This is a genomic window from Acidovorax sp. SRB_14 (assembly GCF_012932145.1).
Taxonomy (GTDB): domain Bacteria; phylum Pseudomonadota; class Gammaproteobacteria; order Burkholderiales; family Burkholderiaceae_C; genus Simplicispira.
The window spans coordinates 1-57,671 of sequence record NZ_MWOK01000008.1; the positions used below are offsets into that span (position 1 = coordinate 1).

The following is a 57,671-nucleotide window of genomic DNA, read 5'->3' on the forward strand; positions in this document are numbered from 1 at the left end:
CGTGCCGCCGGCGGGCTTGAAGGCCAGCAGGCGCAGCAGCGCCATGGTGAGCGCGGCGTATTCGTCGGGCGCCAGGCCCAGCTCGGCGCGCCCGTGCAGGCAGATGCTGTAGAGCAACTGGGTTTCGTCGGCCGGCAACAGCGCCGCCAGGCGTGCGGTCTCCACCGCGTCGGGGTCGCTGGCATCCACGACATCGGCCATCTGCGGCACGGCCTGCAGCACGGCCATGCGCTGCAGCACGGCGCCCATGTCTTCGAGCGTGGAGGCGGCAGACAGGCCGTTGACCCGCAGCACGTCGGCGGTTTCGACCACCGTCTTGCCGTCGCCCAGCGCCAGGGCGTCGATCAGGCGAAAGACGTAGGAGCGGTCGACGCTGCCCAGCATCAGGCGCACCGTGGGCTCTTCAAGCTTGCCGCTGCCAAAGGCAATCGCCTGGTCGGTCAGCGACAGGGCGTCGCGCATCGAGCCGCGCGCGGCGCGCGACAGCAGGCGCAGCGCCTGCGGCTCGGCAGGCACCTGCTCGGCGGCCAGCACCTGAGTGAGGTGGTCGAGCACGGTCTCGGGCGCCATGGGCCGCAGGTTGAACTGCAGGCAGCGCGACAGCACCGTGACCGGCACCTTCTGCGGATCGGTCGTCGCGAGCACGAACTTGAGGTATTCGGGGGGCTCTTCCAGCGTCTTCAGCATGGCATTGAAGGCCGTGTTGGTGAGCATGTGCACCTCGTCGATCATGAAGACCTTGAAGCGCCCCTGCACCGGCTTGTAGACCGCCTGCTCCAGCAGGCTCTGCACCTCGTCGACGCCGCGGTTGGAGGCCGCGTCGAGCTCGGTGTAATCCACAAAACGGCCGCTGTCGATGTCCCGGCAGGCCTGGCACACGCCGCAGGGCGTGGCCGTGATGCCGCCCTGCCCGTCGGCGCCCTGGCAGTTGAGCGATTTGGCCAGAATGCGCGACACGGTGGTCTTGCCCACGCCGCGCGTCCCCGTGAACAGGTAGGCGTGGTGCAGGCGCTGCTGCGTGAGCGCGTTGGTGAGGGCCTGCACCACGTGCTCCTGCCCCACCATTTCGGTAAAGTTACGGGGACGGTATTTGCGGGCCAGCACAAGATAGGACATGGGGGCTGATTCTATGTGCGCGCACGCCACGCCTTCAGCGGCGCTTCATGTTGCCGCGCCACCATGTGGTCTCTTGACAAGGAAAGCCGAACATGGACACCCCACCCACCCTCCGCCGCTACAACCGCTCCTCCATGGCCTTGCACTGGCTCATGGCCGTGCTGCTCGCGGCCACGGTCGCGGCCATAGAACTCAAGGGCATCTACCCCAAGGGCAGCCCGGGGCGCGCGCTTCTCCAGTCGGTGCATTTCAGCCTGGGTCTGTCCGTTTTTGGCCTGGTCTGGCTGCGCCTGCTGGCGCGTGCGCTGGGCACGGCGCCGCCCATCACGCCCGCGCCGCCCGCCTGGCAAACGCGGCTGGCCCACCTGGTGCACGCCGCGCTCTACCTCTTGATGATCGGCCTGCCCCTCCTGGGCTGGCTGAGCCTGAGCGCCCAGGGCCAGCCGGTGGCCTTGCCCTGGGGCGTGCCCCTGCCGCTGGCGCCCCTGGCCGAGAGCCGCGACACGGCCCGCTGGCTCAAGGACCTGCACGAAACCGGCGCCACGGTGGGCTTTGTGCTCGTCGGCCTGCACACCGCCGCCGCACTGCTGCACCACTATGGGCTGCGCGACAACACCCTGCCGCGCATGCTGCCGGGCCAGCGCTGAGCGCACCGCTCCTAGCGCCATCGCTTACAATACGCTCTGACGGGCCTCCCCGCATGGTCAAGCGGCCAACCGGGTCAGGTGGGGAACCAAGCAGCCCTAACTGTGGAGCCAGTGCCGGGGGTAAGGCTCGTCAACTACATATCGATTTTCGGTTTCTCCTCTGAAACCGGCGATCTCCAAGGCTGGCGCGGACTTCAACGCGATTCGATGTGCTCCGGACGTGTGAACCTGACACCTCTGGAGTACCCACAATGGCATCCCCCTAGACCGATTCCCCGCCTGACGCGCAGGCGTCAGACGTTCTTCCTGACCATCGTCAAGCCGGTAGACCTCAAACGCGGCCCCTCCGACCGCTACGCCTTCCGGGCGACTCTGGGCACCCGAGACGAATCGGTTGCATGCATCAAAGCCCTGTCGATCCGCGCAGACCTTGAGACACAATGGGCCGCCGAGCGCGAGCGCCGACGACCACAACCTGCCATAGCCACTCGCTGAAGGCCGACGTTGCTGACGGACCGGATGACCGCTTTCAGGGTTTTCGACTGACAACAATTGGTCGGTTCCGCCAGTTCGCAGCCCGTGAGAGCTGCCTTCCAGCATCGTCCAGCTTATCCCCAAAATTCTGCGGGATACATTACGTTAGGCGGCGCAAACTCCGACGGAGCGATACTTTCGGTTCGTTCCCTCACAACACAAGAGAAACGCCATGAACTCAGTGGTTCACTTCGAGATGCCGTATGACGATCAGGCGCGCATGACCAAGTTCTATGAGCAGGCCTTTGGCTGGCAGACCAAGGCACTTGGCGAGGCAATGGGAAACTATGTTCTTGCAACAACGACCGAGACTGACGAACGGGGTCCCAAGAAGCCAGGAGCAATCAACGGCGGCTTCTTCCCCAAGAAGCCGGATTGGCCAGCACAACATCCGTCCGTTGTCATCGCAGTCGACAACATCACCGAAGCAATGAAGCAGGTGCAACGGGCCGGAGGCTCCGTGCTTGGCGAACCTATGGAAATACCGGGCGTCGGGCAGTATGTATCGTTCACCGATACAGAAGGCAACCGAGTGAGCATGCTTCAACCTACCCCGCGCAACTGAGACAAAAGCAGGCAATGGGTGCCGGCCAGAAAGCGCCGCTTAACCCACATTCAGGCGCTGAACGCCGCCATCATTTGTTTGAAGAGAGGTTGCACGCTGTCAAGAAGGCTGTGTCCCAGGCGGGCATTTGCAAGCTCGTATCGATGCAGACCCTGCGCCACAGCTTTGCCACGCACTTGCTGCAATCAGGCCCCGATATCCGAGCAACTGTTTTTTGTTCAGGCATAGTCCTGAGCATCAAAAACAAGGTGGGAGATAGGAAATGGCACGTGCGAAGAAGACCCCTGACCCGTTGCGACTGCAAATGCACGCGTGGAGCATGCAGCCGCAGAGAAGCGGAAGCGAGCGCAACGACCGTTTCCTGCGACTCCGTTTGAGGAAGCCCTGGCTTTCGCGAGGACGATCTACGCATTCGGAAGTGGGCAACCTGTTCGGAGGCTTAGCGTCTTTGATCATCTCGGCAAGTCGCCCGAGAGCGGCCCCAGCCGTCAACTGATCGTCAACGCCAACAAGTACGGCTTGATAGAGGGCGGCTACCAAGCGGATCACCTGAAGATCACCGCCGACGGATTGAAGGCGGTGGATACCGACCCGGCACCACGCGAACAGGCGAAGGCGCGGGTCAAGCTGGCCATTGAAGACATCGCGCCATTTGCAGGCCTCTATGCCCGCTTCGTCTCTAACAAACTGCCCGCCCGGGCCGCCTTGATCGATGCGGCCAAAGACGTGGACGTAGCCGACGAGATGAGTGAAGAGTGCGTCGACACTTTCATCGTCAACCTCCGCTTCGTTGGCTTACTACAGACGCTCTCCGGCGCCGAGCGGATCATTACGGTCGATCATCTTCTTGACTCGCTTCCAGCGACCCTAGGCCGGGTGGCGGGTGCTCCCTCTTCATCGACGCACAGCGGGCGAGCCGCGCCCTCAGTCGACGGGCGAAGCGAGCGAACTCACGCGATTGTCACTACAGAACAAGCACACTTTGAGACTACGTGTTTCTACGTCACGCCGATTGGCGAAGATGGCAGCGATCAGCGTAAGCATGCCGACCTGTTCCTCGGCTCCCTGATCGAACCGGCACTTGAACAGTTTGGATTGAAGGTGGTTCGCGCAGACATGATCGACAAACCCGGGACGATCACGAGGCAGATCATCGAATACCTGTTGCGCTCCCGTCTCGTCATCGCCGATCTGTCTTTCCACAACCCAAACGTTTTCTACGAACTTGCCCTACGCCATGCAGTGCGATTACCGGTCGTTCAGCTTGTTCGTGCGGCTGATCGGATCCCCTTCGACCTGAACCAGATTCGCACCGTACGCATCGACACCAGCGGGCTGCACGAGTTCGTCCCAAAGATCGAGACCTACCGGTCCGAGATCGCGAGCCAAGTTCGGCGGGCACTGGATGACCCGGACGCGGTTGACAACCCAATCACCACTTACTACCCGAGCATGAGAGTCCACATCGACGGCGCCCCAAGCCATTCGTAGCCCATGGCGGCCTGTCACTCGTGTGTGAACTTTGTGTGCTCCTCTGAGGGTGGCACAATGCCATTTCCCCTCTGGAGCACTACGTAAAACGTAGGTCTCGTCAACTTCTTCTCAAAAAGCCTGCCGGACACAATGCCCGGCAGGCTTTTTTATGGGCGCCCCGGCCTCAGTGGCGGCCACGGGGCTTCTTGGGATCTGCAGCGTCCCCGCTTTTGGCTTTGCCCTGCCCCAGGCGCGATTCCGTGCCTTGGATCAGCCGTCCGATATTTTCTCTGTGGCGCCAGGCCAGCAGGGCCGACATGGCGACGATGGCCGCGGCGATGCTGCGCTCGGCGTCCCAGACCACGCCGCCGCCGAGCAGGTAGAACATCGGCGCAAACACCGCCGATGCGAGCGAGGCCAGCGACGAATAGCGCAAGAAGAACGCCACGATCACCCAGGTGGCCAGCGTGGCCAGCCCCAGCCAGCCGCTGAAGCCCAGCAGCACGCCCAGCGCCGTGGCCACGCCCTTGCCGCCCTGGAAGCGGAAGAACACCGGCCACAGGTGGCCGAGGAAGGCCGCGAGCCCGACCAGGGCCTGCGTGCCCTCTTCGAGCCCGTACGGCGCGCCGAACCAGCGCACCAGCACCACCGGCAGCCAGCCCTTGGCCGCGTCGAGCAGCAAGGTCACCACGGCGGCCGCCTTGCTGCCCGATCGCAGCACGTTGGTGGCGCCGGGGTTCTTGCTGCCGAAGGTGCGCGGGTCGCTCAGGCCCATGGCCCGGCTCACGATCACGGCAAACGACAGCGAGCCGAGCAAATAGGCGGCAATGACCGCCAGGGCGGAATAAACGATGGGCACGGGTGACTCTCCTTGTTTTTTGATTCGGGCAGCGGCTGCCGCTGCAGCGCGGCGCCATTCTGCCAGCCGGCCCGGCCTGCGCTAGTCGGCCAGGGCACAGGCCACGGGCTTGGCGCCCAGCAGCTGCACGCAGACCTGCGGGTCGATCTGCACCAGATAGCCGCGCCGCCCGCCGTTGATGGCGATGCGCGGCAGCGCCAGGATGCTCTCTTCGATGTACACCGGCATGGCGCGGCGCGTGCCAAACGGCGAGGTGCCGCCCACCAGGTACCCGCTGTGGCGGTTCGCCACCTCGGGCGTGCAGGGCTCGACGCTCTTGGCGCCGATCTGGCGCGCCAGGTTCTTGGTCGACACCTTGCGGTTGCCGTGCATCAGCACCAGCAGCGGCTTGGCGTCCTGGTCCTGCATGACCAGGGTCTTGACGACGCAGAACGGGTCCAGGCCCAGCACCTCGGCGCTGTGCAGCGCGCCGCCGTGCTCCAGGTATTCATACGGGTGGCCGGTGAAATCCACCCGGTGCGCCTTGAGCAGTTGCGTCGCGGGCGTCTCGCTCACATGCCCGGCCTTGGGGTCTTTTTTTGCCATGTTCTTAAAAAGGATAGCTGCCAGCGCAGGCGGGGCCTGCGCTGGAGGTCGATGGGACCGCTGTGGGCGGCTCAGATCGCCGGGTCGTGCATCTCCGCGCGGAGCGCGTCGATGGCCGCCAGCAGGTCAGGCGCCAGCGTAGTGCCCCAGGCGTCGAGGTCTTCGTCGAGCTGTGCCAGCGAGGTCACGCCGATGATGGTGCTGGCCACCTGCCACTTGGTGTAGCAGAACGCCAGGGCCATCTGCGTCGGCGTGAGGCCGTGTTCGCGTGCCAGCGCGTTGTAGCGGCGCGCGGCCGCCAGCGCCTCGGGCCGGCCCCAGCGCTGCTTGCGCACCGATTCGTAGCGCGCCATGCGTGCACCCTTCGGCGCATCCGGGCCGGTGGTGCCGCTGGCGTCGAACTTGCCCGTGAGCAGGCCGAAGGCCAGCGGCGAATAGGCGAGCAGCGACACGCCCAGGCGGTGGCAGGTCTCGTCGAGCGCGTTCTCGTAACTGCGGTTGAGCAGGCAGTACGGGTTTTGCACCGAGGCGACGCGCGGCAGGCCATGCTGCTCGGCCAGGCGCACGAACTCGTGCACGCCGTAGGGCGTCTCGTTCGACAGGCCGATGGCGCGGACCTTGCCCGCCTTGACCAGCCCCGCCAGCGCGTCGAGCTGGTCGTGGATCGGCGTTTGCGAAGTCTCCTTGGCAGGGTCGTAGTACTTGGCGCCGAAGGCCGGCACATGGCGCTCGGGCCAGTGGATCTGGTAGAGGTCGATCACCTCGGTCTGCAGCCGGCGCAGGCTGGCGTCGCACGAGGCGACGATGTCGGCCGCTGTCATGCCGCTGCCTTCGCGGATCCACGGCATGCCGCGCGACGGCCCGGCCACCTTACTCGCGACCACCAGCTTCTGGCGTGCGCCAGGGTTCTTGGCAAACCAGTTGCCGATGATGGTCTCGGTCGCGCCATAGGTCTCGGCACGGGCGGGCACGGCGTACATCTCGGCCGTGTCGATGAAGTTCACGCCGCGTTCGAGCGCGCGCGCCAGGATGGCGTGGGCATCGGCTTCGCTCACCTGTTCACCAAAAGTCATGGTGCCCAGGCAGATGGGGGTGACGTGCAGGTCGCTCTGTCCGAGCCGGGTGGTGTGCATGCTGAGGTTGCCTCCGTTTTGAAGCGGGCCAGTTTACGGGCGCAGGCGCATTCCTGCCGGCGCCCGCGCCGCTTGGCAGACCGGCGCGGTGGATTGATTGCTATCGAAAGGAGAGCTGCAGGCGCAGACCCCTTCTACACTTCATACACCAAATCTCCCCGAAACCCAACAAATTCCAGCGCTGACTGCTCATGTTTCCGTAGCACAGCGCGGCGCCCGCGGCGCCTCAGGGCGCCAGGCCCCACACCGTGCGCAGCGCCGACAGCGTGGCCACGGTGGCCGGGTCGTGCTCGGCGGCGCGCGGGTAGATGAAGCTCAGCAGCGCACCCACGCGGGCATGCGGCCAGATCACGATCTCGCCGCGCTCGCTGGCCGGCAGCGCCACGTCCTCGCGCAGCAGCGACAGGCCGACACCGGCGCGCACCAGGCTTTGCGGCAGCGACACCTCGTCCGACTCGATCACCTGGCGCGGCGTAAAGCCCTGGCGCGCAAACAGGTCCTTGAGCAGGGTCTGCACATGGTGCTGCACCGGCGCGCCAATCCAGGGCATCGCGGCAATGTCGCGCCAGCCCGCGTGCAGCAGTTTCTGGCGAAAGCTGAACGGCCCGGCGATGCGGTACTGCAGCGTCTGCAGCGCCAGGCCCGCCACCTCGCGCGGAATGTGCGGGCCGATGTAGAACGCGCCCTGGAGCGCGCCGGCCGCCACCTGCTCGCGCAGCGCCTCGGCCGGGGCGTTGCGCGTCCGGATGTCCAGCAGCGGCAGGCTGCGCACCAGCGTGCCCAACAGCGAGCCCAGGCGCAGCGAATCGGGGTCGGCCACGGTGCCCAGCGTCAGCGTGCCGGTCACCTCGCCCTGCAGGTCGCGCGCCTTGCCCAGCAGGTGGCCGGCGGCCGTGAGCACCTGCTCAGCCTCGGGCAGCAGCGCCTCGCCCGCGCGCGTGAGGCTGATGCGCCCGGGGCGCCGGTCGAACAGCGCCACCCCGAGCTCTTCTTCGAGCGCCTTGATCTGCGCGCTGATGGCCGGCTGCGTCAGGTGCAGCGCCTCGGCCGTGCGCGTGATGTGGCCGAGCTGGGCGGCGGTGACGAAGGCACGTAGCTGGTAGATCTCCATGGGGCGCAGCGTAACGCGGACGGACAGGTCAGCTGCCCAGAAAGCGCACCTGCGTCGGCTCGATGCCCAGCTGCACCTGCGCGCCCGGCGGAAACATGGCCAGGCCCGCGTAGTGCGGCTGGTCGGTGATCAGCGCCAGCTCGCCCACGCGCACGCGGTAGCGCGAGAACTCGCCGAGGAACTCGGCGCTCTCGACCTGGCCGTCGAGCCACAGGCGCGAGGCATCGACCTGCTCGTCGCGCACGCAGATGTGGACCTGGTGCGGGCGGAACGCCAGCGCCGCCGCGCCGACGGCGGGCGCTTCCTGCGGGCGCGGCAGGCGCAGCGTGCCCAGGCCCTGCACATCGAAGCTCACGGTCTCGCCGCTCACGGCTGTGACGCGGCCTTCGAGCACGTTGGCGGTGCCGACGAAACCGGCCACGAAGCGGTTGTGCGGAAAGTCGTAGAGCCCGGCCGCCGAGCCGATCTGCTGCAGGATGCCCTTGTCGAGCACGGCCATGCGGTCGGCCGTGGTCATGGCCTCCTCCTGGTCGTGCGTGACGAAGATGGTGGTCAGGCCCAGCTTGCGCTGCAGGTTCTTCAGCTCCTCGCGCATCTGCACGCGCAGCTGCTTGTCGAGGTTGGACAGCGGCTCGTCGAGCAGCAGCAGCTTGGGCTCGATGACCACGGTGCGCGCCAGCGCCACGCGCTGCTGCTGGCCGCCCGAGAGCTGGCCCGGGCGGCGCTTGGCGTACTGCGACAGGCCGACGAGTTCGAGCACGGCGCCGACCTTGCGGCGGATCGCATCGCGGCTCTCGCGCCGCTCGACCAGGCCGAAGGCGACGTTGTCCCAGACGGTCATGTGCGGCCACAGCGCGTAGTTCTGGAACACCATGCCGATGTTGCGCGCGTGCGGCGGCGTGCCGGTGATGTCCTGGCCATCGACCAGCAGCTCGCCGCGCTGGTGCTGGTTGAAGCCGGCGATCAGCCGCAGCAGCGTCGACTTGCCCGAGCCCGAGGGGCCGAGCAGCGCGAAGAATTCGCCCGGCTCGATTGTCAAAGTGACGTCGCGCAGCACTTCGGTCGTGCCGTAGCTCAGGCTGATGTGGCGGGCTTCGAGGGAGACCTGGTTCAGTTGCATGGGAAGACCTTTGTGTGTTCTGCCTCAGGCCTGCGCGGCCTGCACCGTGGCGCGCGAGCGCTCGACGAAGCGGTGCGAAAAATATGTGCCCAGGCCGACCACGAGCACGGCCAGCACGCCGAGCGCGGCGCCCGGCCCGCGGCCCGAGATGCTTTGCATGTAGAGGTAGATGCCGTAGCTCATGGGCGCCTGGCTCTGCGCCGAGGCCAGCAGGATGGTGGCCGACAGTTCGACGGCGGCGGTGATGAAACTCGTGACGAAACCGGCCAGGATGCCGCCCGCCATCAGCGGCACCATCACGCGCCGGATGGTGCTGGCGCGCGTGGCGCCCAGGCTCTGCGCGGCTTCTTCGAGCGAGACGTGCACCTGCTGCAGCGCCGCCATGCACGAGCGCAGCGCGTACGGCAGTCGCCGCACCGCATAGGCCAGCATGATCAGCACCGCCGTGGTGACGACCGGCGTGTCGGTGAACGGCAGGTTCACGCCCTTGAACATGCGCAGGTAGCCAATCGCCAGCACCAGGCCCGGAATGGCCAGCGCGGCCGACGCCAGGTAGTCGAGCCACTGGCGCGCCGGCAGCGTGGTGCGCAGGATCAGGTAGGCAATCGCGGTGCCGATGACGACGTCCAGGCCCGCCGAGGTCAGGCAGTACAGCAGCGTGTTGCCGATCATGCCGCCCGCATCGGTGAACACGGTGGCGTAGTGCTCGAGCGTGTAGGCGTCGGGCAGCACCGAGAAGCTCCACACCTTGGAAAACGACATCAGCAGGATGCCGATGTGCGGCGCCAGCGTGATGAGCAGCACGAAGCCGATCCAGCCATAGGCCAGCAGCGACTCCCAGCCCGAGAGGCGGCGCTTTTGCAGCGCGCTGCCGCCCTTTTGCAGCGTCGCGTAGTCCTTGCCCTTCATCACGCGTGCGGCCATCCACAGTGCCAGGATCGAGAACACGATCATGATCACGCTGATGACGTAGCCCAGCGGGTCGTCGATGCCCACGGACGTGATGCGCAGGTAGGCCTGCGGCGCCAGCATGTTGGTCACGCCCATCACCAGCGGCGTGCCCAGGTCGTCGAACACCTTGACGAACACCAGCGCCGCGCCGGCCAGATACCCCGGCATCGCCAGCGGAAAGATCACGCGCCGGAACAGCCGCCAGCCGCGCGCGCCCAGGTTCAGCGCCGACTCCTCCATCGCGCCATCGATGTTGCGCATCGCGGCCACGAGGTTCAGCAGGATGAACGGGAAGTAGTGGATGCTCTCGACAAAGGTCACGCCGACCAGCCCGTCCATGATCGGCACCGTGAAGCCGAACCAGTCGTTGAGCAACAGGTTCACCGAGCCGTTGCGCCCGAAGATCAGCTGCAGCGCCACCGCGCCAACGAACGGCGGCATGATCAGCGGCAGCACGCCGAGCGTCTGGATCAGCAGCGCGCCGCGGAACTCGAAACGCACCGTGAGGTACGCCAGCGGCACCGCGATCAGGCTGGCAAAGAACACGCTGGCCAGCGACACGCACAAGCTGTTGAAGAACGACTCGCGGAACACGTCCTGCGCGAAGAAGTTGCCGAAGTGCCCGAGCGTGAGGCCGCCGGTTTCGTTGATGAACGCGGTGTAGACCACCAGGCCCACCGGCACGACCAGGAACAGCAGCAGAAACGCCAGGATCAGCGCGAAGGCCAGCCACGGCCCGGCACTGGCGGCCAGGCGCCACGGGCGGGGCACAGCGGTGGGGCGCCCCGGCAGGCGGGGCTGCGAAAGAACAGCAGTCATGGGTCAGGCTTTCATCAAGGCGCACTCGGCCGCGCCGCGCCACGCCGCAGCGGTCGGCCACGGCAGCGCAGGGCGAGGCCGGTGGCCGGCGGACTTACTTGGTCAGCGCGCGCGCGTCGCTGGCGAGCTTGGTGGCGCGCTCGTAGTTGTCTCGCGCCTTGGTGGCCCAGAGCTGCTCGAGGCCGGTAAGCTGCTTCGAGACCGCGACGTCGCGCCGGTTCTTGCGGAACAGCTCCAGGAACTCCTCGTTCCGGACATTGTCCGCGCCCACCAGCGGCGCATAGGCGACGTCGCGCGCCTGGCGCACCAGGGCGCTGCCTTGGGCGTTGGGCTTGGCTTTCAGCGCCTTTTCCGCGTCCTGAATCGCCTTGGTCGCGGCCTGCAGCTCCTTCAGGCGGAAGGTCACCATCTGGTCGAACAGGCTGGTGACGACCTGGTAGCGCGCTTCCGACAGGTTGGCGTCGAACTGCACCTTGGCGCGCTTGGCCACGTCCTGCGGCACGGGGTAGCCGGCCGGCGCCTTGAGCAGGTTGTACGGCAGGATCGGCAGGCGGCTGATCTTCGGGTCGAACAGCAGCTGCTGGCCCGCGGCCGACATGCTGAAGGCCATGAACTTCTTGGCCTCGTCGGGGTTCTTGCCGCCGGCGATCAGGCCGATGTTGGCCGGCACCACGGCCGTCATGCTGGGGTAGGCGAAGTCGACCGGGTAGCCCGAGTACTTGCCCGCCAGGCCGAAGAAGTCGATCACGATGCCGATGCCGTACTGGCCGTTGTTCACGCCGTCGGGCACGGCAAAGCTGCGGTCGGTCACGGCGGCGGCGTTGCCCATCATGGCCAGCAGCTGCGACCAGCCCTTGTCCCAGCCCTCGCCCTGCAGGATGGTCTCGACCGTGAGTTGCGTGGTGCCCGAGCGCGACGGCGACGAGATCGCGATGTGGCCGAAGTATTCGGGCCGCGTCAGGTCACTCCACTCCTTGGGGGCGGCGAGCTTGTGGGCCTGCAGGTAGCGCGTGTTCCACATGATCCCGTAGCCGGCCAGCGCCTGGCCGTAGTACAGGCCGTTGGGGTCGTTGAGCGGGTAGTTGCCGATCTTGGCGGGTGCGGCCTTGTTCACGGTCTCGGGTGCGGCCTGCAGCAGCTTGTTGCGCGCCAGCACCTCGAAGGCATCGGGGGCCGAGGCCCACATCACGTCGGGCCGCTGGCCCTCGGCCAGCTCGCGCACATAGGCGATCGCCGCCGTGGTGTTCTTGTTCAGGATCTCGAGCTTGATGCCGGGGTTCTGCGCCTCGAAGGCCTTCTGGTACGCGGTCGTGAGTTCCTTCGGGAACGAGGTCAGCACCGTCACGGTGCCGGCCTGGGCGCCGGGCAGCACGCCGAGCGCGGCCCAAAGGCCGGCGGCCACGGCCGCAAGGAATCGCTGGTTTCTTCTGCGTGGTTGCATGGCTGTCTCCTGGAGTTGTATGGCAGAGGCGGCCGACTCTAGGGCGGCTGCGCGGCAAAGACCAATCATTGTTCGTGATGGAGCGCATCAGCGACAGGAGCGCACGGGTTATCCCTGACGCCCCGCCCCGCGCGCCGCGCCTTGTCCCTGCCTTGACTGACGGGGCACGCCGCAAGCCAGAATAATCCGCGCCATGTACCAAGCCACACGCCCCTCCCGCTCTGAATTTGTTCCGATCCGCTCGCTGCGCTACCACGTCCGGCGCTGGGGCACGCCCCGGGCGGGCGCGGCGCCGCTGGTGCTGGTGCACGGCTGGATGGACGTGGGGGCGTCGTACCAGTTCGTGGTCGATGCGCTCTCGCCGGCGTTTGCCGCAGGGCGGGAGATCATCGCGCCCGACTGGCGTGGTTTCGGCCTGACCGAGCCGCCGGCGGGCACCGACCACTATGTCTTTGCCGACTACCTGGCCGACCTGGACCAGCTGCTGGATCATTGCGCGCCCGGCCAGGCCATCGACCTCGTGGGCCACAGCATGGGCGGCAACGTCGCCATGATGTACGCCGGCGTGCGCCCCGGGCGCGTGCGCCGGCTGGTCAACCTGGAGGGCTTTGGCATGCCGGCCACGCAGCCGTCGAAGGCGCCGCAGCGCTACGCGCAGTGGATGGACGAGCTCAAGAGCCTGCAGCGCGGCGAACTGGCGCTCAAGGGCTACGACAGCGCCACCGGCGTGGCGCAGCGCCTCATGAAAACCAACCCGCGCCTGCGCGCCGACAAGGCCGCGTGGCTGGCGCAGCACTGGGCGCGGCCCAACGCGCAGGGGCGCTGGGACATCCTCGGCGACCCGGCGCACAAGGTCACCAGCGCGCAGCTCTACCGCGTGGACGAGGCGCTGGCCCTCTACCGCGCCATCACCGCGCCCACGCTGGCCATCAAGGCCAGCGACGACAGCCTGGGCCAGTGGTGGAAACACAGGTACACGCTGGCCGAGTACCACGAGCGCCTGGAGTCCGTGTCCGACTGCCGCTGCGCCGTGGTGCAGGATGCCGGCCACATGCTGCACCACGACCAGCCGCAGGCCGTGGCCGCGCTGATCGAGGAGTTTTTGCGCGGATAAGCAGTCCAATCGGCCTCCAGCGCTTAGTGGGCCTGCGCATGTAGCTATTCTTTTTGCTATACGCGATGCCAGCACCCGCCGGCAACCGGGCTGGCAGCCGCGCTTTCACGGAGATCGGGGCCGCTGGAGGCCGCCACGCCGGGTCCATGAGAAAATCGCGGTCTATTTCACCGAACACACAGGACAGCACCATGGACGCAGAACACATCAACCAGATCGGCAACACCCTCATCGACCTGTCCGAGCGCACGCAAGAGTTACGGGGGTATCTTTGACTACGATGCCAAATTTGAACGCCTGCGCACGGTAAACGCCTCGCTCGAAGACCCGGCCGTCTGGAACGACCCGAAGAAGGCCCAGGAACTGGGCAAGGAAAAGAAGTCGCTCGACGGCGTGGTGCTCACGCTCGAGCGCCTGACGCGCGAGCTGGCCGACAACACCGAGCTCTATGAGATGAGCGTGGAGGAAGGCAACGACGCCGACCTGCTGGCCATCGCCCAGGAAGCCGCCAAGCTGCAGCCCGAGATCGAGGAGCTGGAGTTCCGACGCATGTTCCGCAACGAGGCCGACCCGCTCAACTGCTACCTCGACATCCAGGCCGGCGCCGGCGGCACCGAGGCCTGCGACTGGGCCGGCATGCTGCTGCGCCAGTACCTGCGCTACGCCGAGCGCAAGGGCTTCAAGACCACGGTCGACGACGAGACTCCCGGCGACGTGGCCGGCATCAAGGGCGCGACCATCCACATCGAGGGCGAGTACGCCTACGGCCTGCTGCGCACCGAGACCGGCGTGCACCGCCTGGTGCGCAAGAGCCCGTTCGACAGCTCGGGCGGGCGCCACACGAGCTTTGCCAGCGTGTTCGTCTACCCCGAGATCGACGACTCGATCCAGATCGACATCAACCCGTCGGACGTGCGCACCGACACCTACCGCGCCTCGGGCGCGGGCGGCCAGCACATCAACAAGACCGACTCGGCGGTGCGCCTGACGCACATCCCCACCGGCATCGTGGTGCAGTGCCAGGACGGCCGCAGCCAGCACGGCAACCGCGACATCGCCTGGCAGCGCCTGCGCTCCAAGCTCTACGACTTCGAGATGCGCAAACGCCAGGAAGAGGCCCAAAAGCTCGAGGACACCAAGACCGACGTCGGCTGGGGCCACCAGATCCGCTCGTACGTGCTCGACAACAGCCGCATCAAAGACCTGCGCACGAACGTCGAAATCTCCGCCACGCAGAAAGTGCTGGACGGCGATCTCGACGCCTTCATCGAAGCCTCGCTCAAGCAAGGCATATAAGGAGAACCATGTTGCCAATGCGTGACGGACAGGCGCCAGCCACCGCGATCCTGCGGAGCGACTACCAGGCACCGGCCTGGTGGATCGACACCGTGGACCTGGCGTTCGACCTCGATCCCGCCAAAACGCGGGTGCTCAACAAGATGCGCCTGCGCCGCAACCCGGAGGTGCCCGCGCAAGCGTTGCGCCTGGACGGGGAAGACCTCAATCTCTCGCGCGTGCTGGTCAACGGCGCGGGCACCTCGTTCAAGATGGACGCAGGCCAGCTGGTGCTCGAGAACCTGCCCGAGGGCGACGCGCCGTTCGACCTGGAGATCTTCACCACCTGCTGCCCGGACAAGAACACGCAGCTGTCGGGCCTGTACGTCAGCCAGGGCACGTTCTTCACACAATGCGAGGCCGAAGGGTTTCGCCGCATCACCTACTTCCTCGACCGTCCCGACGTCATGGCCAGCTACAGCGTGGTGCTGCGCGCCGACAAGGCGCAGTACCCGGTGCTGCTGTCCAACGGCAACCTGGTCGAGCACGGCGACCTGGAAGGCGGGCGCCACTTTGCCAAGTGGGTCGACCCGCACAAGAAGCCGAGCTACCTGTTCGCGCTGGTCGCGGGCAAGCTGGTGGCGCGCCAGCAGCGCATCACCTCGCGTGCCGGAAACGAGCATCTTCTAGAGGTCTACGTGCGCCCTGGCGACCTGGGCAAGACCGAACACGCGATGAACTCGCTGATGGCCAGCGTCGCCTGGGACGAGGCGCGCTTTGGCCTGTCGCTTGATCTGGAGCGCTTCATGATCGTCGCCACCAGCGACTTCAACATGGGCGCGATGGAAAACAAGGGCCTGAACATCTTCAACACGAAGTACGTGCTGGCGAGTGAATCCACCGCGACCGACACCGACTTCGCCAACATTGAGAGCGTGGTCGGGCACGAGTACTTCCACAACTGGACCGGCAACCGCATCACCTGCCGCGACTGGTTCCAGCTGAGCCTCAAGGAGGGCCTGACGGTCTTCCGCGATCAAGAGTTCAGCATGGACATGGCCGGCAGCCCGTCGGCCCGCGCCGTCAAGCGCATCGAAGACGTGCGCGTGCTGCGCACCGCCCAGTTCCCCGAGGACGCCGGCCCGATGGCGCACCCGGTGCGCCCCGACAGCTACGTCGAGATCAACAACTTCTACACCGTCACGATCTACGAAAAGGGTGCGGAAGTGGTGCGCATGATGCACACGCTGGTCGGGCGCGAAGGCTTTGCGCGCGGCATGAAGCTGTACTTCGAGCGCCACGACGGCCAGGCCGTGACCTGCGACGATTTCGCGGCCGCGATTGCCGACGCCAACCCGGCGAGCGAGCTGGCGCGCCTGCTGCCGCAGTTCAAGCGCTGGTACAGCCAGGCCGGCACGCCGCGCGTGCGCGCCACGGGCCGGTACGACGGCGCGGCACGCACCTACACGCTCACACTGGCGCAAAGCTGCGCGCCCACGCCGGGCCAGCCGGTGAAGGAGCCGTTTGTCATCCCGGTCGAACTCGGCCTGCTGGCGCAGGACGGCAGCACCCTGCCCCTGCAACTGGCCGGCGAAGACGCTGCGGGCGCCACCTCGCGCACCGTCGTGCTGTCCGAACCGAGCCAGACGCTGGTCTTCACCCACATCGACAGCGCCCCGGTGCCCTCGCTGCTGCGCCACTTCAGCGCGCCGGTGGTCCTCGACGTGGACTACAGCGATGCCGATCTGCTGGCGCTGCTGGCGCACGACGCCGACGCCTTCAACCGCTGGGAGGCCGGCCAGCGCCTGGTGCTGCGCTGCGCTATCAATGCCATAGCTGCCAGCGCAGACCCCATCATCGCTGCAGGCCTTTTTGACCAAAACTTCCTGAACGAGCCGGTGCTGCAGGCGCTGCGCAGCGTGCTGCGCGACCCGGCCCTGGACGCCGCCTACAAAGAGCTGGTGCTGACACTGCCGTCCGAGACCTACATCGCCGAGCAGCTCGACGTGGTCGATCCGCAGCGCGTGCACGCCGTGCGCGAAGCCATGCGCGCGCAGCTGGCGCTGGCGCTGCACAGCGACTGGCAATGGGCCTACGAGCAGCACCACAGCAACGGCGCCTACCGGCCCGATGCCGTCTCCGCGGGCCGGCGCGCGCTCACCGGCCTGGCCCTTTCCATGCTGTGCCTGGCCGCGCAGCACACGGGCGACGCCGTCTGGCCCGGCAAGGCGCTGCAGCGCTTCAAGGACGCAGGCAACATGACCGACCGCATCAACGCGCTGGGCGCCCTCGTCGGCAGCGGCCACGCGCTGGCCGCTCCGGCGCTCACACGCTTTCATGCGCTGTTCAAGGACGAGCCGCTGGTGCTCGACAAATGGTTTGCGCTGCAGGCTGGCAGCCCCGACCGCGGCGGCAACGTGCTGCCCCTGGTCAAGCAGCTGCTGCAGCACCCGGACTTCTCGCTCAAGAACCCGAACCGCGCGCGCAGCGTGATCTTCAGCTACTGCAGCGGCAACCCCGGCGCCTTCCACCGCGCCGATGCGGCCGGCTACGTGTTCTGGTGCGAGCGCGTCTGCGAGCTCGACGCCATCAACCCGCAGGTGGCAGCCCGGCTGGCGCGCGCCCTCGACCGTTGGCAAAAGCTGGCCGAGCCATGGCGCACCGCCGCGCACGAGGCCATCGCCCGCGTAGCGGCACGCGAAGGCCTCAGCAACGACGTGCGCGAAGTCGTCACGCGCGCGCTGGCCCCATGAATTGAACCGAAAGAACCCATGGCACAAAGAATCTCCCTCACCCGCTACCTCGTCGAACAGCAGCGCATCGACGGTCTCATCCCGGCCCAGCTGCGCCTGCTGCTCGAAGTGGTCGCGCGCGCCTGCAAGGGCATCAGCCAGGCCGTCAACAAGGGCGCGCTCGGCGGCGTGCTCGGCACCGCCGAGAGCGAAAACATCCAGGGCGAAATCCAGAAGAAGCTCGACATCATCGCCAACGAGGTGCTGATCGAGGCCAACGAATGGGGCGGCCACCTCGCCGCCATGGCGTCGGAAGAAATGGACGGCATCTATGTCGTGCCCAACCGCTACCCGCAGGGCGAATACCTGCTGCTGTTCGACCCCCTCGATGGCTCGAGCAACATCGACGTCAACGTCAGCATCGGCACCATCTTCAGCGTGCTCAAAAAACCCGAAGGCGACCGCGGCGTCGAAGCCGGCGACTTTCTGCAGGCCGGCCACCAGCAGGTCGCTGCCGGCTACTGCGTCTATGGCCCGCAAACCACGCTGGTGCTCACGGTGGGCGACGGCGTGGCCATGTTCACGCTCGACCGCGAGCAGGGCTCGTTCGTGCTCACGCAAGAGAACGTGCGCATTCCCGAAGACACCAAGGAATTCGCCATCAACATGAGCAACATGCGCCACTGGGACGCTCCCATCAAGCGCTATGTCGACGAATGCCTGCAAGGCGTCGAAGGCCCGCGCGGCAAGGATTTCAACATGCGCTGGATCGCCAGCATGGTGGCCGACGTGCACCGCATCCTCACGCGCGGCGGCATCTTCATGTACCCCTGGGACAAGCGCGAACCGAACAAGCCCGGCAAGCTGCGCCTGATGTACGAAGCCAACCCCATGGGCTGGATCGTCGAGCAGGCCGGCGGCGCCGCAACCAATGGCAAGCAGCGCATCCTCGACATCGAGCCAACCCAGCTGCACGAACGCGTCAGCGTCATTTTGGGTTCAAAAAATGAGGTCGAACGCGTGACAGGCTATCATTCGACGCTATAATTTGAGACTTCGCCGGTGTAGCTCAGTCGGTAGAGCAGCTCATTCGTAATGAGAAGGTCGGGTGTTCGATTCATCTCTCCGGCACCAATAAAAACAAAGACTTAGCCCAGCCTAACCAGCTGGGCTTTTTCATTGGCAAAACCGATGTAACGGTGGATGTAAGAGCGTTTTAATGCACACGCTAACGCACCCTCCCCCTGGAAGGGCCGAGGACCGGTGGATCACGCTAGCCTGCGTGTGGCTATAGCGCATCCAGTGCAGATAACAACCATGTTTCGTCACGCACCATGAGCAGAAAGCCAAGCGGCTCGCCCGCAGCTGTCGAGCGGGCGCTCGAGACTGCCAAGACCACGCAGTCCACTATCGAACTTCGCCGCGCCCTCGCTGTAGCCTTGCCAGTCTTGCATGGGCTGAGCCTTAGAGAAACGGCCGCCTTGGTCGGTCGGTCCGAGACATGGGTTGCCAAGGAGCGGCAGAACTTTATCCAGGAGCGGCCTAGGCAGACGGAAGATCGACCGCCGGGTGGACGTAGAAATCAGCTGATTCCTGCCGACGAAGAAGACTCTTTCATGGAGATGGTCTGCCAGCGGTACGTTCGCATACACACCCGATGGCGCCTTGGCATGTATCGAGGCCCGGAAAGGCACGAAGACATCTACCTGAGCTTTGCGGACGTGGCTCATGCCGCTCTAGAAGAACGCATTCAACGCAAGACTACAAGAACAACGGTCTACAACTTGATGGCCAGAACGGGTACACGTCGGTTCGCAAATTACAAAGCAGAAATGTGGGAGCTTGCATGTAAAAAGGACTTGCCAAATTCTATACACAACGACGCAAGGCTTTCAGATTTCCTTGCCAAACGGTATGGCCTGAGCCGCCGAAAACGTCGTTTACCAGGGAAAGGTCCGCCCCCATGTTGACACCAAACGCAGCGATTTCAGTCCGTCATTTTCATGCAGTTTGAATTTGAGACGCGGGCCTAAACTCAGCCCCGACAGTCCTTTCTCCGGCACTCAGCCGGCTCAAACGAAAGGACGAAATGACCGCCAGGCCCCCTTTGGATCTCAGTGACTTCAGATTCACTGCCAGCATCGACTACGTAACTCTCAAGGGCCTCACGAAGGAGCTCCTGCCATCGCTCGAAGGCAAAGCAAAATGGCCTCGGAGGTCTCCGGGCAAACTGACCGTGCACGATGCCACGGCTGCGGATATCCAGTCTTTGGCCGAGATCTTCCCGCTCGCCCTCATTGACGAACTGGAAGTCAGCGTTGACATCCGCACCGCCCAGCCGCTGAAGGCCGAAGTCCAGCACGAGGCTCTCAAAGCCTTCAAGGCCGAATTCGTGGCCAAGCGCCTCATGCCGACGTTCATCGACGGTACGAATAGCGGTTTCCGTGGCGCCTACGACCACGTCCTCAATAGGACCATCCCCTACAACTATCGGGTGCCAACTGCTTTCCAGCAGCTGCTCAACGGACACCGCAACGATGGCGTTCAGGTCAAGTGCTACTTCAAGCGGTCTGATCAGCGCAAAGCATTGCCGGTGGACCAGCACTGCATTCGCGTTGAGGTTCGTATGAACATGGTGGGCCTTAACCACCACAGCTTGGTGACTGTGCGGGACTTGATCGGTTTTAAGTTCCGCAAAGAGCTCATGGCGTATTTCACTCACGTGTGTGGCTCGCGGCTCCGGAGGGTACGCAAAACACGCAGGACGCCCCTCCTCGACGTGCTGCACTCAAAGCTGAACGAACTCGACCTGCCGCACTGGGAGCGCATCGGAGTTGGTGCCTTTTTGCCGGGCGGAAAACGCCAAAAGCCCAACCTTGTGTTCAAACGCGACATCGCTCTCAACGACAGGATCGGGCAGGCCCTCGGTCGCCTGGAGCGGTCGTTCGCCGTCGAAAAATTCGTGCGTTTTCTGGTGTTCCCAAATGAGAGAAGACGAGTATCCACGCGGGTTTCAGCTTGATGAAATAAGTCAGCTATGACTTACCTAACTAGGGCCCTCATCTCCCTCCCAGACAAGCGCTGACAACTCGCGTACATCAGCCCCTCATTTCCGTTCGTCATCACGTTTAAGAACCCTTCAACATGCCCAATCGCAAGACCGTGACTCCCATTGAAGTTGAGACCCGTACCGTAGTGGACACCGCTACCGCAGCCTTTCACCTCAACCGCCAACCGCAGACCCTGCGTGTTTGGGCTTGCTACGAAGACGGCCCCATTCGCCCCATCAGGGTCAATGGCAGGCTTGCATGGCCTGTTGCAGCCATCCGCAGCCTCCTCGGGTGTGCCCCCGCCAGCAATGACAACCACTTCAAGCACCGCGTTTGACATCGTTCCCGGGCCGACGCCTGGTGCTTACTCCTTAATCGACACCTAGAACAATATGAATGAATTCACCATTGAAGACGACTGCGTAGTGTCCAGCGACGACCAGCTCGGAGAACCAACGTTGTCGCATAACGCACTGCAAGATACGAACATTGCGACCGACACCGAAGAAGAGATCGGCAGCCTGACGGCCGCACAGGACGTCGTGGCCAGTTACAGCCTTCCTGGCGACCAGATCGTTATAAACGTTGGCCCTGATTACCAAGGAAGCCACGCAGAAGACGAGGTGGACGCTGCAGGTGCAAATGATGTCCATTCGGAAGCGTCTAAAACTCAACATGAAGGACTGGCAACTGCTCATCGCGCGATCCTGGCGCAGGAAACTATGCGCGATCCACGCTCCGTCGTGTTTCCAGGATTTCCTCCGGAAGAAGACCCCCAGGAACTCGAAGAGTTGCTTAAGGACTTAGGCCTGAACGACAAGGTCGGCTCGACTTCTGCAGTCGAGAACTCCGCGCTCACCCCGTCAGAGCACTCACCTGCCCCATCTGAAAAGGAGCGGGCGTCTGACGGCCGCTCGCCAGAGTGCACCGTCTCATCAGAGACGCCCCATGACCTCCCAACCATCCAAGTCAAGCCCGGACAACTGCATGAGGCGCTTGCTGCAGCAGAGCGCATCCTGGCACAGGCAGGCAACTACTACCAACGCGGTGACCGGGTTGTGTGCATTAGGCTCGACCCACTGACCAAGACCGTTCATATCCAGGAGATGAGCGGACAAAGTCTGGTAGTGACGCTTGCCGGCCTGAGCAAATGGTCTCGTTTTGACAAACGCACCGGCGGCTGGACAGCAATCGACCCATGCCCCCGTGTCTGCAGGCTCCTCGCAGAATCGTGGAGGTACAGCCAGCTTAAGGTTCTCAAGGGCACGGTGCTCCAGCCGCACCTGCGCACTGACGCCACTGTCTGCACCACACCAGGCTACGACCCAGAAACGGGCCTGCTTGGGTTGTTCGATACAGGTGAGCTGGGTGTCCCTGACCATCCAACCCGTGAGAATGCAATGAGCGCGCTGGAGTTGCTCAACGACCTCCTGTCCGAATGCGCATTTGCTGGGCCTGAGGACCGCTCTGCAGCCCTGTCAGCACTGCTGACAGCAGCCGTTCGCTCGAGCCTCCCCTTGGCCCCGATGTTTCACGTCATGGCCCACCAACCCGGTTCAGGGAAGTCGTATTTGTGCCAGCTCATCAGTGCTGTAGCCACAGCTACTCCTGGTGCGCCAGTGGCTTTCCCTCGGAGCAACGATGCTTGCGACAAACTGCTCCTGGCCCAGTTGATGAAGGCACCTGCAGTCATTGAATTCGACAATCTCACCAGTGATCTGCGGCCCTTCGACAAGCTCTGCTCAGCGCTGACTTCTGAATATCTTGAGGGCCGCCAACTGGGCCTCTCGCGCACTGTGGTTGTCGGGACTAAGGCACTGATCCTGTCGAGTGGCAACAATGTGCGTCCTATCGACGACATGGTGCGCCGGTGCATCTGTATCCATCTCGACCCTGGTTTGGAAACACCCGCAGCACGGGTCTACACGCGCCCTCACCTTCTCGATGAGGTCCGCAAGGAACGCATCAAGTACATCGCAGCAGCCCTGACTATCGTGCGCGCCTGGGTTTTGGCGGGCCAGCCCATGGCTAGCTGCCAATCAGTGGCGAGCTATGCAGCCTGGAGTGACTGGTGTCGTCAGCCCCTGCTGTGGCTGGATCAGCCAGACCCAGCGTCCTGCGTTTTCCAGGCGCTCAAGGAAGACCCGGCACAACTGCTGCTCGGGCGCGTCCTTCATGGTTGGCGTGAGAAACACGGCAGCTCACCGAAGATGGTTCGCGATGTCGTGCGAGCAGCGGTACATCTTGATGATGCTGATGATTTCCGGGATGCACTTGCAGAGGCCGCCGGCGGCGCTGAAACGATCAACGCCCGCAAGCTCGGCAACTGGCTTGCACGGAATGAAGGCAAGATCGCCGGTCCCTACAGGCTGCGCCGGGCCGCCAAGACAAGGAACGCCGAGAACTGGGAGGTGATCGAGTCGGTTAGGTCGGTTGCGTCGGTTTCTGCCAGCGCGCTCACTGCATAGGTTGCAGGCGCGAAGTCTGCAAACCAGTTCCGATTCAACTTTCACACTGATGCCAGGGAGTTTTCACACTCCTGGCGTCAGCAACCCTATATCTTGATATTCATGGTGAAACGCAAGCTCTATCAGGCAGTTCTTTGCATCCGGCGGATAACGCAAGAACGCCGCATGAGACGCAGAACTTTTATGCATCCGCACCTGGAGTCAGTGCATGCTGGCCCAGTGCTTGTCCAAGAAAAAGTTCAAACAAGTAACTGCCTTCAGCGCGCCATGCTCACCGCCTCGGTCGGGCTCGTACTCCACTTGTAAGAACTCACTGCCGACTTAGCCCTTCCTATTTGATCAAACACTGACCCGTTGGAAAACAGGGCGTTATATCAACTTGAGCAACTCATGCCACTGCCAGCCAGCAACGGCAATGCCGGGCTCCCCCGCTCCCTTAGTGCTTCATACAACTGCGCCGGCCCTAGCAAGATGGCCTTGAGCCCGGAGCGCACCTTCTCGCTGTCCAGCGCCTGTTTGCTCATGGTTGTGTAGGCGTCAAATGCGTCGATGATGGCGTCCGTCAACGCGCTGTCCAGGTCAGGTGAGTTGTCGAACTGGCCCTTGCTGTTATTGCTGGCCTGCTGCACCAGAATCTCCGACTCCAGCAGCTTGCCTTTGACATGGTTCACATAGACCAGCTTGTCGTCGTCGGTCAGTTCGCCCTCAAAGAGGTCGTTCACCTTGGCAACGATCTCCGACAGCAGTACCTTCAACTTGTCCTGCACCGCGCCAGCGCCGCTGTCGGTCAGGGGCTGCAGCTTGTACTCACCGTCCGTGTCGTGCAGCGCCAAGCTGCGCCGGCCCTGTTCCTTCAGCCTGTGGTGCGTCAGTACCACCTTGGACAGGTCTACGCCCTCGCGCTCACGGCCAAAGTCCAGCAGGGGCAGCAGGCGCTTGAAAAAGATGGCGCGCTTTTCGATGGCGGTGTTGCCGTAGTCGAACACCTGCCCCAGGAAGGCGTACACGCGCACAAAGGTGCCCAAGTCGCGCTTGAACAGCGTGAGAGCCGCCAGTTCATCCTTGGCGGCCTGCGCTGCCGGACCGTCTACGATGGCGCTGCTTTCCGCGTTCTGCAGGGCCTGCCGCGCTGCCTTGTAGCGCTTGAGCAACCGATCGGCCACGGGCTCGATCGCGGCCACCAGCATGGCCTGCGTGGCCTTGAGGTTCATTTCAGCGAGCACCACGCGCTCGACCTCGAACTCGTCGTAGTGGCCTGAAGCATCGAGCTTGGCGCGCAGGTCATAGACCAGATGCGGGTCGGTGACGCCAGCCAGTTCGGCGGTCTCGTAATAGGTCCTGAACGCCGCCAGAACGTCATCCGGCTCGTTCACGAAGTCGAGGATGTAGGTGGTGTCCTTGATCCCGAACGGGCCGTTGTAGGACCGGTTGAGACGGCTCAGGGTCTGCACCGCCTGGATACCACCCAGGCGCTTGTCCACGTACATGCCGCACAAGAGCGGTTGGTCAAACCCGGTCTGAAACTTGTTGGCCACCAGCAGGATTTGGTACTCGTCGGTGGCAAACGCCTCGCGCATGTCACGGCCCTTGAGGTTCGGGTTCAGCGCGGTGCTGTTCTCCGACACCGGGTCGGGCAGGCTCTGCGGGTCGTTCACCTCGCCCGAGAACGCCACCAGCGCGCCGAGCTTGTAGCCGTTGTCCTGGATGTACTTCTGCATGGCCAGCTGCCAGCGCACCGCCTCTTGGCGGCTGCCCACCACCACCATGGCCTTGGCGTGGCCGTCCAGCAGGGGTTGCACGTTCTCGCGGAAGTGCTCCACCACCACGGCCACCTTCTGGCTGATGTTGTACGGGTGCAGGCGCACCCAGCGCATCAGGCCCTTCATGGCCTCATTGCGCTCAACCTCTTTCTCGTCCCACTCCTTGCCGTTGTTGGCCAGCTTGATGGCCAGCTTGTAGGGAGTGTAGTTCTTGAGCACGTCGAGGATGAAGCCTTCCTCGATGGCCTGGCGCATGGAATAGATGTGGAATGGCGCGGGCAGGTTGCCCGGGCCGGCGGGCTGGTCAGGTTGGGGGCGGCGGCCAAACAGCTCCAGTGTCTTGGACTTGGGCGTGGCGGTGAAGGCCACGTAGGTGATGCCGGTGTCGTTGGCGCGGGCCGCCATCTGCGCAGCCAGCAGGTCTTCGGTGCCCACCTCGCCACCGTCGGCCAGGTCTTGGAGTTCTTCGGCGCTCAGCAACTGCTTGAGCTTGGACGCCGCCTCGCCGGTCTGGCTGCTGTGCGCCTCGTCGGCGATCACGGCAAAGCGCTTGCCCTGCGTGGCGGCCAGCTCCTGCACGGCCTTGAGGGCGAAAGGGAAGGTTTGGATCGTGCAGACCACAATCTTCTTGCTGCCGCCCAGCGCCTCGGCCAGCTCGCCGCTCTTGCTGCCCGCATCACCCTTGATGGTGGCCACCACGCCCTTGGTGCGCTCGAAGTCAAAGATCGCCTCTTGCAACTGCGCATCGAGCACATTGCGGTCGCTGACCACCAGCACGCTGTCAAACAGCTTGTGGTTCTGCGCGTCGTGCAGGTCGGCCAGAAAGTGCGCCGTCCAGGCAATCGAATTAGTTTTGCCGCTGCCCGCGCTGTGCTGGATCAGGTACTTGTGCCCGGCACCCTCGGCCAGCACGGCGGTCAGCAACTGGCGCGTGGCGCCCAGCTGGTGGTAGCGCGGGAAGATGAAGCCGGTCACCTGTTTTTTGCTGTCGCGCTGGGTGACGAGGTAGCGGCCGATGATCTCCAGCCAGCTGTCGCGCTGCCACACCTGTTCCCACAGGTAGGCCGTGCGGTGGCCCTGGGGGTTGGGCGGGTTGCCCGCGCCGCCATGGTCGCCCTGGTTGAAGGGCAGGAAGCGCGTGGCAGGGCCAGCCAGGCGCGTGGCCATCATCACCGTGCGGTTGCTGACCGCAAAGTGCACCAGCGCGCCGCGTGGAAAGTCCAGCAGCGGCTCGGCAAACGGCCGGCCCTTGGGCTTGGGGATGCGGTCAAAGCGGTACTGGTCCACCGCCGCGTTCATGTCCTGCGTGAAGTCGGTCTTGAGCTCGGCGGTGGCCACCGGGATGCCGTTCAAGAACAGCACCAGGTCGATCACGTCGTCGTGACCGGTGCGGCACTGGCGAACCACGCGCAGGCGGTTGGCGGCATAGCGCGCCTGCAGGTCGGGGTTCATGGCCAGCGCGGGCTTGAACTGCGCCAGCTTGAGCGGACTTTTAAGCCCCAGCAGGTCGATGCCCACGCGCAGCACTTCGAGCGTTCCCCGGTCGTCCAGCGCCTTGCGCAGGCGGTCCAGCAGCATGGCCGGGGCAGCGGCGCCGTGGTTCTTGCTCAGAGCCGCCCAGGCTTGCGGCTGCGTGGCCTGTACCCAGGCCAGCAGATCGGCGGGGTAGAGGGCGCGGGGGGTGTCGTAGCCGCTCGCATCGCCCTCGGTGCCCGGCACGGCGTAGAGCCAGCCGTGGGCCCCCAGGTGGTTGCAGATGTCGTGCTCGAATTCGATCTCGTTGTGCAGTGCCACGTCCTCTCCCTCCCGCTTGTCGTTTTTGTGTTCAGGTGCCGATGGCCTGGCGCTTCAAAGCGTCCAGCGTCTTGCCATCCTTGTCTTTCCACTCCAGCCAGCCGTTCGCCGTGCGTCCAATCACGGCGACGGCCGCCATGCTGGGGGATCGGAATAAGTGGTCTTTGGTGAATACCACTGTCTGGCCCTCCACCTTCATGACGCCCGCTGAAATGAGCTTGTCGCGGAAGGTAGCGTCGCTGGTGCCGACGATGGATTGCACGTTGTTCTTACGACCCACCGACCCGGCCAGTACGACAAAGCCTTCTTGTGTGTACAGGCCCTTGGCATTTACGCCGCCCGCTGTGCAATAGAAATAGTCGGCTGGGCTGGTGTCCTTGGCCGGCCGGGCTACGGGCTCGAACAGCGGATGCCCCAAAGTGGCCAGCAGGGCTTGACCGGTCTCGAAGATTTCGTAGCAGTCCGCCTCCATGGGGGCGGGAGTGTGCGGGCGGCTGCCCCCATTGCGATTCGACACCACGTAACGTTCAACCTTGCGCGAGGTCTGAATGCTGAGCCACTCCAGGAACAGCGCATGGGTTTGCGTGAGCGTCTGGGTGCGGGAGATCAGCACGAGGACGCGCTCCCAGAATTCCTTTTGGCTGTCGTGTTCTTTCAGGCGCGTGCAGAGATCACCGGTCTGGCCGATGTAGACCTTCGGCTCGGTGCCATCGTCCGGCTCGGAGACCAGGTAGTAAACACCGACCTGCGTGCTCTCGGGCATCTTGAGAAAGTCGGGCAGCAGCTTGCGCGGCACATCGATGACCTGGACGATGCGCGTCGTGATCTCGGCCACGCGGATGCCAGTGGGTTCGCCGCCAGGCAGGAAGATCTGGATGGTCTTTGGCGTGGTGTTCATGCTGTGTCCACGGGCGCGAGGCTGCGCACGTCGATCTGACCGGTGACGGCGGCGGAGATCAGGGCGGTGCGGCGTTCCTTCAGCAAATTGATAGCGTGCTGCGCCTCATTTATCAACCTGTCGCTTTCAAGGTTTCGGATAGATAAAAAGCGTAGTATTTCATCTTGCTCTTCCAGGGTGGGGGGGATCACCGTTGTGCAAGACTTCACGTTATCTTTGTTTAGCTTTGGCTGGGCAGTTGACGTTGAAGCGATCTTCAATTGCTCCTGAATCCCGGGAGACATCAAACAAAGAAGTCCATATTCGTTAGAGATTTTTTGTTTGTTGAAATTTATTAGATACATATTTGGCCCAAGAGTCGCCTTGCCATGGCCGCGGGGCATCAAGCACGCGTATCCAGCGTAGGCGCCGACATTTGCGATCAACACTTCGCCACCAAACAGTTCCGATTTTGAGAGATATTGATGAGCATTTTCATCGACGAAAATGCCATCATTACTTAAATCGTCGCGTAAATCGGTGAGTCGAACGAGCCTTGAATAACCTTGTGAGAGATAACTGACATTCTCTGCCAGCGAAGCAAAAGAGCCATTCGACGTGTAGTCAGTCAACAAACTCAATAAATGCTTGATCTGCTTGACCTCCCAATGCCCCGGCACCTCCCCCAGCCATTCCACGCCCGAGTCCTTCATCGGCACGTTCGGGTCCAACCCCTTAGTCACGGCATGGGAGATGACAGCCTGGCGCTTTTCCTGCAGCAGGGCGATCAGCTTTTCCTGCTCGGCTACCAACGCGTCAATCTTGGCGGTTTCGCGGTCGAGGAAGGTGGCGATGGCGGTTTGTTCTGCATAGGGCGGCGTTGGCAGCGGCATGGAGCCAACAAATTCCCAACTTGCGCGAGGCATTTTGGAGCCGAAGGTGGAGCCGTCAACAATGTCAATGAAGCTGCGGTTGAGGATTTCGTACTGGGCAAACCGAGCATGTACGCCAGCCTCGGGACGCATGACGTGAAAATCGCCCACCGCCTCGCCAGCAGTCTCAGCTAGCAGCGCCTTGGCGAGATATGGGCGTAGTTTTCCAAAAAGGATGTCGCCTTTATCGAAGGCAATACCTTCTCCTTCAAACTCGGTTTCGGTGGGGAGGAAGCGTCCAGACCAGCCTTCAATGTTTTCTAGCGCGACAGGGTTCGCCCTGCGATCGGTTTTTTCCGTCAACAGTCGAAGGTTATATTTGAGACGCTTTACGTCCCAATGCGCCGGCACCTGCCCCAGCCATTCCACCCCACTGTCCTTGTACTCCGGGTATCGCGGAAAACTCATGCCGACAGCCCCTTGATCATGTCCAGGATGCGGTCGGTGGTCTGCTTCAGCTCCGCGTCGATCTCGGCCAGCGGGCGCGGGGGCTTGAAGACGTAGAAGTGCCGGTTGAACGGGATTTCGTAGCCCACCTTGGTCTTGTCGGGGTCGATCCAGGCATCGGGGGCATGGGGCAGCACCTCGCGCTTGAAATACGCGCCCACGTCTTCGGTATAGGGCACGTTTTCGGTGTCACGCAGCGCGCTGTCGGGCTGGGGCTTGCCCTTTTGCTTGCCCTTGAGACCCAGCACGATCTGCCCGTCTTCGCCCCGCAGCGGGCGCTCTACGGTGATGCTGTGATAGCCAAAGGCTTCGTTGTCAAAGATGCGGCTGATGGGCTGGCCACCGTGCTCGGCCTCGGCGAAGTCGCCAAACAGGCGGGTGATGTGCTCGATGTGGGCGTCGCTGAGTTCCTTGCGCTTTGACCCGAGGCTCTTGCGCATCTTCTGCCACATGCCGCTGGCGTCGATCAGCTGCACCTTTCCCTTGCGCGCAGCGGGCTTGCGGTTGCTGATGATCCAGACGTAGGTGCTGATGCCGGTGTTGTAGAACATGTCGGTGGGCAGGCCGACGATGGCCTCGCACAGGTCGTTCTCCAGCACGTAGCGGCGGATTTCGGACTCGCCTGAGCCCGCGCCGCCGGTGAACAGGGGCGAGCCGTTGAGCACGATGCCGAAGCGGCTGCCGCCCTCTGATGCGGGGCGCATCTTGCTGAGCAGGTGCAGCAGGAACAGCATGGAGCCATCCGACACGCGCGGCAGGCCGGGGCCAAAGCGGCCGTTATAGCCTTGGCTCTCGTGCTCTTTGCGCACTTCCTTTTCGACTTTTTTCCATTCCACGCCAAAAGGAGGATTGGAGAGCATGTAGTCGAACCGCTTGTGCGCATGGCCGTCGTCGCTGAGCGTGTTGCCAAAGGCGATGTTGGCCACATCCTGGCCCTTGATCAGCATGTCTGCCTTGCAGATGGCGTAGGACTCGGGGTTGAGCTCCTGGCCAAACACGGTGAGCCGCGCCTGGGGGTTGTGCTCGGCCAGGTATTCGCCCGCCACGCTGAGCATGCCGCCCGTGCCCGCCGTGGGGTCGTAAATGGTGCGCACCACGCCGGGCTTGCTCAGGATGGCGTCGTCCTCGATGAAGATCAGGTTGACCATCAGCCGGATGACTTCGCGCGGGGTGAAGTGCTCCCCGGCGGTCTCGTTGCTGATTTCGGCGAACTTGCGGATCAGCTCCTCGAACACCAGGCCCATCTGCATGTTGCTGACGGCCTCGGGGTGCAGGTCGATCTGGGTGAACTTCTCGGCGACCTGGTACAGCAGCCCCGCCTTGGCCAGGCGCTCGACCTGGATGTGGAACTCGAAGCGCTCGAACACGTCGCGCACTGCGGGCGAGAACGCCTGCACGTAGCTGAACAGGTTCTGCGCAATGTGGTCGGGGTCGCCCAGCAGCTTTTGGAGGTCGAGCGTGGAAGTGTTGTAGAAGCTCTGGCCGGCCTTGCGCAGCAGAAAGGGCTCGGGGTTGACGCCCAGCTTCTCCTTGTCGGCCAGCTCGGCCAGCACGGCGGGCTTGGTGGCTTCGAGCACGCAGTCGAGGCGGCGCAGCACGGTGAGGGGCAGGATGACCTTGCCGTAGTCGGATTGTTTGTAATCGCCGCGCAGCAGGTCGGCGACGGACCAGATGAAAGCGGACAGGGTTTGTTGGTTCATGCAGGCAGCTGTAGCGAAATGTTTGCGGGCAGTATGCCAGCGCCCCGGATCGGCTACGCCCTCAGCACCCCGCCCGCAGCGCGACCGCGCGACCCATTCTTCCGTCCCGGGATCCAACCATCGAGATCTGTAATGAAAGCAGTCGGTCACACATTGCTGACCGCACTTCTGGAGGTATAGATGACGATGAAAGTACAAACCACGCCGCAGTGGCTGGCAGATCAACAGGCGGTTGCTGGCGTGTCCGACCAGGAGCTCGCTAAAGCCTTGGGATACGACGCGCCGTCGGTGATCCAGCTGTTCAAGACCGGCGAGATGAAGGTGCCCGCTGGCAAGGCACACGCATTGGCAAGCGCCTTGGGTATCAGCCCCAGCTTGGTCATGCGTCGGCTGCTGCAAGACGTGGACCCAGACCTGCTCCACGCCGTCGAGCTCTGCCTGGGACAATTCGTTCTGAGCGAGGGCGAGCAGAAGCTCATTGCGGCCATTCGCAAGGTGAACCCCGGCAAGGAGCCAGTTCCCCTCATGTTTGACCGGGACGCCATCATCACGCTGGTGGTGGCATGACAGAGAATCAGAGCCCAACGCTGGACAAAGCCGCTGTCCTCCGGCACCCGACCTTCCTCGAACTCATCCTCGACGCGCAGCGCAGAAACGGTTGGACCGACGAAGAGCTGGAGCACAAGCTGGGCTTGCGCAAGGCGAACTTGATGGCGCTGGTGCGGGAAGGAGTCGTGCAGCTCTCGTACGACACTGCACTGAACATCGAGTCTCATCTCGAAGCCAACGTCCTGCAGACGCTTCAGGCCAGCCTTCGCAGCCATGCGGCCTCCATGGAGGCAGCGGTGTTGTCGATGTACGCACTGCTGAAGGTGGACGGGGAGAGCCATCGCATCATCCAGGCGTATGGATCAGTGCTCGATGGTGACACGCGGGTGTCTACGCTGAAGCTGACTAAGGCAACGGTGTGGATCGTGCCAGATGCGACGATGAAACCCGAGGGCGAGAACGAGGGCGAGGACGAGGACGAGGGCGGGGACTGATCCACCCACCACGTCGGGATAAGGACCTTGCACCCCTTATGCCGACGTGCGTGTTGCTGTGGCCCTTGGCGCCGTTTTTCCTGGCTCGGCGAAAAACCATCCTTATAGGGCCAGAGCCACTGGGCACGTTCAGGTACTCGGCAGTCAGAGCCTGGCGTGGAATGCCGTCGATGCGCGCTACGACACGGGCAGCAAGATTTGATGGGTGTTGTCCACGGGGCCATGCACGAAAAGCTCTATGCCCGGCACCTGAATCAACGCCTCGGCCTCCGCCGCGGTGGCATGCAACCAGGTGTCCCAGTCGCCTTTCTCCAGCGGCACCACGGTGCGCTTGTCCTGCAGGTGCGGCGGGCGCTTGGGGTCCGGCCGGTGCATCAGCTTGAGCAGCGGGTGGTCGTCGCAGTTCTGCGTGACCATCGTGTAGCTGGGCAGCACCTCGCCCGTGGCCGGGTCGGTCCATTCACTCCACAGGCCCGCCAGGCCCCAGGGCGCGCCATCGGCGCGCGAGAACTGCCAGGCGATGTGCCTGCCCGTGCCCCAGTACGGCTCGACGTAGCTTTGCGCCGCGATGATGCAGCGCTGCCCCTTGCGCCAGGGGCCGCCATAGGTCCAGGACCTGGCCATGCCTTCGCGCCGCGCGTTGACCGTGCTCAGGCGCTTGCCGTCCTGGCCTGTGGGGATATGCGTTGGGGAGTTCGGGGGAACCATGCCCCACTGCCCGACCACGAGCGCGCGCCCCGCGCCCTTGGCGCGCAGGAAAGGGCCGCGGTAGAGAGGGCTCATCTTGTCGCGCCACTCTCCCTCGGGCACTGCCCCGAAGTGCAGCGCCAGCTGTTCGCGGCCCGGAACGTCGTAAAAAACGCACATGCCCTTATTCTGGCAGTTGGCGGATACACTGTAAATATGTACAGCCTTCTGGATTCCCCGCTGCCCGTGCCGTTCGATACGGCGGCGCCGGCGCTCGCGCTGCCGCTGTGCGGCATCACGGTGCGCGCGGGGTTTCCGTCTCCCGCCGACGACTTCGTGGTCGAGCGCCTGGACATCATGCGGCTGCTCGTCAAGCACCCCCAGGCCACGTTCTTCTGGCGCGTGCGCGGCGACTCGATGCGCGACGCGGGCATCGAGGACGGCAGCATCATCGCGGTCGACCGCGCGATCCGACCCAAACACGGCTGCATTGTGGTGGCCATGGTCGACGGCGAGTGCACCGTGAAGTACCTCTACCAGCGCGGCGGCCGCACCAAGCTGCGCGCAGCGAACCCCACCTACCCCGACATCATCCCGCGCGACAGCCAGACCATCGAGGTGTGGGGTGTGGTCAGTGGCTGCGTGAAGCTCTTTCCGACTTCCTGACCCGAGAGCACCTGCGAGTGCACCGCGATGTACGCCCTCATCGATGGCAACAACTTCTACGTCTCCTGTGAGCGCGTGTTCAGGCCGAGTCTCAACGGCCGTCCGGTGATCGTGCTCAGCAACAACGACGGCTGCGCGATTGCGCGCAGCAACGAAGCGAAAGCTTTGGGCATCAAGATGGGCGCGCCGTGGTACCAGTTGCGGCACCTCGAAGAGACCGAAGGGCTGGTGGCTTTGAGCGCAAATTTCACGTTGTACGGCGACCTGAGCGACCGCATGATGAGCTTGGCTGCGGGCCTCGGTCCGGTGCAGGAGGTCTACAGCATTGACGAGAGCTTCATTGGCCTGCTGGGGGTGCGCGGCGACCTGACCCAGCGCTGCCGCGACGTCCGCAGCCGCATCCACCAATGGGTGGGCATCCCGTGCTGCGTGGGCGTTGGGCCGACCAAAACGCTCGCGAAGCTGGCCAACCACATTGCAAAAACCGCAGAGCGCAAGCCGGGCAGCTACCCGGCCGAGCTCGCGCAGGTCTGCAACCTCACGGCGCTGCCCGCGCAGGACCTCGACGACGTGCTGGCCGCCACGCAGGTGGAAGAAGTCTGGGGCGTGGGCCGCAGGATCGCGGCGCAGCTGCACGAAGGCGGTGTGCACAGCGTGCTCGACCTCCTGCGCATGGACCCGGCGACAGTGCGCAGGCGCTGGAGTGTGGTGCTCGAGCGCACGGTGCGAGAACTCCAAGGCATGCCGTGCATTGCGCTCGACGACGCGCCCGCGCCCAAGAAGGAAATTGCATGCACGAGGGCCTTCGGCCAGGCAGTCACTGCGCTGGCGCCGCTCGTGGAGGCCGTGAGCGAGTTCGCCTCCCGGGCGGCCGAGAAGCTGCGCAAGCAAGGCAGTTTGGCAAGCCAGCTGCTGGTGTTCGCGCACACCTCGCCGTTTCGGCCGGGCCCCAGGTTCAACAAGTCGGTCGTCGTGCCGCTGCGCCGCCCCACGGCCGATACCGGCACCCTGGTATCGGCTGCTGCCCTCGGCATGCGGCGCATCTATGAGCCCGGCTACCCGATGGCCAAGGCCGGGGTGATGCTGCTGGACCTGATACCGGCGGACGTGCTGCAGCGCGAGCTCGACCTCGAGGGCGACAACCTGCGCGACCGCACCAAGCTGATGGTGGCGCTCGACGCGCTCAACGGAAGGTATGGCAAGGGCACTGTGCACTCGGCGAGCACCGGGGCGACCAACAAGGACAAGCATTGGGGGATGAAGCAGGAGCGGCGCACGCCTCAGTACACGACGCGCTGGGAGGATGTGCCGATAGCGAGAGCCTGATAGCTAGACAAAGGTCCATGTATTCAACCAATACTTGCACAAGGTACATATGCCATGAAGCAGAGATCGGCCAGAAGCGAAAAAGTTGACATACGTCTGGCAAGCGACTGGTATGCAGGGCGTATTCGACCGGTTGATGCACCACATTCGCTGGACATCTCAGTGGGCCTATGAACTGCCGATAGACTGGACGCATAGGAGGGGAAAAAAGATGACCAAACCCGAGGTGGATTTAATTCGCGGATCGTTGTGGCACCGCTGGGATCCGCACATTCATGCGCCGGGCACGGCGATGAATGACCAGTTTTCGGGGCACTACCCCTGGCAGGAGTTTTTCACCCGGGTCAACCAGCAAGAACCACCGATCCGGGCGCTCGGCATCACGGACTACTTCCTCGTGGACACGTATGAGAAGGCATGCCAAGCGAAATCGACTGGCAGCCTACCGGGCGTGGAGTTACTATTTCCCAACATCGAGATCCGCCTATCCATCGGCACCGCAAGCAGCTCGGCGATCAACGCGCACCTCCTTTTCTCGCCTGACGACAGCGATCACCTGGACCGGATACGGCGGCTGATGGCCAGCTTCAAGTTTCGCTACCTGCGCGATGAATACCGATGCGAGCGGTCCGAGCTTATCCGGCTCGGCCGCGCGCATGACGCATCCATAGTCGATGAGGGAGCCGCCCTGACTACGGGCGTGAACCAGTTCAAGATCGACTTCGAGGAGCTGCGCGAGACATGGGAGACGAACGACTGGTTCAGGAACAACTGCCTGATCGCCGTCGCCGTGGGGGAACGCGATGGAACGTCGGGGCTGCGCGATGAGTCTTCGTCATTTGCCGCGCTGCGGACCAATATAGAGGGGTTCGCGCACATCATCTTCAGCGCTAACCCCAAGCAGGCAGCGTTTTACCTCGGAAAGGGCGTCGTGCCCCTGGAGGAATTGAATGCTAAGTGGGGCGGCGTTAAGCCCTGCCTGCACGGCTCTGATGCGCATGCGCACGCCAAAATCGGCAAGCCTGCTCTGGACCGGTTTTGCTGGCTCAAGGGCGCGCTGAGCTTCGAGACGCTGCGCCAAGCCTGCATGAACCCAGAGGGGCGCGCGTTCATCGGTAAGGAGCCACCGCGCGGAGCGTTGCCCAGTAACGCCATCCGGTCAGTGTCTGTGAGCAACGCGCCTTGGATGGCGCCCGCCTCGATCCAGCTCAATCCGGGTCTCGTCGCGATCATCGGCGCTCGTGGATCCGGCAAGACAGCTCTCGCGGACTTCATCGCCATGGGCGGCTGTGCCGCCTCCAGGCATTTGAGCGACAAGTCCTTCCTGCGTCGGGCCGCCGATCACCTGAAGGAGTCGGAAGCCCAGTTGCGCTGGGAGTCGGGCGAGGACACTTCCAACGCGTACTCCGCCGTGGACGACGAAGACCTCATCGACGCGCCGCACGTCCAGTACCTGTCTCAGCAGTTTGTGGACCAGTTGTGCTCGGCAGAAGGGCTGGAAGACCCGCTGGTGCGAGAGATCGAACGCGTGGTCTTCGACGCGCACCCCGACATGGATCGTCTGGATGCCACGTCGTACGAAGAGCTGCTGGACATCCGACTGGAGGGCGCGCGCACCAGCCGGTGCAGAAACGTGGACGCGATCTCTAGACTTTCCGAGACGATGACGCTAGAGCAGGCGAGGAAAGATGGGCTTCCTGCGTTGACCAGGGATCTCGGCGAGAAGAACAAGGCGATCCTGAACGACGAGACAAACATGAGGGCGTTGATGCCTAAGGGCAATGAGATCCGTGCCAAGCGCCACGATACGGTGTCTGAAGCCGTGGATGCAAAGCGCGCTCAGGTGCTCAAGGCGAAAGTCAGGCTGGAGGCCCTGCAGCACCTGACAGCGGACATCAAGAACATGCGCGAGCAGGTACTGCCGAATATGATCGACGACTTGAGACAGGATCGGGAGGATGCCGCATTGCCCAACGCGGATTGGGATCAATTCCGACTCGTCTTTGCCGGAGACGTTGACGCGGTCCTGACCCAGCGCCTGCTGGAGACCCGGCGCACGCTACTCAGTCTGGAGGGGGAGCCAGCAACGCCTGCGCTAGATGTCGAGGCCGATCCCAATATGGCGTTGGTGGCCGAAGGCGACGACTTGTCAAAGTATCCTTTGGCCCTGCTCGAGCAGGAGTTGGCCAGGCTGCGCAAACTGGTGGGAATGGACGCCCAGAACGAAAGGCGCTTCAAGCTCATTGCCGACCGAGTTTCAAAGGCCAAGATCGCCGCGGCTAAGGTCGACGCGGAGATCGTGAAAGGCAAAGGTGCGACAGAACGCCTCGAAGCGCTGCGGCAGCAGCGCCGCGCCGCCTACGTGGGGGTGTTCCAGGCGGTGCTTGATGAGGAAAAGGCGCTGGCTGAACTCTATGAGCCGCTCAAGGCGCAGATTGCAGTTGCCCAAGGCTCGTTGGCGAAACTGACTTTCACCGTCCGGCGAGATGTCGATCTGGCGGCTTGGTGCGATAGGGGTGAATCGCTACTGGACCTGCGCTCCTCAGGGGCCTTCAAGGGCAAAGGCAGCCTGCGGAACATCGCGGAACTCACCTTGCACGAAGCCTGGCGCAGCGGCGACGCGGCGCGTGCCGGTGAGGCGCTCCTGCAGTTCATAAGCGCGCATTCTGGCGATCTGCGCGTGCAGCGCCCCGAACACATGGAACTCAAGACATGGGCGCGGCAAGTGTCGGTTTGGCTGTTCAGTACTGATCACATTTCTGTGAGCTACGGTTTGGAATTCGACGGTGTTCCCATCGAGCGACTATCGCCTGGTACCCGGGGAATCGTGCTGTTGCTCTTGTACCTCGCGGTCGACTCGCAAGATGATCGACCACTGATCGTCGACCAGCCGGAAGAGAACTTGGATCCACAGTCGATTTACGACGAACTCGTCGTCGAGTTCCAGCGCGCAAAGCTACGCCGGCAAGTGATAATCGTCACCCACAACGCAAATCTTGTCGTCAACACCGACGCCGATCAGGTCATTGTGGCCCACTGTGGCAACCATGAACCAGGTCGCCTTCCACGAATGAGCTACGTGTCCGGGGGGCTAGAAGAGCCTGCGATTCGAGAATCGGTGTGCGCGATCTTGGAGGGGGGAAGGAGAGCGTTCCAGGAGCGTGCAAAGCGTCTGCGCGTCTCTATGTGAAGCAATACGCACCGATCGAATTCGGTGTGGAACTCCAGTCAGTACTTTCCGCTGGTTTTGGAGACTCTGCGGCTCATCCGGCAGAGCATTGAGCTCGTTGACGAGAAGCGTGCCAAGCGGTTTTTTGCCGATGACCAAGGGGGAGATGTGTTTGTGATCACGGGACCGGTGTTCACAGACGCAGGTCCTCGCATCGGATCCAATGCGGCAACGGGGCCAACATATCTGTACAAGCTGGTCTATGCCGCTATGGCCCAGAGGGCATGGGTGCGTCTGCAGGAGAACCAGGATGGAGAGAAGGTAAGCCGGCTGATCAGCTACCGTGAACTGGTGAGGGGGACGAGCGTAGAGTTCCTGCCGATGTTGCCCTCCAAGCTCTGAGCGCCGTGTCCGTTGTTCCAGAGCGCAAATGTAAGCACGCCTTAGTGGACCGGAAATTTCTAGAGCGTCATTGACCAAGATCTCAAATGGGTCTTGGCAGCTCGAATTGAACTACCGCAATAGGCTGAATTCGGGGTGTCGTGGTTGACGCGCAGATGTCGGCGCCGACAACCAGCAGTCACTTGGCGATCGGTGCTGCGAAGGATAACAGTACTACCAAATCCAGACACCTCTAATGCTCATCGGGCCGGTAGGCGGAATGACCGCACATCTAGGTGAACGGGAAGTTGCGACCAAAGGGGCTCCTGCGGCAGCCAACCCGCGTCGGCTGAAAAATAAAGCGGTAGCCCCCCGAGAGCTGACGAGAGCCTTGGAATCGTGTTCGTTCCAATTGAGTGAGCAGGGCGCATGGAGGAACGACTGGGGTGTTCATTACTTCCCTGACAGCACCCCAAGGTCCTTGCCCTTGAGCTTGTTAACGTCGAACTTCACGCCCGCTCCACCGATGGCGCCCACATCGGTGAACTGCCAAACCAGGTAGTCGTGCTGCATGACTTTCAGTGGCGCGCCGTTTTTGAAGTTCAGCTGGCGATAGTCTGCGATCCAATGCGGATAGTCCTTAAGCAGCAGGCTGCCCGCCATCCTCTCGTTCCACCACGAGGCCGCGGTATAGATCATCGGACGTCGGCCCGTCGCTCCCTCCACTGTGTCGAGCCAAGCTTTCACCACCCGAACAATCTCGTCCACAGGAAGCTTGGACCAGCGATCCACTTTGGCGTCGCCCACCTTCTCAAAATCCCATTCTAGGTCCAGCACGGGAGTGAGGTCATTGCCTGCAAACCCGCCAGACTTAGTGACGAGCGCGAGATAATTTTTTGCCTGCTCCGCCCCATCCGCCCCTGCGGTGAGGAAGTGATAGGCCCCCCTAATAATGCCCGCGTCTGCCGACGCACGCCAGTTGGCTTCAAATTTCGGGTCACGGAAGTTGGCGCCTTGGCTGGCTTTTATATAAACAAATTTCACACCCGAAACTGCGAAATTTGTCCATGGTACCTGCCCGTTGTGATGGGAAACATCTACGCCGTAAACGCCGTCATTCGCGTGCTCGGGAAAGACGAATTCCCTAACTACTTCTTTATTCCCGGGGTCCGTATATTGAAGTAGCTCGTACCTTGCCAGCTGCGACCGCGAAAGGTCATCGACAAGGTCAACCCAGGTGGGTTCAGCACTCGGCTGTGCCCAAGCAAAAGTAGCGAGAAGCACGATAGCGGCTACCGCGATTACTTTCTTCTTCCGCATATTATGTTTCCTCCATAGTGACTATTGAGGGCTTTCTTTCTTACCAATCCATACTTCGATCAACCGTGCCCCGTTCAGCTTGGTGTGATACCCAGGCACGAAGCGAGCCTTAACCTTCCGGTTCAATATCTCCTGAATCGCACGCGCCACCTCGGCGGCATCGTCAGCTTCGCTTTTCGAGAAGTATCGGATCTCAGTCTCATTGGGAGACTTCTCAATCACCTCAATTCCCTTAGCAACTTTCGCGTTAGGCAACTGCTGAGCCAAATTCACGCCAAGTGCTGAAGCCTTCCCCACCTGCTCTCTCGTGGCCGCCTGCACATAGATCGTGGGCCCCGCCAGGGTCGACATGGCGCCGTCGCACACTAGGATCGTCATGTAGTCGGAGGCAGAGCCTGGCTTTTCTTCGATGCGAACCTGCGGAACGAGGTTTGACTGCAAACTCGTTGCCCAGGCCTTTTGAGCGGGGCTATCCCGGTTAAAGGTCAGCACAGAATCACGCGCCTTGTAGAGCGCCTGGTTCACGGCGGGCGGAACTGGAATGAGTCGGACTTCGCCCACCTCGAAGCCGCCCACGGGGGAGTTGGTTCCAGTGAGACGGATTAGGTGCTCGCGAATTCCTTCGGACTTCACGCGCCGCTGATCGGTGGCAGCATCACCGGCGCAATAGAGAATATCGAATCGTACTTTACGCGTCGGCGGCGGTACGGCAGCTGTGGCCGCAGACGCAGCCGGCGTTAACGTGTGGGTGAGATCAGGTGGCGCCGCGGCCTGCGCAAACACCGTGTTTTTCGCAGATACGCGCCAGAGATTTGGTGCCGCGCTTGTGCTAGCAAGCTTGACAAAACTTGTTAGGATTTTTTGCCGTGTTATTGGGCCGAATTCCTCGTAATAGGTCTTCCAATCCTCTTCGAGGGTCGGGCATCCTCTAATGCAGAATCTCGGTGGACGAAAGATAATCCCGGCTCGCCCGGTCAACTGGCGTCGACGGCTATCGACGATGACTCCTTTTCCGATGGCGCTTATAAGATGATCAAGTTCATCTGGCTGGGCGGTTGTTTGAGCTCGGATAACGCTAGCCATGACGCGCGCGTATCGCGTAATTCCGCCAGGAGCGCCGTCCGGAGAAGGCTCCCCAGCGACGGTCGAAAAATTATAGAGAATGTTGTATGGCTCCGATGCTTTGGCAGGGTACCGGATCAAATCGAGACCTGCATCGCGTAATTTGTCCAGTATCGGGTTTGTTCTGCATGCATCGATAAACACAGCGACGGCCTTGTTCCAGAGCGGCTCGATTTGTCGCATCGTTCTGTCCAGCGGCACGGCAGAGCCGCCAAATAGTATTGCGTTCGGATTTTCTTTATAGGTGTCGAACTCAACCTTTACATTGACATTGGCGTCGACGCCAAAGAGGTAATTTGTGCCCGCCACCTCGGCCCCATGGCCAGAAAAGTAGATGATGCCGAACGCACGCGGTTCGCGACGAACCTTATTATTAAATTTCGTTATCCTGTTCTCAAGTTGATCCGTGGTCAAGTTGCACACGGTGTCAACGCTCCAGTTGGCTGCCGTCAAGGCATCGGCTACCACTTTCGTATCGCTCTTCTCGCTCTTGTCGTCAGAGCACGGCGAACCCAAAGTGGGAAGATTCCCGTATTCGCCGTAGTCTGCGTTGCCAATGACTAGCGCGAACCTCGTGGGCTCAAGCATTTTTGTCAGCGATTGCTGCCCGTGCGCAGGACCATAGGCAGATGCGGCACCGAGCGCAAATGCGAACAGCGGCCATGTGCTGTGCCGTATTGTCTTAATTGATGGAGTCATAATTCCTCCTAAATGCGTTAGTCTTCCATGACCTCCAAATCGTTGTATTTGCTCTTGGCCTCGTTCTCGAGCCTCTTTAGCTTTTCGTTGAACTGCTTTAGTTGACCTGTGCAGAATTGATAGGACTTGAGCAACGTGAAATAGGCATTGCGACATTCCACGAAATCCTGACGTGTGCGCAGAGCTACGTCTGGTAGGTCACCGTAGGTTACTTGCGGCGCAAGCGTAGCCGTTGCGACGCACGCGTTCTTCAACTCGGGTGAAGTGCACTCTGGCACAGCCGCAGGCCTGATGAGCACGTTCTTACATCCAACGCAAGCAAGCGCCACGACAAAGGTCCCGAGGCGAATTACATTCATGGTATGCCCATCGAATAGGATGTCTTGAGCTTTATCAATTGCGCGTCCGCGATAGACGTCACAGTACACAACTGCTGTAACTTGTTCTGATCGCTCATGATCGACAGCGCCTCCATGACCTTGGCCTCGCGCTCCGGACTCCCGACGGGAAGCTTTCCGATAGTTGTTGCAAGCGACGCGGTCGAATTTTTAATAGAAACGCCGCCGCGTTTCAACGCGGCCGTAGCCTCAGCCAGCCCCGTGCGCGCCTGGCCGAAATCCGTGCGGACTTTGTCAATTTCGCGCTCATATGCCTCGATCAGCGCCTGATTCTTTTCCTTGATCGACTCATCGATAGCCGCCTTCAGGTCCGTGACGCGCTGGCCTAGTGATTGGTACTCAGCTAGTTGAGCCTGCAGCTTGTCTACTTCGCCCTGCTTTACCTTCATGCCAAAGTAAAATCCAAACCCGCCGATGATGACAATTACAATGACACCGGGCGCGACTTTGAGCAGTAGTTGACCGAGGGAAAATGGCATTGCTGATTTCTCGAGTATTCAGTACTCGCGAACCTCCATGGCGCTGAGAATAAGTGGATTCTTGGCATCGCGCAAGTTTTAAAGGACTCAGTAATTCTCGTGTTGGACGGCGTATAGCTTGCTAAGGCTATCGCTAGGGGCCACTGACATTGAGAGCGGCTACCCCGCCCCGTTTGAGGCCAATAGCCGACAGCAAACGAAAGCGCGATCGTACGTTCACTTTATGGCCTAGATGTCGCATCCCGGCCGATCATATGGCCGCTTGTGGAATAGCTGCGGGTGCTCCTGGTGCCAGCCCTTCATGGCCTGCATAGGCGTCTTGCTGCCCAGCGCTGACTGCGGCAACTGGTGGTTGTACAATGCCACATAGCGCAGCAAGGTCTGCTCCATGTCGTCTCGGCTGTTGAACCCGTGGGTCTTGAGCACATCCGCTATGCGGCCGTTGAATCTCTCCACCATGCCGTTGGTTCTCGGGGTCCTGGGCTTGGTAAGTCGGTGCTCTATGCCCAGCGCCTGGCACAGCTGGTCGAACTCATGGTTGCCACTGGGCTCACGCTCCCTGCTGGCAAACAGGCGATCCGTGAACTCCTTGCCGTTGTCGGTCAGCAGCTTGTCGATCCTGATCGGACAGGCCTTGTGCAGGGCCTACAGAAACGCCTGTGCACTGGCGGCTTTCTTGTTGGCATTGAATTGCACGAACACCCAACGCGTGACCCTCAATGGCCACGAACAGGAAGCGCCGTTGCGATTCGTCCTGCATCTGTGGCAGGCACTTCACGTCCATGTGCAGGTAGCCTGGCTCGTAGCCCTTGAACGCCTTGTGAGGCTCGCTGGGCGTCTTGGGTTTGAGGGCGTTCAAGTTGCCCACGCCATGGCGGCGCAGGCACCTGTCCAGGCCCGAGCGCGAGACATGGGGACAAATGAACTCTCGCGTGACCGCCAGCAGGTCATCCAGGGGCAGCAGCAAGGTGCGCCGCAGGTGGACCACCACTGTCTCTTGTGCCGGTGTGAGCACCGTCTGCAGGCGGTGCGCCGTGTGCGAGCGGTCCCAAAAGATAGAGCGCTTCTTCCACTTGTAGACCGTCTATTCCGTGATCCCAAAGCGCTGGGCTAGGGCACTGGCTGTCTCGTCGCTGGCTGCTATCTCGGCACGCACGGCGGGGGTGGTGCGTGCGTTCTTGTGCAGGGCAATCAACATGGCTTGGCTTCCCGGGTGGATTGCAAGGACTCTATCAACTCCCTTAGCACGGCTCTGGCCATGAAGAGTGGATAGCGGTTGGATCGATGCAATCGTCTGAGATGCGACAGCTAGGCAGCACGCCGGGATGCGTGACGAGTTCCCATTTTCTAGCTTTCTCTATGCATGTATATCTCAAACGTAATATACTTGCATAGCAATTCATAGAGTTCACGCTACAGGAGATCCCATGGACGCCGTGAGAAACCCATTTGCCCCGGGCGCCGGGAGTAGGCCGCCAGAGCTTGCCGGACGGGAAACCATCCTTCAGGACGCGCAGACAGCAATTCAAAGGGCGCTGTTAGGTAAGTCCAGCCGCTCACAGATGCTGCTTGGGCTGCGTGGCGTAGGAAAGACGGTGCTACTGAACAAAATCGAAGAGATGGCCGAAGCCGCGGGGCACGTGACATCCTCGATCGAAGCGCCAGAGGGAAAGGCGCTCAGTGAGTTGCTCGTGCCAAAGATCAATCAAGCCTTGCGCAAACTCTCGATTTCGGAGAACGCGAAGGCCAAAGTCCATCAGGCTCTTCGGGCACTTCGCTCTTTCGCCTCTGCGTTCAAGCTCTCGTACGGAGATACTTCAATTTCGGTTGATCCGGAAATAGGCGTCGCTGATAGCGGAGATATGGAGGCAGACCTACCCGAATTGTTCGTACGCGTAGGCGAAGCTGCAAAGGCAGCCGGTAAGGCCTGGACGCTTCTCATTGACGAAGTTCAGTACCTGCGCTCTGAGGATCTGGCAGCTCTGATAGTCGCTCTCCACAAGGTTAACCAGAGAGACCTACCAGTTTTGTTCTTCGGTGCGGGGCTGCCACAGGTTGCGGCTCTTTCGGGCGATGCGAAATCCTACGCTGAACGGCTCTTTCACTACCCTGCGGTTGGTGCGCTTGTGGAGGCGGATGCGGAGACCGCAATTAGGCAGCCAATCGAGGGTGAAGGTGAGCAAATTGACGACACCGCAATCAGAGAGATTCTGGCAAAGACCAAAGGCTATCCCTACTTTCTGCAGGAGTGGGGCTATCAGTGCTGGAACATCGCCGAGGGGCCGCGCATCAAGCTAGAGGATGCATCGAAGGCTGCAGGAGAGGCGACAAAACGGCTGGACGAAGGCTTCTTCAAGGTACGATTTGATCGCTTAACGCCTAAGGAGCGAGAGTACGTTATCGCGATGGCCAAACTTGGTGCCGGGCCGTATAGATCATCGGACGTCGCAGACGCACTTAAAGAAACCCATCAAAGCCTGGGCCCGCGGCGCGCGCAGATCATCAGCAAGGGAATGATCTACAGCCCATCTCACGGCGACATTGCGTTCACCGTTCCCATGTTCAACGAGTACCTAATCCGCAACTACGTGGAGAAACCGAGCAAAGCGTAGCTGCGCGGAGGACGAGTGAGCGGTGTCTGTGTGCTGCCTGCGACAGGCTAGGCCGTATTTCGTGCTGATATTGGGCGACCGCAGCGTCCGCGCGTTCCGAACGGATGGCCATGGTGTAGGCGCCCGAGTCAATTTCGTCGCCTAGGCGGCGAATGACGGTGGCCAGCGCGCGGATGGACCTGTGGAAGTGGGGAGGCTTAAATTTCATAGATATCGGATGTAGTGAAAGGGGAAGCACGGGCCTGGCCCATGCAAATGGGTATAGAGCCTCTGTTTATCCAATTTCCTAGGCACAAACCCTTCTCCGCCTTCACAACACCATTAGCTCTTCGTCATCAGGCCGCCGCACCGTGAAGACCGCCTCGGCACCACCGGCGTCACGGAAAACCGCCGACGTTTGGATGCCTGGGCCAGGGGTCGCCAGCGACAACGCTTTGTCGCCAACCCGCAGGGGGTAGTAGAGGTGCCCACGCTGAAACAGATACTGCCCAGTCACATCCCCCAGCGAACCGTGCGTCGACATCAGCTGCAAAGCCGTCGGCCGGTTCACGACCTTGCCGCTTAGCTGCATCACCGCCAGCTTCACCCCTCGCTGCATGTAGCGGCTGGTCAGCGCGACAGGCAGGTAGTACGAGATGACCGACCCCGACTTTTCCCGCGCCACCGACGATTGAGTGAAGAACACCGCGCCGACCACGCAGCCAGGCTGCTGAAGCAGTTCGCTGGCCAAGCTTCGCAAGGCATCCACATCGGCGGTGGCGTGCACGCGCATGAAGATGACATTGCTGTATAGCTCCGACAGCGGCGAGTGAAGCGCGAAGGCGTCGATGGCCTTGAGCAGCTTGTTCCTGAAATTCGCCTGTTCATTGGCGTGCGCCGGCGACCGAACCACCAACTGATAGGAAGGTGGCTGTATGCCTGGGAACATCAGCGGCGAGAACTGGATGGCTGTCTCGCTGCCCGGCAGACGGTATTGCCGCCCGGATCCCATCAGCGGCATGACCTGCATCTGCTCGACCAGCGCTTGCAGCGTCCGCTTGCCCATGTGCGTGAGCGACCCGGCAGTCAGGCTCCATGAGCCGCCCGAGCTTGCCACGCGCGCACGCGCAACAGCATCAAGGACTTGACAGCCCTCCCGAAAGGCAGCCTCGTGGCTGGACAAGTCGTGGTTCTTGATGGAAGCGCGCAACATGTGACCGTCCGGCAGGGTGATTTGCGCGTCATAGCCGGCCGTGCGCGCCGGCATTGGCCTCACCTTGGAGCCCCCAGCTGCCAGCCCGCCCAGCATCATGATCTCGAAGAGGTGGCCGTGACCGCCGGCGGGCTGATTGCGCGCCGCGCGTGCGGTGTCCTTCAGCCACTTGCCGTGCTTGGCCAGCGCCTCGATGGCATGGCCCAGCGACGCCAGCTCGAGTTGGGCGAGTTCATCCTTTCGGTGCCATAGCTTTTGCAGACGGTGCTGCTGCGCCGACTCCAGCCACTGCACGCTGAACAACTCGCCCGCGACGCGCCGGAAGTGCTCCTTCTCCTCCTTCGTGGTCGGCATAGGCGGGAGATCGTAGGCCTCAGTGGCTATGTCGGTCATGGGCTATGGGGCGCTACGGGCGCAATCTATCCCGCTTTTTCATCGCTGGAAATTTTGTGGCGCAACACTAGCAGTAGTGGTTGAAAAACCGAATGACCACACATATAGCGTGCTTTTCCGTAAAATGTAACGGATTGCGATTCATCTGCACCATGCACCCACTACTCGGCCTTGGACTGTTCGCGGGAGCCCTGGTCTGGCTATTTTCTGAAGACAAGGAATACACGATGCCAGCAGTACAGAAGCAGTTTGAAGGCTTCCACAGCGCCATCAAGCTCGACGAAGATGACGAGAACGCTAAGCTCCGCATGAAGCGCGACACCCTGATCAAGGCGCTCAAGGCCAAGATGGGCGACGACGTGCCCACGTTCGAGTACTTCAACCAGGGCAGCTACTCCATGTTCACCGGTGTCGTGCCCGTGGACGGCAACTACGACATCGACGTCGGTCTGGTCTTCGACTGCAAGCAAGACAAGTACCCCGACCCGGTGGTGCTGAAGCAGAAGGTGCGCGACGCGCTGAACTCGAACTTCCGCACCGTGGCCATCCGCCGCCCCTGCGTGACGGTGAACTATCTGGTGAACGGCATGGCCGACTATCACGTCGACCTGGCCATCTACGTCAAGCGCGACGACGACATGCTGGACCTGGCGAAGGGCAAGGAAGGCTCGGCTTCCGAGTTCCGGGTCTGGCAGGTCTCCGACCCCAAGAAGCTGACGGAACTCATTCGCACCGCCTTCACCGACGCTGACGAGCTCGCGCAGTACCGCCGCTGTATCCGCTACCTGAAGCGCTGGCGCCACGTCCAGTTCCGCAACGGCGGCGCGCCGCTGAGCATCGCCCTGACCGTCGCTGCACGCGAGTGGTTCAAACCCAACTTCAGCACCGCGGGCAAGCCGCTGGACTTGCTGGCCATGCTCGACTGGACCAACGCGATGCTCTCCCGCTCCGAGACCGACTTCACGATGGAGGACGGCCTTTATTCGCGGCTCAAGGTGCAGTTGCCCGTCACGCCCTATGGCGATCTGATGGGGCACATGACCAAAGGCCAGATGGAGAACTTCTGGGAGCGCCTGCAGGCCCTGCGCGACGCCCTGGAGGCAGCGGAGAGCGAGGACCTGCCGGAGGACGCCTGCAAGATCCTGAACAAGCAGTTCGGCGACGACTTCAAGGTGCCCGAGAAGGCTGAGACCGCGAAGGCCGTTACGGCTCCGGTCATCAACACCGGTAGCTCCGCTTGACCGACACGCCATCCGCCGCGCCTCCTGGCGGGCCGGTGCCCGAAGACATCGCCTTCGCCGCCTTGCTTGAATGGTGCAGCAGGCGCGGCCTGACTCCGCAGCGGCTGGACGACGCCAACCCGGGAAAACTGGGTGTGCGCCTCCAGGGTGCGAACCGAACCTGGGAGCTCTACATCCGGGCCGAGGAGAAGAGCCTGCTGATGCCGCAAGTTTGGCTTGCTCCGATGCGTGGATTGCTGCCCCACGTCAGCTACGAGGGCATCGTCTGCGTCAATGACGGTCAAGGCACGTCGCTGGACATCGACCGCAGGGCCGATGTCGTCGCCTACACCCTACTCGAAGCCTACGACCTGCTGGAGAAGTGGGCTGCCGATCCGGCCGCCAGCAAGACCGAGTTCTTCAACGAGCTGGAGGGCTACTGGTCGCACCTGCCGCAGGCAGCCCGTGGCCGCATCCGCTTCGAGGTGGACCGCAAGGACCGCCTAGTAACGGCCTACGTCGACGCCAAGGACAAGGCCAAGGCGAAGACCTGGTTCCTGACCGAGCGCAACGAGCGCCCGCCCACCGAGTTCGACGCCAAGAGCCTGGCGGCGCAGCGCGCCCTGTACCTGCACCTCGACGACGTCCCGTTGCCGCCAGCGCATCCTGAGGTCCTGACCGCCGACTACATCGAGGCGATCCGAGTCAGCCTGTCGACAGCCCAGTTGGAGCTCTGGGCGGGCATGATCGGCCCGTCCAAGAACGGCCCGCGTCCAATAACCCTGTTGTTGTCCGTGCCCCGGGCCGCGGGCGGCGACTCGCTGATCGGCGTGGCGTTCACGGCCAGGGGCGGCGTGGTCGATGCAAAGTTCCCAGTGGTGCCGCTCACCATCCGGCGCCACACTGTGAAGTACATGCGCGAGCGCGGCGGCGCGTCATTGGACCTGCTCGGCAAGCATGTGGCGGTGCTCGGCTGCGGAGCGATCGGCTCGGTCGTGGCGGATGCGCTCGCGGCCGCTGGAGTCGGCAAGCTGACTCTGGTCGACCATGACGAGTTCTCTGAGGACAACGTGTTCCGGCACCTGCTGGAGCCGCTGTGGGTCGACATTTCCAAGGTCCGCGCGCTAAAGATCCGGCTGACCCAGCACTACCCCGGCCTGGAAGTCACCGCGGTCAATGATGTTGCGCAGGACTGGATTGATTCCAAGGTGCTGGCCGGCCTCGACGGCATAGTGGTCGCATTCGGCGCCCCCTCGGTCGAGCGGTCATTCGCCCGCTTCTTTCGGGGCACCGGGTTGAAGCTGCCCATCGTCTTCACATGGCTGGAGGCGCTCGACCTGGGCGGACACTCCATCCTGACGTGGACTGACGCCGAAGGTTGCCTGGACTGTTTGTACCGGAACGACGAGGGCGAGCCATCGCTGTCCCCGCGCACGTCCTACCTTGAGCCTGACCAGGCCGTTACTCGCAACTTGACCGGCTGCGCCAGCATTTTCATGCCGTTCGGCGCCCTGCAGGCCCGCAAAACCGGGATCATGGCGGCGGAGCATATGCTGCGCGCCATAGGCAATTCGGGATCCGCGTCGTACCGTTTCTGGGTGGGCGAAGGTGCAGCGGCCACCGAGGCTGGGCTGAAGATGACACCCTGGCACCAGATCGCGTCGGCCGTCTCCCAGGCTGAAGGCACGCGCAGGGTCTTCGGGCGCCCCTGCAAACGATGCAGGAGCAAGCCTTGAAGATGGTCTTCCGCGTCACAGAGCGCCAGCGCCTGATCTTGGTGCCCGGCGCCGTAGAGCAAATGCAGGCCTACGCACAGAGACGCTGGCGGAACGCTGAAGCCGGTGGCGTGCTGCTAGGCCGGCATCTGCTGGATTCGCATGATGTGGTGGTCGACGAGGTCACGACGCCGCAGGACAGCGACCGCCGCAGCAGGTTCAGCTTTTTCCGCTCAAGACGGCACGAGTCCCTGGCGCGGGAGCGCTGGCAGATCCAGTCCAGCACGATGGCCTACCTGGGCCTCTGGCACACCCATCCCGAGGCCGATCCGACGCCCAGTGGCGTGGACCGCAACGACTGGGCCCAGGCCGTTTCGCGCGACGCCTACGAGGGCGACCTGCTGTTTTTTCCAATCGTGGGCACCCGGTGCGTCCGCGTCTGGACCCTGAGCCGCCGCGGCACTTTCAGGGAGTTGAAGCGAGAGGTGAAGCGTGGCTAGGACTCAAGATCGGGCCAACATCCCAAAGGATGTGCGTCGGGATTTGTGGATCGCGGCCGCCGGCCGGTGCGAGTTCCGGGGTTGCAACCAGCCGGTCGGGCGCGACTTTCTGACTAAGGCGCGCTGTAATGTCGGCGAGTACGCCCATATCGTGGCCGACAGCCCGGACGGCCCGCGCGGCATCCTCGGCGAGTCCGAACGACTGGCCAAGGATGCGAGCAACCTGATGCTGGCCTGCTTCGGCTGTCACAGCCGCATCGACCGGCACGGCCAAAACAACGAGTTTACCGCCGAGCAGCTAAGCGCCATGAAGCGGGAGCACGAGGCCCGGATCGAGCGCATTTATTCCGCGGTGGGGACGCGGGACAGCCTGCTCATCTTGATGACCTTTCCGATTGCCGAGCACAAGCCCACCATCACCTTGGGCCAGGTGCACTATGCGATGTTGCAGAACAGCGACTACACGCTCTTCCCCGGTGCCGACCATGTCTTCATCGACAAAAGCGACTTCGACATCCAGGACAACGATCCTGACTTCTGGGCGCGGGCGGAAACCGCGCTGGGTCAGCTCTTTGACCGCCGGATTCAGCCTGCCATCGAGGCCAAGAACGGCGCCGCCCACCTCACCATCGCCGCGTTCGCTCCCATCCCGATGTTGATGAAGTTGGGCACCTTGCTGGGCGACAAGACCGAGGCGAGCATCCTTGACCTGCCGGGCGACCAGTGGCTCTGGGATCGACGCTTGGATTGCCCAGCGCCAAAGTTCACCTACACGGTGCCGGATAAGCTGCCCCGGGAAGTGGCGGTGATGGTCAACATCTCCAACATCGCGCAGGTGCCGACCGACATGAACACGGTCGAGTTCACGGCCGTCGAGCCCAACCGCGGCATTATCCGCACCGAAGCCCACATGCTGGATTTCCGGCGGGAGTTCAACGCCTTCCTACTGAACCTGCACAGGTCCGGCGCTCGGGTCATCCACCTGCACCCGACTACACCGCTGTCGGCCAGCGTCGAGATCGGGCGGCTTCTGCTGCCCAAGGTTTTCGAGGAGGTCCACGTTTGGGAATGGCGCGCGCCGAGCTGGCGGCCGGCCCTGCGGCTCCGGTAGGCAGCCGTTGAAAGCATTCAAGGCGGGAGAGCCATGAATACTCGACTCGCGCAACTCGCTGTCGGCGCCATGGTGGCCGCCGCGGCTTGCAGCCTTTAGGCGAACAGTTGCAATTTGCCATCGATAGCCGCCATTGAACCAGACCTGCCGGTTGTCCAGCGAATGACCGGAAGCTGACCAACAGCGATCCTTGGTGCCAGGCCGACGGAGGGCGGCAATCGCTGCATCGCCGACCTTCAAGTCGATTCTGCAAATGCCCGCGTTGGGTCGTGAGCACTAGCTCGCAATCGGGGGCATCGGACGTTCAAGATAAAAGTTTGCAGCGACATGCACCCGACTTCGGCTGCTCATCTGAAACCGGCCGTCGGGCCTGCAAGGGTCGCTGCTGGAGCAGACCGCGAGGTTACGGTGCGCTCACGGCCGACAGCAACCGCTGCGAAGTCATCATCGAATTGCTGGATAAAAGAATGGAATCCACTTTTGAGTCGGCATGATGAGCACCGGGCACCCTCGGCTGGGCCCAACCAGTTGAAACGCACGTTCGCCCCTTACCTGTCTCTCTAGAGTGACCACGCGAAGCCTCGCTAGCTACTCATGCGAAGCCCCCTGCTCCACCAGCTGCTCCAAGTGAGCCTCGACACGAAGGATATAGACACGTAACTGCTCGATGCTCCGTGGCTTGTACCCTTCATGCGTCCCACTCGGGCTTTGCCCCATGTATTGGGCCGCAGCACCTGTCGGGATACCCGACTCCTCTGCCAGCAGTGCAAACGTGCGACGAAGCCCGTGAATAGACACATGATCAAGACCAGCAGCTGCGAGTGTCGATCTCATACTGGCTCGAGGGTCTGCAACGTGTCCAGTCTTACCGCGGCCGGCAAAAACAAACTCGCCGATTTTTGGCAAGGAATTCAGTATCTTGAGCAGCATGTCCCCCAAGGGAATGACTCTGGTGCCGTGAACCTTGTCCATGAAAGTAGCTTTCTTCCACCGAAAATCCACCTCGTTCCATTTGAGATTGGCCATAGACTCTCTCCGCAAGCCCGTCATCGCCAGGGCGCGCAAGTATGCGCTTATGTGAGGGTTGGGCAGCTGAAGTACCGCAGCCCACCAACCCGCCAATTGGGACTGCTCAATCGCATCGGTGCGCCGCTTGAGCGCAGGCAACTCACCCACAAGAGCAGGCGCCTTGGCAGACTCCTGCGCGCACTTGGCAATCGCCCTGTACTGGGGTTGGGCCAAGCACCACCGCAAAAACCCTCGGAACATCATCAACGCGCGAGCAGCCTGTGCTCGACCGCGTGTCTCTTGCTCTCTGTACCAATCTAAAAGCCGGTCTTCGTCCAACTCCGCGATGGTCATGGACAACAGCGAATAGATTGGTCCAGCTTTCGTTAGGCCTTGGCCGCGTTTCTTTGCTACACCCCCAGGCGACGCCATCAATCGCAAATCTTGCAAATAACGTGGCTTGAATCCGTCCTTCCCTTTTGGCCTTCCCTGCGCAAGGTAAACTGGCCATACTTCACCGACGGTGATGCCTTGGGTGCTGAGGCGCACACGCTCAGCGGCCGCGGTTGCGATCTTCGCCTTTTTTGCAGCAACGGGGTCCTCGCCCTGATCCAATTGACGCTGAAGTTCGCGGGCCTTAATGCGAGCATCTGGTATCGTCCATGCGTCGGTCCCTCCAATGGTTATCCGAACCGTGCGCCCGTTGTGCTGTCGTTGAAAAACAAAGGCAGTCTTACCACGTGGTGTGGCTCGGACACCAAGCCCGTTGACATCGAGATCCCACAAAAAGTCTTGAGCGCGATTGTCAGGACACTTGAAGGCATTGATGCGAGGTTTTGTTAGGTTGTCTTTTGGCATCTGCGCGTAGAAGGCATGTCGAAGGTCTTACATCCGACAGCATGTAACGGCCGATGTAAGAGAATTTGTGACATCCTAACGCATTTTGATCAACACACGCACCTCCGAAAATCAGGCAAAACTATCGTAACTTGATGATTTGAAAAGAATTTCCCATGAACTCGAACAACGATCAACACGCAAATCAACTCATTCGTAATGAGAAGGTCGGGTGTTCGATTCATCTCTCCGGCACCAACAAAGCAAGATAAGCCCCGCTATCCAATCCGGTAGCGGGGCTTATTTTTTTGCGCTACAAGGCAATGCACGAGCCAGGACAATGAACTAAACAGCTTGGCAGGCAAGGAATACAACGTGATTGATGGACTGATTGGCGGCAAGCTGTACGGCACGCCCGAAAAACGCCTGGGCAAGGCAGGCAAACCGTTTGCCATGGCCAAGGTGCGCGCAACCGCCGGCGACGGCGAAACACCGCTGTTTGTCAACGTGATCGCATTTGACGGCGCCGCCTGCGCGGCCTTGCTGGCGCTCAGCGATGGTGACTCCGTCACCCTTGCGGGCAGTCTGACCCCCAAGGTCTGGAGCGACAAACAGGGCGTGGTGCGCCCATCGCTCGACATGGTGGCGCACCAAGTGCTGACGGCATACCACGTTCAGCACAAACGGGCTGCCATGCAATCGCCCGAACCGCGCGAGTTGCCGCACGAGCCCCTGGACTCCTGAGCGCAAATACCCCGGATTCGACCGCGAGAACCCAGCGCCACCCACGCCGCGGCCCTCGCAGTCTGGCCCAACCCCGTTGTGTTCTGGATCTACCGCTGTGCCGCCTATGCACAGCTGAACCTGGCCGACGACGCCGCGATCCTGGCGCTGATTTTTTGTTGACCTTGCGCTGTTTTCACAACCCGCTACGCGCGGGTTTTTTGCCATAGACAGATAGGCCAGCCCTGTTCGGCAGGGTCCAAAAAATAAAAAACCCGCTATCGCGAGACAGCGGGTTTTAGTTTACTTGGGGTGGCTGATGGGGCTCGAACCCACGACAACAGGAATCACAATCCTGGACTCTACCAACTGAGCTACAGCCACCGTAGCTTTGTATTATAGCGTGAAAAACTGGACTCCACGCTCATTCCACTCATCTTTCAGCGACATCTGCAGTGGCCGTGGGACGCGGCACCTTGATTTGCGCCTTGAAGCGGTCCTTGAGCATCTCGTAATAAGCCATGCCCTCCGCACCTGCCCACCACTGTTCGTACTGCTGCAGATGCTGGGCAGCCCGTTGTGCATCGACGGTCTCGGTCGGCAGCACGCGGCCCAACTTGGCGATCACATAGCCTTGCGCCCCCAGGCTGACACCCGTCCAGGCAGGCAATGTGTCGGCCTTGGTGCTCAGGACCGCATCCACCAGAGCGCGGGGCTGGTTCTGGGGTTGATCACGGGCCACGACCAGAGGGGCCGAGAGTCCGGTCGCGCTGTCGGGCTTGGCCACCCAGGCGGCCAGCTTGGCTTCGCCTTGCTTGCGGGCCAATTCTGCCGATGTGTCACCGATGTACAGCTGCCTGACGCGCGCCTGCACCTCTTGCAACGGCAGCGTGCGTGCCGGGCTGTATTGCGTCACACGCCCCGCCACCATCTGGTTGGGTGCAATTTCCACGGCTTCGGTGTTGCGCTTGTGCTCCAGCGAGTCTGCGGAGAAAAGCGCCTCCAGAAACTTCGCGTTGGCCAGAGGTCCTGTGGCACCGGGCGCAGGCGTGCGTGTTACGTTCTGGGCCGTCTGCAATTTGAGTTTGAGCTTGTCCACCACCGGCTGCAGCGTGTCCGACTGTTCGTAGGCAGCATTGGCAAACGCCTCGGCCACTTCGGCAAACTTGCGCTGCGCCTGCTGCTGCTTGAGCTCAACCTCCATCGAAGGACGCAGTTCCTCGAAGCTCGGTTGGCGCGGCGCCTTGATGTCGGTCAGCAGGATGATGTGGTAGCCAAAATCGCTTTCCACCAGGTCACTGATCTCGCCCTTTTTCAGGGCAAAGGCCGCGTCCTCGAACGGCTTGACCATGGCGCCGCGCGCGAAGAAGTTCAGGTCGCCGCCCTGGGCTGCAGAGCCCGAATCTTCGGACGATTTCTTCGCCACGTCGGCAAAGCTGGCAGGCGCCTTGCGCACCTGCTCCAGCAGCGCCGTAGCGCGTGCCTTGGCTTTTTCGCGCTCGGCGGCCGGTGCGTCCTTGGGCGCAGCGATGAGGATGTGGCTGGCGCGGCGCTCTTCCTTGCCTGCCAGGCGGGCGACGTTTTCCTTGTAGTAGGTGCGCAGATCGTCTTCGTTGAGTGTGATGCCGGCACGAACACTGTCGAGGTCCAGCACCACATACTCCACCGCGGCCTGTTCTGGCTGCTGGAACAGCGCCGGGTGTGCCTTGTAGTAGGCCTCCAGGTCTGCCTCGCTGGGCTTCACCTGGGCCGCGAAATCGGCGGGATCGAAACGAACGACCTGGATTTCGCGGCGCTGGAACAAGGCATCGAGTGACACATTGGCCTGCGCCTGCGTGGCAAAGGCCGTGCCCATGACGCCACCCAAGACCTGGTTGACCGCCAGATCCCGGCGCACTGTGGCCTCAAAGCCTTCGGGTGTCATGCCCTGCGCGCCGACAAGGGCACGGTAGGCTTCGACGTCGAGCGTGCCGTCCGCGCGCTTGAGAGCGGAAATCTGCGGGATTTCTTGCAGGCTGCGCGCCAGGCGCGCATCGCTGGTGGCAAGGTGCATCTTCTGGGCCGCCACTTGCAGCACCCGATCTCGCACCATGCGCTCCAGGGTGGCATAACGCGCCTGCGGCGAATCCAGAAGCCTGGCGTCCAGCGTCGGCTGCTGCGCACGGACCCTGTCCGACTCCACCCGGTGGGCATTGTCCCAGTCGGCCTGCGTGATGTCGTGGCCATCGACCCGCGCCACCACGGGGCTGCCGCCCGAAAAGTAGTTTCGGTCGATACCGACGAGCACGAACGACGGAACGATCAACAAGAACAGCAAGAACATCGTGATCTTGGAGTGCTTGCGGATGGATTCAAACATGGTCAATCTTTCAATGACAAAAAAACAAAAGGCGAACTCACGTTCGCCTTTGTTCGGTGATGGTGGGTCCTGACGGTCTCGAACCGCCGACCTACTCCGTGTAAAGGAGCCGCTCTACCAACTGAGCTAAGGACCCCACCGCAATTGCCTGTCAGTTCAGGGCATCTTTCAATGCCTTGCCTGGACGGAACTTCGGAACTTTAGCAGCCTTGATCTTAATCGCAGCGCCAGTGCGGGGATTGCGGCCGGTGCGCGCTGCACGCTTGCCCACGGCAAAAGTGCCGAAACCAACGAGCGACACCGTACCGCCTTTTTTCAGGGTCTTCTTGACCGCTTCAATCGTGGACTCCAGGGCGCGCGCAGCGGCAGCTTTGGAGATGTCGGCATTGGTCGCAATGTGCTCAATCAGTTCGGTTTTGTTCACAAAAAGCCTCTCGATATAAGAGTTAATGGAATGTCGCATGGCTATCGGCGGTTCACGCACCAGGCCCTTTTGAAGGGGCTTTTGCAAGGCAAGTGAGAGGTTGGCGTGCACCGCGGTCACGGTGACGTCCGATTAGAGCCATCGACATTCGAGGTGTCAATATAGTGCGCCGTTTGGGACAGCGACGGAATGGATTCTAGTCGCAAAAGCACCGCCTAGCGGGGCTTGCGGGAGGTTTTGTCGGGCGCTGGCCCCAAACACTTTCCCCGATTGACACGCACACCCAGCTAAGTCCCACGACCGCATCTGAGGCTTGGCCACTGGCCCGACCCAGATCCTGAGTCGTCGCCGCGCCGCCCATATCGGGGGCGCGGCCCGCGGTTGCGCGGCATCAGAACGGTTTCAATGGCCGGCAACATCATCGCGTTGTGCGCGGCACGGTGACTCTGAGCAAGTCGAGCACCAGCGCGCCGCCCCAGGACTTCCCATCGGGTTGGCGATGCCGCGCCCGCCGATGTCGGTGTCATCGCGCACGATTGGCATGTCGTTTCCGCCGGGCAGACGGGCGCTGCCGTCACGCCGCACCCGGGCGCGGGGATACGGGGATACGGGGATACGGGGATGCCGGGCATGAGGCGCGCCGGACGCAGTTCACGCACGGGTCGAACTCGCGTCGGAACAGCCGCAGCGGGCCCCACAACGAGGCATGGTCGGGAATTTTCGGCCCAGCCGACGGCGCCGGAGTCGACGGCTGCGTGGCCGCCGATCTGCGCCTTCCGCGCGTCGGGCAGTATCTTGCCGTGGCGTTCGCAACAGTCCCAGATGGAGCCGTCCGCGTGGTCGAACTGCAGTGCGATGCCGGGCTCGCGCGCGGCCTCGTCCAGAACGCGCAGCCCCTCGGGCACAGCTTGCTTGCCAATGCCGTCACCGGCTGTGACGGCAATCCGATGCGCCAGGATTTACCCCTGAATTAACAGCTTCCAGCGCTGCGTGCATGCGCGCCAAAGGCGTGCTTGGGTGAAATGGTTACTTCTTGACGCGCGCACGTATCTCGGGCACGGCTTTCTGCAGGTAATAGACCATGGACCACACCGTGAGCACGGCGGCCAGCCAGATCAGCCAGGTGCCCCACACGCCGGCGTCGATCAGTCCAAACAGCCGACCGTCGAACAGCAAGAACGGGATGGCCACCATTTGCACGGTGGTCTTGAGCTTGCCCAGCATGTGCACCGCGACGCTTTTGGCCGCGCCAATCTGGGCCATCCATTCACGCAGCGCGGAAATCGCGATCTCGCGCCCGATGATGATCAGCGCCACGAACACATCGGCGCGCTGCAGGTGCACCAGCACCAGCAGCGAGGCGCAGACCAGGAATTTGTCGGCCACCGGGTCGAGGAAGGCGCCGAACGATGAGGTCTGGTTGAGCTTGCGTGCCAGGAAGCCATCGAGCCAGTCGGTGGCGGCAAAGAGCACGAACATCACGGTGGCGATGAGGTTTTGCAGCTCGGGCGCCATGGGCGTGTAGAACACCCCCACGATCAAAGGTATCGCGACGATGCGCGTCCAGGTCATGATGGTGGGAATGGTCCAGAACATGGCCGCGATTGTGTCATGCCAAGCGCAGCCTCCGGCCGCGCGCATCAGCGCAGCGCGCGGTAGATCGCCTCGGCCAAATCGTGCGAGATGCCTTCCACCGTCGCCAGGTCTTCGACACTGGCCGAGGCCACGCCGCGCACGCCGCCGAAGCGCTGCAGCAGGCGCGCGCGCTTCTTCGGCCCCACGCC

The 57,671-nt window shown here is 62.4% G+C and carries 43 protein-coding genes, 3 tRNA genes, 1 other RNA gene and 2 pseudogenes (1 of these 49 running past the window's edge); 23 read left to right on the forward strand and 26 right to left on the reverse strand.

Annotation, left to right across the window (positions count from 1 at the left end; all coding sequences use genetic code 11):
• A partial coding sequence (dnaX, locus tag B2J86_RS08000; RefSeq protein WP_173025173.1) for a DNA polymerase III subunit gamma/tau occupies positions 1 to 1,116 on the reverse strand: 1,116 nt, incomplete at its 3' end.
• Between the two features lie 92 nt (positions 1,117 to 1,208).
• Here dnaX and B2J86_RS08005 point away from each other — a divergent pair.
• From B2J86_RS08005 to B2J86_RS08020, 4 genes are all read left to right on the forward strand, one after another.
• Positions 1,209 to 1,763, forward strand: coding sequence for a cytochrome b (locus B2J86_RS08005; protein WP_169170298.1), 555 nt, complete (start codon positions 1,209 to 1,211; stop codon positions 1,761 to 1,763).
• Positions 1,764 to 1,801: 38 nt separating this feature from the next.
• An RNA gene (gene ffs, locus B2J86_RS08010) (signal recognition particle sRNA small type) lies at positions 1,802 to 1,898 on the forward strand.
• Between the two features lie 571 nt (positions 1,899 to 2,469).
• Entirely contained in the window at positions 2,470 to 2,862 is a 393-nt protein-coding gene (locus B2J86_RS08015) for a VOC family protein (protein WP_169170299.1), read from the forward strand.
• A 312-nt stretch (positions 2,863 to 3,174) separates the two neighbouring features.
• Complete coding sequence (locus tag B2J86_RS08020; protein ID WP_173025174.1) at positions 3,175 to 4,353, forward strand: hypothetical protein; 1,179 nt, start codon at positions 3,175 to 3,177, stop codon at positions 4,351 to 4,353.
• Between the two features lie 166 nt (positions 4,354 to 4,519).
• Here B2J86_RS08020 and plsY read toward each other — a convergent pair whose 3' ends face one another.
• The 7 genes from plsY to B2J86_RS08055 all read right to left on the reverse strand — a co-directional run bounded on the left by plsY (position 4,520) and on the right by B2J86_RS08055 (position 12,354).
• A complete protein-coding gene (plsY, locus tag B2J86_RS08025) occupies positions 4,520 to 5,194 on the reverse strand; it encodes a glycerol-3-phosphate 1-O-acyltransferase PlsY (RefSeq protein ID WP_169168311.1) in 675 nt (224 codons plus the stop codon).
• Between the two features lie 81 nt (positions 5,195 to 5,275).
• Entirely contained in the window at positions 5,276 to 5,779 is a 504-nt protein-coding gene (locus B2J86_RS08030; RefSeq protein ID WP_169635646.1) for an aminoacyl-tRNA deacylase, read from the reverse strand.
• Between the two features lie 71 nt (positions 5,780 to 5,850).
• Positions 5,851 to 6,912, reverse strand: a complete 1,062-nt coding sequence (locus tag B2J86_RS08035) for an aldo/keto reductase (RefSeq protein ID WP_169168309.1) — start codon at positions 6,910 to 6,912, stop codon at positions 5,851 to 5,853.
• A 226-nt stretch (positions 6,913 to 7,138) separates the two neighbouring features.
• Positions 7,139 to 8,023, reverse strand: coding sequence for a LysR family transcriptional regulator (locus tag B2J86_RS08040; protein WP_169168308.1), 885 nt, complete (start codon positions 8,021 to 8,023; stop codon positions 7,139 to 7,141).
• Positions 8,024 to 8,051: 28 nt separating this feature from the next.
• Positions 8,052 to 9,137: an ABC transporter ATP-binding protein gene (locus tag B2J86_RS08045; protein WP_173025246.1), complete on the reverse strand. Its 1,086-nt coding sequence runs from the start codon at positions 9,135 to 9,137 to the stop codon at positions 8,052 to 8,054.
• A 30-nt stretch (positions 9,138 to 9,167) separates the two neighbouring features.
• A complete protein-coding gene (locus tag B2J86_RS08050; RefSeq protein WP_254068004.1) occupies positions 9,168 to 10,913 on the reverse strand; it encodes an iron ABC transporter permease in 1,746 nt (581 codons plus the stop codon).
• A gap of 94 nt (positions 10,914 to 11,007) precedes the next feature.
• Positions 11,008 to 12,354 (reverse strand): ABC transporter substrate-binding protein, encoded by a 1,347-nt coding sequence (locus B2J86_RS08055; RefSeq protein WP_173025175.1) that lies wholly within the window; start codon positions 12,352 to 12,354, stop codon positions 11,008 to 11,010.
• Positions 12,355 to 12,547: 193 nt separating this feature from the next.
• Here B2J86_RS08055 and B2J86_RS08060 point away from each other — a divergent pair, with 193 nt between their 5' ends.
• From B2J86_RS08060 to B2J86_RS08090, 7 genes are all read left to right on the forward strand, one after another.
• Positions 12,548 to 13,468, forward strand: a complete 921-nt coding sequence (locus B2J86_RS08060) for an alpha/beta fold hydrolase (RefSeq protein WP_173025176.1) — start codon at positions 12,548 to 12,550, stop codon at positions 13,466 to 13,468.
• 191 nt (positions 13,469 to 13,659) lie between these two features.
• A protein-coding gene (gene prfB / locus B2J86_RS08065; RefSeq protein WP_173025177.1) for a peptide chain release factor 2 occupies positions 13,660 to 14,764 on the forward strand; the annotation gives its coding sequence in 2 pieces (ribosomal slippage) (positions 13,660 to 13,740 and positions 13,742 to 14,764; 1,104 coding nt in all).
• A 17-nt stretch (positions 14,765 to 14,781) separates the two neighbouring features.
• Positions 14,782 to 17,496: an aminopeptidase N gene (gene pepN / locus B2J86_RS08070; protein WP_173025248.1), complete on the forward strand. Its 2,715-nt coding sequence runs from the start codon at positions 14,782 to 14,784 to the stop codon at positions 17,494 to 17,496.
• 18 nt (positions 17,497 to 17,514) lie between these two features.
• Complete coding sequence (locus B2J86_RS08075) at positions 17,515 to 18,522, forward strand: class 1 fructose-bisphosphatase (RefSeq protein ID WP_173025178.1); 1,008 nt, start codon at positions 17,515 to 17,517, stop codon at positions 18,520 to 18,522.
• Between the two features lie 11 nt (positions 18,523 to 18,533).
• A tRNA-Thr gene (locus B2J86_RS08080) sits at positions 18,534 to 18,609 on the forward strand.
• 955 nt (positions 18,610 to 19,564) lie between these two features.
• The gene (locus B2J86_RS08085) at positions 19,565 to 20,497 is read left to right on the forward strand and encodes a hypothetical protein (RefSeq protein ID WP_173025179.1); all 933 of its coding nucleotides are present in this window, start codon (positions 19,565 to 19,567) and stop codon (positions 20,495 to 20,497) included.
• A gap of 420 nt (positions 20,498 to 20,917) precedes the next feature.
• A complete protein-coding gene (locus B2J86_RS08090) occupies positions 20,918 to 22,993 on the forward strand; it encodes a hypothetical protein (RefSeq protein WP_173025180.1) in 2,076 nt (691 codons plus the stop codon).
• A gap of 374 nt (positions 22,994 to 23,367) precedes the next feature.
• Here B2J86_RS08090 and B2J86_RS08095 read toward each other — a convergent pair whose 3' ends face one another.
• The 4 genes from B2J86_RS08095 to B2J86_RS08110 are packed head-to-tail and all read right to left on the reverse strand — an operon-like array spanning position 23,368 to position 30,503.
• A complete protein-coding gene (locus B2J86_RS08095; RefSeq protein WP_173025181.1) occupies positions 23,368 to 26,547 on the reverse strand; it encodes a DEAD/DEAH box helicase family protein in 3,180 nt (1,059 codons plus the stop codon).
• Positions 26,548 to 26,578: 31 nt separating this feature from the next.
• Positions 26,579 to 27,445 (reverse strand): GIY-YIG nuclease family protein, encoded by an 867-nt coding sequence (locus B2J86_RS08100; RefSeq protein ID WP_173025182.1) that lies wholly within the window; start codon positions 27,443 to 27,445, stop codon positions 26,579 to 26,581.
• Complete coding sequence (locus B2J86_RS08105; RefSeq protein WP_173025183.1) at positions 27,442 to 28,764, reverse strand: restriction endonuclease subunit S; 1,323 nt, start codon at positions 28,762 to 28,764, stop codon at positions 27,442 to 27,444. The genes B2J86_RS08100 and B2J86_RS08105 overlap by 4 nt, the downstream gene beginning before the upstream one ends.
• Complete coding sequence (locus tag B2J86_RS08110; RefSeq protein ID WP_173025184.1) at positions 28,761 to 30,503, reverse strand: class I SAM-dependent DNA methyltransferase; 1,743 nt, start codon at positions 30,501 to 30,503, stop codon at positions 28,761 to 28,763. The genes B2J86_RS08105 and B2J86_RS08110 overlap by 4 nt, the downstream gene beginning before the upstream one ends.
• A 180-nt stretch (positions 30,504 to 30,683) precedes the next feature.
• Here B2J86_RS08110 and B2J86_RS08115 point away from each other — a divergent pair, with 180 nt between their 5' ends.
• Both B2J86_RS08115 and B2J86_RS08120 read left to right on the forward strand, forming a co-directional pair.
• A complete protein-coding gene (locus tag B2J86_RS08115; RefSeq protein WP_173025185.1) occupies positions 30,684 to 31,070 on the forward strand; it encodes a helix-turn-helix transcriptional regulator in 387 nt (128 codons plus the stop codon).
• Positions 31,067 to 31,546, forward strand: a complete 480-nt coding sequence (locus B2J86_RS08120; RefSeq protein WP_173025186.1) for a hypothetical protein — start codon at positions 31,067 to 31,069, stop codon at positions 31,544 to 31,546. Before B2J86_RS08115 ends, B2J86_RS08120 begins: the two co-directional genes overlap by 4 nt.
• A gap of 177 nt (positions 31,547 to 31,723) precedes the next feature.
• Here the strand turns inward: B2J86_RS08120 and B2J86_RS08125 are convergent, their stop codons facing one another.
• Positions 31,724 to 32,413, reverse strand: a complete 690-nt coding sequence (locus B2J86_RS08125; RefSeq protein ID WP_173025187.1) for an SOS response-associated peptidase family protein — start codon at positions 32,411 to 32,413, stop codon at positions 31,724 to 31,726.
• Between the two features lie 36 nt (positions 32,414 to 32,449).
• On the opposite strand from B2J86_RS08125, the gene B2J86_RS08130 reads away from it, so the two are divergent.
• The 4 genes from B2J86_RS08130 (at position 32,450) to B2J86_RS08145 (ending at position 37,796) form a co-directional block, all read left to right on the forward strand.
• The gene (locus tag B2J86_RS08130; RefSeq protein ID WP_173025188.1) at positions 32,450 to 32,899 is read left to right on the forward strand and encodes a LexA family transcriptional regulator; all 450 of its coding nucleotides are present in this window, start codon (positions 32,450 to 32,452) and stop codon (positions 32,897 to 32,899) included.
• Between the two features lie 27 nt (positions 32,900 to 32,926).
• Positions 32,927 to 34,225 carry a Y-family DNA polymerase gene (locus B2J86_RS08135; RefSeq protein WP_173025189.1) on the forward strand — a complete coding sequence of 433 codons (1,299 nt, stop codon included), beginning with the start codon at positions 32,927 to 32,929 and terminating at the stop codon, positions 34,223 to 34,225.
• A gap of 211 nt (positions 34,226 to 34,436) precedes the next feature.
• A complete protein-coding gene (locus B2J86_RS08140; protein WP_173025249.1) occupies positions 34,437 to 37,415 on the forward strand; it encodes a TrlF family AAA-like ATPase in 2,979 nt (992 codons plus the stop codon).
• A gap of 24 nt (positions 37,416 to 37,439) precedes the next feature.
• Positions 37,440 to 37,796: a hypothetical protein gene (locus tag B2J86_RS08145; protein ID WP_216842325.1), complete on the forward strand. Its 357-nt coding sequence runs from the start codon at positions 37,440 to 37,442 to the stop codon at positions 37,794 to 37,796.
• A 432-nt stretch (positions 37,797 to 38,228) separates the two neighbouring features.
• Here B2J86_RS08145 and B2J86_RS08150 read toward each other — a convergent pair whose 3' ends face one another.
• The 4 genes and pseudogenes from B2J86_RS08150 to B2J86_RS08165 form a co-directional block, all read right to left on the reverse strand.
• Complete coding sequence (locus tag B2J86_RS08150) at positions 38,229 to 39,095, reverse strand: glycoside hydrolase family 25 protein (RefSeq protein ID WP_173025190.1); 867 nt, start codon at positions 39,093 to 39,095, stop codon at positions 38,229 to 38,231.
• 21 nt (positions 39,096 to 39,116) lie between these two features.
• On the reverse strand, positions 39,117 to 40,916 hold the full coding sequence (locus tag B2J86_RS08155; protein WP_173025191.1) for a caspase family protein: 1,800 nt from the start codon (positions 40,914 to 40,916) through the stop codon (positions 39,117 to 39,119).
• A gap of 355 nt (positions 40,917 to 41,271) precedes the next feature.
• Positions 41,272 to 41,793, reverse strand: coding sequence for a hypothetical protein (locus B2J86_RS08160; RefSeq protein ID WP_173025192.1), 522 nt, complete (start codon positions 41,791 to 41,793; stop codon positions 41,272 to 41,274).
• A gap of 228 nt (positions 41,794 to 42,021) precedes the next feature.
• Positions 42,022 to 42,991 (reverse strand): annotated as a pseudogene (locus B2J86_RS08165) (IS481 family transposase).
• A 229-nt stretch (positions 42,992 to 43,220) separates the two neighbouring features.
• On the opposite strand from B2J86_RS08165, the gene B2J86_RS08170 reads away from it, so the two are divergent.
• Positions 43,221 to 44,405 carry an ATP-binding protein gene (locus B2J86_RS08170; protein WP_173025193.1) on the forward strand — a complete coding sequence of 395 codons (1,185 nt, stop codon included), beginning with the start codon at positions 43,221 to 43,223 and terminating at the stop codon, positions 44,403 to 44,405.
• Between the two features lie 310 nt (positions 44,406 to 44,715).
• On the opposite strand, the gene B2J86_RS08175 is transcribed toward B2J86_RS08170, so the two are convergent.
• Positions 44,716 to 45,951 (reverse strand): hypothetical protein, encoded by a 1,236-nt coding sequence (locus tag B2J86_RS08175; protein ID WP_216842326.1) that lies wholly within the window; start codon positions 45,949 to 45,951, stop codon positions 44,716 to 44,718.
• A 266-nt stretch (positions 45,952 to 46,217) separates the two neighbouring features.
• On the opposite strand from B2J86_RS08175, the gene B2J86_RS08180 reads away from it, so the two are divergent.
• Genes B2J86_RS08180 through B2J86_RS08195 form a run of 4 tightly spaced genes read left to right on the forward strand, consistent with a single transcriptional unit; the run spans position 46,218 to position 50,536 of the window.
• On the forward strand, positions 46,218 to 47,231 hold the full coding sequence (locus B2J86_RS08180) for a nucleotidyltransferase (protein WP_173025195.1): 1,014 nt from the start codon (positions 46,218 to 46,220) through the stop codon (positions 47,229 to 47,231).
• Positions 47,228 to 48,946 carry a ThiF family adenylyltransferase gene (locus B2J86_RS08185; RefSeq protein ID WP_173025196.1) on the forward strand — a complete coding sequence of 573 codons (1,719 nt, stop codon included), beginning with the start codon at positions 47,228 to 47,230 and terminating at the stop codon, positions 48,944 to 48,946. The genes B2J86_RS08180 and B2J86_RS08185 overlap by 4 nt, the downstream gene beginning before the upstream one ends.
• A gap of 2 nt (positions 48,947 to 48,948) precedes the next feature.
• Positions 48,949 to 49,425 (forward strand): Mov34/MPN/PAD-1 family protein, encoded by a 477-nt coding sequence (locus B2J86_RS08190; RefSeq protein ID WP_254068011.1) that lies wholly within the window; start codon positions 48,949 to 48,951, stop codon positions 49,423 to 49,425.
• A 43-nt stretch (positions 49,426 to 49,468) separates the two neighbouring features.
• Complete coding sequence (locus B2J86_RS08195) at positions 49,469 to 50,536, forward strand: SAVED domain-containing protein (RefSeq protein WP_173025198.1); 1,068 nt, start codon at positions 49,469 to 49,471, stop codon at positions 50,534 to 50,536.
• 588 nt (positions 50,537 to 51,124) lie between these two features.
• Here the strand turns inward: B2J86_RS08195 and B2J86_RS08200 are convergent.
• Positions 51,125 to 52,402, reverse strand: a complete 1,278-nt coding sequence (locus B2J86_RS08200; RefSeq protein WP_173025199.1) for an integrase family protein — start codon at positions 52,400 to 52,402, stop codon at positions 51,125 to 51,127.
• A 354-nt stretch (positions 52,403 to 52,756) separates the two neighbouring features.
• Between B2J86_RS08200 and B2J86_RS08205 the strand changes: the two genes are divergently transcribed.
• Complete coding sequence (locus B2J86_RS08205; protein ID WP_173025200.1) at positions 52,757 to 53,125, forward strand: single-stranded DNA-binding protein; 369 nt, start codon at positions 52,757 to 52,759, stop codon at positions 53,123 to 53,125.
• 287 nt (positions 53,126 to 53,412) lie between these two features.
• Here the strand turns inward: B2J86_RS08205 and B2J86_RS08210 are convergent.
• From B2J86_RS08210 to uvrC, 7 genes and pseudogenes are all read right to left on the reverse strand, one after another.
• Positions 53,413 to 53,488 (reverse strand) — tRNA-His (locus B2J86_RS08210).
• A gap of 49 nt (positions 53,489 to 53,537) precedes the next feature.
• Positions 53,538 to 55,463, reverse strand: a complete 1,926-nt coding sequence (locus B2J86_RS08215) for a SurA N-terminal domain-containing protein (RefSeq protein WP_173025201.1) — start codon at positions 55,461 to 55,463, stop codon at positions 53,538 to 53,540.
• A gap of 60 nt (positions 55,464 to 55,523) precedes the next feature.
• Positions 55,524 to 55,599, reverse strand: a tRNA-Val gene (locus B2J86_RS08220).
• Positions 55,600 to 55,614: 15 nt separating this feature from the next.
• Complete coding sequence (locus B2J86_RS08225) at positions 55,615 to 55,887, reverse strand: HU family DNA-binding protein (protein ID WP_024815362.1); 273 nt, start codon at positions 55,885 to 55,887, stop codon at positions 55,615 to 55,617.
• Between the two features lie 504 nt (positions 55,888 to 56,391).
• Positions 56,392 to 56,846 (reverse strand): annotated as a pseudogene (locus tag B2J86_RS18125) (isocitrate/isopropylmalate family dehydrogenase); the annotation flags it as partial.
• A gap of 67 nt (positions 56,847 to 56,913) precedes the next feature.
• Positions 56,914 to 57,483 carry a CDP-diacylglycerol--glycerol-3-phosphate 3-phosphatidyltransferase gene (pgsA, locus tag B2J86_RS08235; RefSeq protein ID WP_169168285.1) on the reverse strand — a complete coding sequence of 190 codons (570 nt, stop codon included), beginning with the start codon at positions 57,481 to 57,483 and terminating at the stop codon, positions 56,914 to 56,916.
• 44 nt (positions 57,484 to 57,527) lie between these two features.
• Positions 57,528 to 57,671: the end of an excinuclease ABC subunit UvrC gene (gene uvrC / locus B2J86_RS08240; RefSeq protein WP_173025202.1), read on the reverse strand. It continues 1,821 nt past the right edge of the window; only the last 144 of its 1,965 coding nucleotides appear in the window; its start codon lies off the right edge, out of view — the gene reads right to left on this strand; it ends in the stop codon at positions 57,528 to 57,530.

Coding starts and splice junctions, on each gene's coding strand:
- B2J86_RS08150 (WP_173025190.1), bottom strand. CDS start 39,095: ATGCGGAAGAAGAAAGTAATCGCGGTAGCCGCTATCGTGCTTCTCGCT.
- B2J86_RS08040 (WP_169168308.1), bottom strand. CDS start 8,023: ATGGAGATCTACCAGCTACGTGCCTTCGTCACCGCCGCCCAGCTCGGC.
- B2J86_RS08015 (WP_169170299.1), top strand. CDS start 2,470: ATGAACTCAGTGGTTCACTTCGAGATGCCGTATGACGATCAGGCGCGC.
- B2J86_RS08110 (WP_173025184.1), bottom strand. CDS start 30,503: ATGAACCAACAAACCCTGTCCGCTTTCATCTGGTCCGTCGCCGACCTG.
- B2J86_RS08130 (WP_173025188.1), top strand. CDS start 32,450: ATGTACAGCCTTCTGGATTCCCCGCTGCCCGTGCCGTTCGATACGGCG.
- B2J86_RS08085 (WP_173025179.1), top strand. CDS start 19,565: ATGACCGCCAGGCCCCCTTTGGATCTCAGTGACTTCAGATTCACTGCC.
- B2J86_RS08200 (WP_173025199.1), bottom strand. CDS start 52,402: ATGCCAAAAGACAACCTAACAAAACCTCGCATCAATGCCTTCAAGTGT.
- B2J86_RS08190 (WP_254068011.1), top strand. CDS start 48,949: ATGGTCTTCCGCGTCACAGAGCGCCAGCGCCTGATCTTGGTGCCCGGC.
- pepN (WP_173025248.1), top strand. CDS start 14,782: ATGCGTGACGGACAGGCGCCAGCCACCGCGATCCTGCGGAGCGACTAC.
- B2J86_RS08215 (WP_173025201.1), bottom strand. CDS start 55,463: ATGTTTGAATCCATCCGCAAGCACTCCAAGATCACGATGTTCTTGCTG.
- B2J86_RS08175 (WP_216842326.1), bottom strand. CDS start 45,951: ATGCCGACCACGAAGGAGGAGAAGGAGCACTTCCGGCGCGTCGCGGGC.
- B2J86_RS08180 (WP_173025195.1), top strand. CDS start 46,218: ATGCCAGCAGTACAGAAGCAGTTTGAAGGCTTCCACAGCGCCATCAAG.
- B2J86_RS08140 (WP_173025249.1), top strand. CDS start 34,437: ATGACCAAACCCGAGGTGGATTTAATTCGCGGATCGTTGTGGCACCGC.
- B2J86_RS08115 (WP_173025185.1), top strand. CDS start 30,684: ATGACGATGAAAGTACAAACCACGCCGCAGTGGCTGGCAGATCAACAG.
- B2J86_RS08030 (WP_169635646.1), bottom strand. CDS start 5,779: ATGGCAAAAAAAGACCCCAAGGCCGGGCATGTGAGCGAGACGCCCGCG.
- B2J86_RS08035 (WP_169168309.1), bottom strand. CDS start 6,912: ATGCACACCACCCGGCTCGGACAGAGCGACCTGCACGTCACCCCCATC.
- B2J86_RS08100 (WP_173025182.1), bottom strand. CDS start 27,445: ATGAACACCACGCCAAAGACCATCCAGATCTTCCTGCCTGGCGGCGAA.
- B2J86_RS08060 (WP_173025176.1), top strand. CDS start 12,548: ATGTACCAAGCCACACGCCCCTCCCGCTCTGAATTTGTTCCGATCCGC.
- B2J86_RS08055 (WP_173025175.1), bottom strand. CDS start 12,354: ATGCAACCACGCAGAAGAAACCAGCGATTCCTTGCGGCCGTGGCCGCC.
- B2J86_RS08120 (WP_173025186.1), top strand. CDS start 31,067: ATGACAGAGAATCAGAGCCCAACGCTGGACAAAGCCGCTGTCCTCCGG.
- B2J86_RS08125 (WP_173025187.1), bottom strand. CDS start 32,413: ATGTGCGTTTTTTACGACGTTCCGGGCCGCGAACAGCTGGCGCTGCAC.
- B2J86_RS08105 (WP_173025183.1), bottom strand. CDS start 28,764: ATGAGTTTTCCGCGATACCCGGAGTACAAGGACAGTGGGGTGGAATGG.
- B2J86_RS08135 (WP_173025189.1), top strand. CDS start 32,927: ATGTACGCCCTCATCGATGGCAACAACTTCTACGTCTCCTGTGAGCGC.
- B2J86_RS08050 (WP_254068004.1), bottom strand. CDS start 10,913: ATGACTGCTGTTCTTTCGCAGCCCCGCCTGCCGGGGCGCCCCACCGCT.
- B2J86_RS08090 (WP_173025180.1), top strand. CDS start 20,918: ATGAATGAATTCACCATTGAAGACGACTGCGTAGTGTCCAGCGACGAC.
- B2J86_RS08155 (WP_173025191.1), bottom strand. CDS start 40,916: ATGACTCCATCAATTAAGACAATACGGCACAGCACATGGCCGCTGTTC.
- B2J86_RS08075 (WP_173025178.1), top strand. CDS start 17,515: ATGGCACAAAGAATCTCCCTCACCCGCTACCTCGTCGAACAGCAGCGC.
- B2J86_RS08160 (WP_173025192.1), bottom strand. CDS start 41,793: ATGCCATTTTCCCTCGGTCAACTACTGCTCAAAGTCGCGCCCGGTGTC.
- pgsA (WP_169168285.1), bottom strand. CDS start 57,483: ATGTTCTGGACCATTCCCACCATCATGACCTGGACGCGCATCGTCGCG.
- B2J86_RS08170 (WP_173025193.1), top strand. CDS start 43,221: ATGGACGCCGTGAGAAACCCATTTGCCCCGGGCGCCGGGAGTAGGCCG.
- B2J86_RS08005 (WP_169170298.1), top strand. CDS start 1,209: ATGGACACCCCACCCACCCTCCGCCGCTACAACCGCTCCTCCATGGCC.